This is a genomic window from Pseudomonas sp. A, from assembly GCF_056270345.1.
Genome location: NZ_CM149873.1, coordinates 1,750,102 through 1,807,772, shown reverse-complemented (window position 1 = coordinate 1,807,772; position 57,671 = coordinate 1,750,102). Strand labels below are relative to the sequence as shown.

Below are 57,671 nucleotides of genomic sequence, written 5' to 3'. Positions count from 1 at the left end.
AGCAGGTCTTGATCCAGCAGGCCCACCGCGTCGGCAGCACGACTGCCATCGTCCTCGGCGTAGCAATAGAAGCGCTTGAGCTGCGGGTGACGCGCCGCCAGGCCGTCGACCCAGTCGCGGAACGCATGCACCGCGCCATTGCGCGCGCAATGGATGAAGTGCACCGAACGCTCGGTCTTGAGCGCCGCCTCGAGCATCGCCAGGGTCGGGGTGATACCCACGCCGCCACTGATCAGCACCAGCGGCTTGTCACTGGCGGCCAGGGTGAAGTCACCGGACGGCGGGAACAGTTGCAGGGTGTCGCCGACCATCAACCCGTCATGCAGGTAGTTGGAGACCTTGCCGCCCGCTTCGCGCTTGACGCTGATGCGGTACTGCTCGCCGTCGCACAGGGCCGACAGCGAGTAGTTGCGGCGCTGCTCCTGGCCATCGATGAACAGTTGCAGGCCGATGTACTGGCCCGGCTCGGCCTTGAGCACCGGCTGGCCATCGACCGGGGCGAAGTAGAACGAGACGATCTCGCGGCTTTCCTGCTCGCGGCGCACCAGGCGGAATTCACGGGTACCGCGCCAGCCGCCGGCAGCCTGCTCCTTCTCTTTATAGAGGCTTTCTTCCGCGCCGATGAGGATATCGGCCAGCTGGCCATAGGCGGCGGCCCAGGCGGCGATCACTTCAGGGGTGGCGATGTCCTTGCCCAGCACTTCCTCGATGGCGCGCAGCAGGCAACTGCCGACGATCGGATAGTGTTCGGGGAGGATTTGCAGGGCCACATGTTTGTTGATGATCTGCCCGACCAGGCCGCCCAGCTGCTCGAGCCGGTCGATGTGGCGGGCGTACATCAGCACACCGTTGGCCAGGGCGCGCGGCTGGTCGCCGCTGGCCTGGTGGGCCTGGTTGAACAGCGGACGTACCTCGGGGTACTCGCTGAGCATAAGTTTGTAGAAGTGGGTGGTCAGGGCCTCGCCACCGCTTTCCAGCAGGGGGACAGTGGCCTTGATGATTGCACGTTGTTCGGCATTGAGCATTGCGACAACTCCTGAGCCTTTGGCTTCGAATGGTTGCGTAAGGCTTTTCAGCAATCGTGCCAACTTTAAACACCAATAAAATCAGGCTTTTGAGCACATCAGTGTCATAAAGACACACCCAGGCGTATAGTCATTACGACCAACAGGAGTCCATATGACTGCAAAGCCCCTGCTCACAGCCCTCCTCCCCCTGGTCAGCGACCTCTCCTGCGACCTGCCCGACCAGGAGCGCTACCGCCGCCTGCTCGGTGCCATGCGTGGCCTGCTGCCCTGCGATGCTGCAGCGCTGTTGCGCCTGGACGGCGAATGGCTGGTGCCGCTGGCGGTGGACGGCCTGTCGCCAGACACCCTGGGGCGGCGCTTCAAGGTCAGCGAACACCCGCGCTTTCAGATTCTCCTCGGGCGCCCGGAGCCAACCCGCTTCGCCAGCGACAGCCCATTGCCCGACCCTTATGACGGTCTGGTCAATGCCGAGCATGTCGACCTCGAAGTCCACGACTGCATGGGCTGCCCGTTGATGGTCGACGAGCGCCCGTGGGGCCTGCTGACCCTCGACGCCCTCACCCCCGGACAGTTCCAGAGCCTGGAGCTCGATGCCCTGCAGGCCTTCGCCAGCCTGGCCGCCGCCACGGTGACCGTGGCCGAGCGCATCGAGCACCTGGCCCTGCGTGCCGAGGACGAACACCAGCGCGCCGAGGTGTACCGCCAGGCCAGCGGCCAGGACCGGGAACTGATCGGCCAGAGCAAGGCGCACAAACGTCTGGTCGAGGAGATCCGCCTGGTCGGCGGCAGCGACCTGACCGTGCTGATCACCGGCGAGACCGGCGTCGGCAAGGAGCTGGTGGCCCAGGCCCTGCACCACGCCAGCCAGCGTGCCGACAAACCGCTGGTCAGCCTCAACTGCGCCGCCCTGCCCGACACCCTGGTGGAAAGCGAACTGTTCGGCCATGTGCGCGGCGCCTTCACCGGCGCCCACGGCGAACGCCGGGGCAAGTTCGAGCTGGCCAACGGCGGCACGCTGTTCCTCGATGAGGTCGGCGAGCTGCCCCTGGCGGTGCAGGCCAAGCTGCTGCGGGTGCTGCAGAGCGGGCAACTGCAGCGGCTGGGCTCGGATCGCGAGCACCGGGTGGATGTGCGCCTGATCGCCGCGACCAACCGCGACCTGGCGGAGGAAGTGCGCAGCGGCCACTTCCGCGCCGACTTCTACCACCGCCTGAGCGTCTACCCGTTGCACGTGCCACCGCTGCGGGACCGGGGTCGCGACGTGCTGCTGCTGGCCGGCTACTTCCTCGAACAGAACCGCTCGCGCCTGGGGCTGGGCAGCCTGCGGTTGTCCGCAGACGCCCAGGCCGCACTGCTGGCCTACAGCTGGCCAGGCAATGTGCGCGAACTGGAGCATCTGATCGGCCGTTCGGCGCTCAAGGCGCTGGGGCAACACGGACAGCGGCCGAAGATCCTCACCCTGGAGGCGGCCGACCTCGACCTGCGCAACGTGGCGCCGACCCCGCAGTTAGAAACCGAGGTGCCGCCGGCCGACGCGCCATTGCCCGAGGGTGGGCTGCGCGAGGCAGTGGATGATTATCAGCGGCAGATCGTCGAAGCGTGCCTGAATCGCCACGGGGACAACTGGGCCGCCGCCGCGCGGGAACTGGGGCTGGACCGGGCCAACCTGAGCCGGTTGGCCAAGCGACTGGGACTGCGCTAGCTTCAGGCCATGTGCAGCCCCTGCAGGAGCGGCCTTGTGCCGCGAAAGGGCTGCGCAGCAGCCCCTCATATCGATGAAACGCTGAAACTGCCGGGGCCGCTTCGCGGCCCTTTCGCGGCACAAGGCCGCTCCTACAGTTACAGCCCCGCGATGGACTGCAAATAGCAAACTAAGCTAAAGCCTGACGCCAAAAAGCCGATAACCCGGCATCCTCCCCCATTTCGAACCGAAGGTTGCCCATGGCCACGCAAAAAGCCCGCGCGGACTCGTTGTCCCTGCTGCTGTTCACCCTGCGCAGCGGCAAGCTGATGGCAATCAACCTGCTCAAGGTCAGCGAGATCATCCCCTGCCCGCCGCTGACCAAGCTGCCGGAGGCCCACCCGCACGTCAAAGGCGTCGCCACCCTGCGCGGCAACTCGCTGTCGGTGATCGACCTGTCCCGGGCCATCGGCGAAATGCCCCTGGCCGACCCCGACGGCGGCTGCCTGATCGTCACCGAGATCAGCCGCTCGCGCCAGGGCCTGCACGTACAGGCGGTGAGCCGCATCGTCCATTGCCTGAGCACCGACATCAAGCCGCCGCCCTACGGTTCGGGCAACCGCTCGTTCATCACCGGCGTGACCCGGGTCGACAACGCCCTGGTGCAGGTGCTGGACATCGAGAAGGTCATCCATGGCATCGCCCCGCCGCCCCACGAGCCGCACCCGGGCGAAGTCAGCGAGGAAGACGCCAGCCTGCTGGCCGCCGCCAATATCCTGGTGGTGGACGACAGCCAGGTCGCGCTGCAGCAGTCGGTGCACACCCTGCGCAACCTCGGCATCGAGTGCCATACCGCCCGCAGCGCCAAGGATGCGATCAACGTGCTGTTGGAACTGCAAGGCACCGACAGGGAGATCAACATCATTGTCTCCGACATCGAGATGTCCGAGATGGATGGCTTCGCCTTCACCCGCACCTTGCGCGAAACCCCCGACTTCCAGCACCTGTACATCCTGCTGCACACCTCGCTGGACAGCGCGATGAGCGGCGACAAGGCCAAGCTGGCGGGGGCCAATGCGATCCTGACCAAGTTCTCCTCGCCGGAGCTGACCAACTGCCTGGTGACGGCGGCGCGGGCGGTGGTGTTCGAGGAGCGCTGAAAGCCAGAGCGTGAAGAGCCATGCGAGTGCATGGCTCTTGAGGCCTCAGCGGCTATTCGTCGACTGAGGGCGGGGCTGCGAGGCCGCCCTGGAAACGACTGGCTCTCGGTTCGGCGCTTTCACGGCCCCCCGCTTCCAGGTCGGCCACTGCTCGACCTTTTCTCGACATTCATCGAGGTAACGAAGAAATTCCTCTTTACTTCCGTTCATCGGAATCATCCTTCAAGTACATTGACAAAGTATACCCAGCCTCATCCTCATGATCGATGTATGAACAAGGCAGCATCTGGGTGCGCAATCTAGCATCTGCTTCAGTCCAGTCAACCGTTTGCCCATCCTCGGTCTTACGTATGACAGCGTAGCCGCTACCCAGACTCATGGAAAACAGATCAAAGAAGCTTCTTGGGCCCACGCCGATGAAGGCGTCAAAAAATACCCCTTTGTGCGAACGGTCCTGGGAAATCGAATCCGAATGAAATTTCTGAGCCTTACTCTTGGGGTAAGGCTCGACATAAACCACACGGTCGACACCTGCGGCAATAATGTGTTTTGCACAGTTGTGACAAGGGTAAGTGGTGCAATACAGCGTGCTATCAACTGCACTTACCCCCATTCTTGAAGATGACAGCAGCGCTTCCATTTCCGCATGGACGACCCGCCCGTATTCAGTGATATCTTTTATTCCGCTATTTCTTATCAACGGCGCCACCTCATCCCGACAGTGCTCGGGTAATGAGCGAATGATGTTGTCTACAATCTCCTTTTTTTGCATGGCGTTGGAGTCCTCGCCTCGTTTGTAGTCCCTTCCATCCTCCTCATCCACAATTTCATGTGCTTCACTCCTGGTTGGCCAGTACAGGCCGCCTCCTGCCTTGGGTACATCGTTAGCCCCCGTTGCGATGATGCAATCGTGCTTGGTCAGTACAGCACCGACCTGCCGTGATAGGTCAGCGGACCTCAGTGAGGCAGAAAATGCCATGAACATCGCATACTCATCGAAAGTGGGGGTGACGTAGGGCTTTCCGAACAACAGATCCAGAATTCGCCAGACCTGATTCTTGAGGGCATCAAGATTCCCGTCATAACTGACAAAGAAATCAGACAAATGGTAAGTATCTCGGGTGTGCTGCCCATGTGGCTCTTTTTCGTTCTCATCCCGTGAAATCAGATCCGCCGCCTGCTCCTTAGTCAACTGCAAGTCCTTGAGAAGATAGCGACTTCTGCGCTCATGGTCCGCATGCACGCCGATCAAGAAGAACCCTCCAGCGTAAATCTTCCGCAGTCGCTGCACCTCAAACGGTGTTTTCAGTGAGTTGATCAGATAGGCATTTCTACCAGGCGCTCCCTGATTTTTCTGGTACCTCAATTGGCTGATGGCGACAGCAGCACCCAACGCCAGTATCGAATTATCCCCTGACACCTCTCTTAACCGATTACCTTCACGCATGTACCTGTCTATACGCTCAACGCGGTTTTCTGTGTCCGGAACGTTCCCGATTTTTGAAATAACCTCACTGGATATACGAATGGAGTTAGAGGTATAGCGAAACGCCTTGAGCCGATCTTCGACAATTTGGCAAACCACTTTCAGGTCAGTTCCCAGTGCCCCGACGAATCCCAGAACCAACTCGGAATCCGCATAGGAATCATCCAGGAAGGACATATTCATGAATTCAGGAGCGTGCGCAAGATTTTCCATGAGTGGCCGGGCATCGGGCATGGCCTCACCGTCCTGTGACAGTATCCCTCTTACCAACTGCTCCAGTTCCAGGGAGGACTCCGGCTTCCCCTGAAAACTCAGTTCACCCGTGCCCGGGTACCAAGACATCACACCACCGCTATGGGTGCGAAACTCAAACTGGTTCGGGTTAAGTTCTTTCCATGTTCCAACCTGCGCCAATATTTCCAGGCGCTCCTTCAGTTGCGCGAATGATCCCTCGAAACGCATTCCATGACCTCACCGTTGCCCGTTGGCTTTTGAATCCCTACAGGTATAGCCACGAATCATCCTCTTTCCAGCGCGAGCAATGCTTGCTAATAAAGTTTCAGCCTTCCGCTAAAAACGTAGGAAAATTCGCAATTTGCGTTGCGCCAATGGAAAGGCATAATTCCCTCTCTTGTTGAGGTCATGCCCCATGCTACGTTCGATACTGCTTAGCCTTTCGTTACTAACCGTTTCCGCCCAAGCTTCGACGCCACAAGCCTGGAGCGACCAGCGCCAGCACATGCTCAAGGCCTGCCTGGCCGCCAGCCAGTTCAAGGATGCCCACGCCCTGGGCAAACCCGCCGAGTTCGACGACCAGGTCGGTTACAGCGCGCTGCTGATCGAAGGCACCTACCCCCAGAAGCACATGCAGAACCGCACCGGCACCGAGCTGTGCCTCTACGACCGCCAACGCCAGCAAGCCTTTACCAGCGAATGGGAAGCCGGCAAGCGATGAGCGACAGCATTCGCTTCGCCTGCACCGGCTGCGGCAAATGCTGCACGGGCCATCATGTGCCCCTGACGCTTGCCGAGGCCCATCAGTGGGCGGCCTCCGGCGGCCAGGTGGTGGTGCTGATCGAAGGGTTCATTGCCGATGGTCCTGGCATGCCGGCAGAGCAGCGCGAGCATGTGCTGCGCCGCTCGTTCCCGGTGCCCTGTGGCGCCGGGCAACTGCAGGTGTCGGTCACCTTCGCCGCGTTCAACCCGGGACGTTGTCGCAACCTCGATGACAACGACCTGTGCGGCATCTATGAAAGCCGGCCGCTGGTCTGCCGCATCTACCCGGCGGAAATCAACCCGCACCTGCCGCTGCGGCCGGAAAACAAGGACTGCCCGCCCGAGGCCTGGGAGCAGGGGCCTGAGCTGATTCATGGCAGCCTGCCGGTGGATGAGGCACTGCGCGCCTTGATCGAGGCCTCGCGCCAGGCGGACCGCGACGATATCGCCGCCAAGGTGGCGATATGCCAGGCGCTGGGGATGACCACCAGTGCGCTGAAGGGCAACGGGTTTACTGCGTGGTTGCCGGACATGGCGGCGTTTGCTGCGGTGCTGGAACAAGCGCCACAGGCGGTCGATGGGCCGTGGCGGGTGCATGTGCAGGACGAGGCGCTTGCGGCCGAACTACAAGCTCATCGCTTGCAGGTGACGGGCGAGGCGCCGGTCTACTATGCGTTCATCGGATTCTAGATAGATCCAATCGCGGGGCAAGCCCGCTCCCACGCCCTCCCCCTCCGATGCTTCGATGCTTCGATGCTTCGATGCTTCGATGCTTCGATGCCAACATTGTGGGAGCGGGCTTGCCCCGCGATAGGGCCGGCCCTGACAACTCAATCAATCACTGACACCGCCGCCAGAACTCATCCGCCAGCCGCCGCAGGTCCTTGGCCAGGTCCGCCACGTCACTGGCACTGCTATGACTGCGCTGCCCGACGCTGACCGTCGCCTCGCTGGCCTGGCGGATGCTGGTGATGTTGCGGTTGATGTTCTCGCTGACCTGGCTCTGCTGCTCCACTGCCGCGGCAATCTGCAGGCTCATCTCGTTGATCTGGTTGACCCGCACGCTGATGCTGTCCAGCGCGTCGCTGGCCAGCTGCGCCTGCTCGACACTGTGCCCGGCATGGGCGCTGCTCTGCTGCATCACCTGCACCGCCGCGCGGGCGCCGTCCTGCAGGGCGGCGATCATGCGCTGGATATCGTGGGTGGACTGCGCGGTGCGCTGGGCCAGACCGCGCACCTCGTCGGCGACCACCGCGAAGCCACGCCCCTGGTCACCGGCCCGGGCCGCCTCGATGGCGGCGTTGAGCGCCAGCAGGTTGGTCTGCTCGGCAATGCCGCGGATCACATCGAGCACCCCGGAGATCTCGCTGCTGTGACTCTCCAGCTGGTGGATCACCTCGCTGGCCTCGACCAGTGAACCTGCCAGGTCCTGGATCGCGCAGCGGTTGCGGTCGACCAGCTGGTGGCCGGACTGGGTCTCGTCCTCGGCCTGGTCGGCGGCCATCGCCGCCATCTGCGCGCTGCTGGCCACCTGGGCGACGCTGGCGCTCATCTGGTGGATCGCGGTGGCCACCTGGTCGGCTTCGCTCTGCTGCTCAAGGCTGTTGGCATGACTGCTGTGCAAGGCCTCGACCAGCGAGCCGGAATGTCCGGCCAGGCGTGACGAGGTATCGCCGATACGCCCGACCACCGCCCCCAGCTGCGCCTTGAGCATGCGCATGGCGAACTCGATCTGCCCCAGGCCATCACGCCGGCCGGTGTACAACTGCTGGCTCAGTGGGTTGTCGGCGATCGCCTGGGCCTGCTGGCGCAGCCGCTCGTAGGGGCGCAGCAGTAACAGGATCGCCAGGCTGCTCAAACCTGCCGCCGCCGCCACTTCTACCAGCGATTCCAGCAGCGGCGCCCCCAGCCACCACTGCCCGGCCCCCAGCACCAACGCCAGCACGACGCCGACCGCCAGCGACAGACGCGAACCCAGCCCCAGCACCGGCAAGCGCTCGCGCCAGCCACGCCGACCTTCGCGCAGACGCGCATAACACCGTTCAGCCGCGGCGACCTGCTCGGCCCCGGGCTTGGTCCGCACCGACTGGTACTCCAGCGCCTGCCCGCCGCTGCTGATCGGCGAGACGAAGGCGCTCACCCAGTAGTGGTCGCCGTTCTTGCAGCGGTTCTTCACCAGCCCCATCCACGAGCGCCCGGCCTTGAGCGCCTGCCACATCTGGGCAAATGCCTGGGGCGGCATGTCGGGGTGGCGGACGATGTGATGGGCGTTGCCCAGCAGCTCCTCGCGGGAGAATCCGCTGACCCGCAGGAAATCGTCATTGGCATAGGTGATGCGGCTGTCCAGGTCGGTGGTGGACAGGATATTGGCGTCGCCGGGGTAATCCACTTCGCGACCGGTAACAGGCATATTGCACTTCATCGGAGGCTCTCGTTGTTGTACGTGAAATCGGCAGGGCGTACGACTCTAGGGGCAAACGCCGGCGCAACATTGATCCATGGCAGGGTATTGGCACTTGGCCATCAAGCCGCCGAAACTGACAGCCGTGACAGCCAGGCGTCACGCTGCCGACCCGGTCGGCGCGCTATAACCCTGCAATAGCCGAATCCTTTTCTTAGCCCCTTGGCCAAGGTGCCCGCCCCGATGCGACGTCCGTCCCGCTCCCTCGTTATCGCCGCCCTGGCCCTTGTCCTGCTGGCCGTCGTCGGCACCTGGCAGGGATTGCGCCACGAAGCCCCGGCCAACCGCGCCGCCAGCGCGATCCCCGTGCGGGTGGTCGCGGTGGCCCAACAGGACGTGCCGCGCTACCTCGACGCCATCGGCTCGGTGCTGTCGCTGCACAGCGTCGAGGTCCGCCCCCAGGTCGAGGGCGTGCTGACCCAGGTGCTGGTCAAGGAAGGCCAGTGGGTCAGCCAGGGCGACCTGCTGGCCACCCTCGACGACCGGGCGATCCGCGCGAACCTTGACCAGGCCCGCGCCCAGCTCGGCCAGACCCAGGCGCAGTTGCAGGTGGCCAACGTCAACCTCAAGCGCTACCAGTTGCTGAGCACCGACGACGGCGTGTCGAAGCAGACCCTCGACCAGCAGCAGGCCCTGGTGAACCAGTTGCAGGCAACCATCAAAGGCAACCAGGCGGCCATCGACAACACCGCGGTACAACTCAGCTACACACAGATCCGCTCGCCGGTCACTGGCCGCGTCGGCATCCGCAACGTCGACCCCGGCAATCTGGTGCGTACCAGCGACACCCAGAGCCTGTTCAGCGTCACCCAGATCGACCCGATCGCCGTGGAGTTCGCCCTGCCTCAGCAGCAGCTCCCGGTCCTGCAGGGCTTGCTGAAATCGCCTACCCCCGCCGAGGTCGAAGCGTACATGGACGCCGACGGTGAACGCAGCCTGCTCGCCAAGGGTCACCTGATGCTGATCGACAACCAGGTCTCGACCACCACCGGCACGGTGCGGATCAAGGCCGAGTTCGACAACCAGGACGGCCGCCTGTGGCCCGGCCAGCTGGTCACCGTGCGCCTGCGCACGGCGGTGGACGAGGACGCCCTGGTGGTGCCGCCGCCGGTGGTGCAACGCAGCATCGACGGCCACTTCGTCTACCGCATGGACGGCGACAAGGTCAGCGCCGTGCCGGTCAAGGTGGTGTACCAGGACAGCACGCTGAACGTCATCGCCGGGGTCAAGGCCGGCGATTGCCTGGTGCTCGATGGACAGTCGCGGCTCAAGCCGGGGAGCCACGTGGAGCTCAGTGGCGAGTCACAGTGCAAGCAGTCGCAGCGCCTGGCGGATGGCAATCGCGGGACAAGCCCGCTCCCACCCAGGCAGCACCAGGACGTGGGAGCGGGCTTGCCCCGCGATGAGGCCCTTACCGACAACGCCAAAGCGGAGGCGAGCCAGCCATGAACACCCGCAACGGCGTCTCGGCCTGGTGCATCGACCACCCCATCGCCACCCTGCTGCTGACCTTCGCCCTGGTGCTGCTGGGCGCCATCGCCTTCCCGCGCCTGCCGGTGGCGCCCCTGCCCGAGGCCGACTTCCCGACCATCCAGGTCACCGCCCAATTGCCCGGCGCCAGCCCGGAAACCATGGCCTCGTCGGTGGCGACGCCCCTGGAGGTGCAGTTCAGCGCCATCCCCGGCATGACCCAGATGACCAGCAGCAGCGCCCTGGGCTCGACCAACCTGATCCTGCAGTTCACCCTCGACAAGAACATCGACACCGCCGCCCAGGAAGTCCAGGCGGCGATCAACACCGCCACCGCGCGCCTGCCCCAGGACATGCCCAGCCCGCCCACCTGGCGCAAGGTCAACCCGGCCGACAGCCCGGTGCTGATCCTCACCGTCAGCTCGACGCAGATGCCCGGCAATGAGCTCAGCGATTACGCCGAGACCCTGCTGGCCCGCCAGCTCAGCCAGATCGACGGGGTCGGCCTGATCAACATCACCGGCCAGCTGCGCCCAGCCATCCGCGTGCAGGCCCAGCCCGAGAAGCTCGCCGCCATCGGCCTGACCCTGGCCGATATCCGCCTGGCCATCCAGCAGACCAGCCTCAACCTGGCCAAGGGCGCGCTGTACGGCGAACACAGCGTGTCGACCATTGCCGCCAACGACCAGCTGTTCCATCCCGAGGACTACGCCAGGCTGATCGTCAGCTACCGCAACGGCGCGCCGGTGCACCTGGCCGACGTGGCCAAGGTGATCGATGGCGCCGAGAACGCCTATGTGAAGGCCTGGTCCGGCGACCGGCCGGGGCTGAACCTGGTGATCTTCCGCCAGCCCGGGGCCAACATCGTCGACACCGTGGACCGGGTGCTCGAAGCCCTGCCGCGCCTGCAGGAGATGCTGCCGGCGGCGGTCGATGTCTCGGTGCTGCAGGACCGCACCCAGACCATCCGTGCCTCGCTGCACGAAGTGGAGCTGACCCTGATGATCGCCGTGGCCCTGGTGATCGGGGTGATGGCGCTGTTCCTGCGCCAGTGGTCGGCCACCTTCATCGTCTCCAGCGTGCTCGGCGTGTCGCTGATCGCCAGTTGCGCGCTGATGTACGTGTTCGGTTTCAGCCTCAACAACCTGACCCTGGTGGCCATCGTCATCGCCGTGGGCTTCGTGGTGGATGACGCCATCGTCGTGGTGGAGAACATCCACCGCCACCTGGAGGCCGGCGACGACAGCCGCACCGCCGCGCTCAAGGGCGCCGGCGAGATCGGCTTCACCGTGGTGTCGATCAGCTTCTCGCTGATCGCCGCGTTCATTCCGCTGCTGTTCATGGGCGGCGTGGTCGGCCGGCTGTTCAAGGAGTTCGCCCTGACCGCCACCGCGACCATCCTGATTTCGGTGGTGGTCTCGCTGACCCTGGCGCCGACCCTGGCCGCGCTGTGCATGCGCCGCCCGCCCGAAGAGCAGCATGGCGGCCTCGGCCAGCGCCTGGTGCGCTGGTACGAAAAGGGCCTGGACCGGGCCCTGGTGCATCGGCGCATCACCCTCGGCGTGTTCGGCCTGACCCTGGCGCTGGCGGTGGCCGGTTACGTGGCCATCCCCAAGGGCTTCTTCCCGTTGCAGGACACCGGTTTCATCCTCGGCACCACCGAGGCGGCGGCGGATGTCTCCTACCCGGCGATGATCGAGAAACACCAGGCCCTGGCGAAGATCATCGAGGCCGACCCTGCGGTACGCGCCTTCTCCCACTCGGTCGGCGTCACCGGCAGCAACCAGACCATCGCCAACGGCCGCTTCTGGATTTCCCTCAAGCCCCGTGGCGAACGCGATGTGTCGGCCAGTGAATGGATCGACCGCATGCGCCCGAAACTGATGCAAATCCCCGGCATCGTCCTCTACCTGCGCGCCGGGCAGGACATCAACCTCAGCTCCGGCCCCTCGCGCACCCAGTACCAGTACGTGCTCAAGAGCAATGACGGCGTGGCGCTGAACCTGTGGACCCAGCGCCTGACCGAGCGCTTGCGTGAAAATCCGGCGTTTCGCGACCTGTCCAACGACCTGCAGCTGGGCGCCAGCGTCACCCGCATCGACATCGACCGCCAGGCCGCGGCGCGCTTCGGCCTGACCACCACCGACGTCGACCAGGCACTGTATGACGCCTTCGGCCAGAGACAGATCAGCGAGTTCCAGACCGAGACCAACCAGTACAAGGTGATCCTCGAGCTGGACGCCCGCCAGCGCGGCAAGGCCGAGAGCCTCAACTACTTCTACCTGCGCTCGCCGCTGTCCGGCGAGATGGTGCCGCTGTCGGCCCTGGCCCATGTCGCGCCGCCCAGCACCGGGCCGCTGTCGATCAGCCACGACGGCCTGTTCCCGGCGGCCAACCTGTCGTTCAACCTGGCCCCCGGCGTGGCCTTGGGCGATGCGGTGCAGATCCTCGAACGCACCCAGCGCGAGCTGGGCATGCCCGACTCCATCGCCGGCAACTTCCAGGGCGCGGCCCAGGCGTTCCAGAGCTCGCTGTCGAGCCAGCCGTACCTGATCCTCGCCGCGCTGGTGGCGGTGTACATCATCCTCGGCGTGCTCTACGAGAGCTTCGTGCACCCGCTGACCATCATCTCCACCCTGCCCTCGGCGGGCCTGGGCGCGCTGATCCTGCTGTGGCTGATGGGCCAGGACTTCACCATCATGGGCCTGATCGGCGTGGTGCTGCTGATCGGCATCGTCAAGAAGAACGGCATCCTGCTCATCGACTTCGCCCTCGACGCCCAGCGTCACCAGGGCATGACGCCAGAGCAGGCGATCCGCCAGGCATGCCTGGTGCGCTTCCGTCCGATCATCATGACCACCCTGGCCGCGCTGCTTGGCGCGGTGCCGCTGATGTTCGGCTTCGGCACCGGCGCCGAGCTGCGCCAGCCGCTGGGCATCGCCGTGGTCGGCGGCCTGCTGGTGAGCCAGGCCCTGACGCTGTTCACCACCCCGGTCATATACTTGGCCCTGGAGCGTCTGTTCCACCGCCGCCGGGCCGCTGCCGCCCCCGCGCCGACCGCCAGTTGAGACAAGACCATGCGTGTGCTGATCATCGAAGACGAAGAGAAAACCGCCGACTACCTGCATCGCGGCCTCACCGAGCAGGGCTTCACCGTCGACCTGGCCCGCGACGGCATCGACGGTCTGCACCTGGCCCTGGAAGGCGACTACGCGGTGATCGTGCTCGACGTGATGCTGCCGGGCCTGGATGGCTATGGCGTGTTGCGCGCACTGCGGGCGCGCAAGCAGACGCCGGTGATCATGCTCACCGCCCGCGAGCGGGTCGAGGACCGTATCCACGGCCTGCGCGAAGGCGCCGACGACTACCTGGGCAAGCCGTTCTCGTTCCTCGAACTGGTCGCCCGCCTGCAGGCGCTGACCCGGCGCAGTGCCATCCACGAGCCCTTGCAGATTCAGGTCGCCGACCTGTGGATCGACCTGATGGCGCGCAAGGCCACCCGCGCGGGATCGCGCCTGGACCTGACCGCCAAGGAGTTCTCGCTGCTCAGCGTGCTGGCCCGGCGCCAGGGCGAGATCCTGTCCAAGACCGCCATCGCCGAGCTGGTCTGGGACATCAACTTTGACAGCGACGCCAATGTCGTCGAGGTGGCCATCAAGCGCCTGCGCGCCAAGCTCGACGGGCCGTTCGACAACAAGCTGCTGCATACCATTCGAGGCATGGGTTATGTCCTGGAGAACCGTGGGTAGTGACGGGGCCCCTGTGGGAGCGGGTTTACCCGCGAAGTGGCCTGCGCGGTGCTTGGCACCGGCTTCGCCGGTGTTCGCGGGTAAACCCGCTCCCACAGGGACCGCTCAACGGCCCCCATTGCCTTATCTGACAGGGCCTGCCCCAGCGAGAGGCGGTAAATGATCCAAACCATTCTGCCCAGCAAACCCGGCAACTCCATCGCCCTGCGCCTCTCGGCCCTGTTCACCCTGGTGGCCCTGGCCGTGTTCGTGCTGATCGGCAGCGCCCTGTACCGCCAGGTCGACCGCAGCCTCGACCTGCTGCCGGCCGCCGAACTGGACGCGCGCTTCAGCGTGCTCGAATCCACCCTCAACCGCTACGGCACTCCCGAGCACTGGGCCAAGATCAACAACAAGCTCAACCTGCTCAGCGAGGAAGACCGACGCATCCGCTTCTGGGTGGTGAGCAGCAACCCGGCCTTCGAATACGGCCATCCCACCGAGCAGGTGCGCGGCTTCGCCGAGGGCGCGCCGGGCATGCGCGACCTGCGCCTGAGCGACAGCCCCTACCCGTACAAGGTGTTGGTCAGCGAACTGCCGGCACTGGGTGAGCGCCCATCGCTGCGCTTTCTGATCGGCATCGACACCGAGACCTTCTGGCAGGCCCAGCACAGCCTGCTGGTGGCCATCGTCGGCCTGGCCGCCTTCGGCGTGCTGCTGGCCTCGCTGCTCGGCTACTGGGTCGCACGCATCGGCCTCAAACCCCTGCTGGCGCTATCGGACGAAGCCCAGGCCCTGGCCCCGCCACGCCTGGACGGCCGCCTGCAGACCCGCGACCTGCCGCCGGAGCTGGCGCAGTTCGCCGGCGCCTTCAACGCCGCCCTCGACCGGGTCAGCCAGGCCTATTCGCAACTCGAGGCGTTCAACGCCGATGTCGCCCACGAACTGCGCTCGCCGCTGACCAACCTGATCGGCCAGACCCAGGTCGCCCTGACCCGCGGGCGCAGCGCCGAGCACTACTTCGAGGTGCTGCAATCGAACCTCGAAGAGCTGGAGCGCCTGCGCAGCATCATCAACGACATGCTGTTCCTGGCCAGCGCCGACCAGGGCAGCAAGGCCACCTCGCTGACCAGCGCCTCACTGGCCGAGGAAGTGGCCACCACCCTCGACTACCTCGATTTCATCCTCGAGGACGCCCAGGTCAGCGTCAGCGTCAGCGGCGACGCCCAGGCCTGTTTCGAGAAGGCCCAGCTGCGCCGGGCGCTGATCAACCTGCTGAACAACGCCGTGCAGCACACCGCGCCGCACCAGGTGATCCAGGTGCGCATCGAGGCGGGCGAGGAACAGGTCAGCATCGCCGTGAGCAACCCGGGGCCGGCGATTGCCGACGAGCACCTGCCGATGCTGTTCGAGCGCTTCTACCGGGTGGATGCGGCACGCGCCAACAGCGGCGGCGGCAACCACGGACTGGGCCTGGCCATCGTCAAGGCGATCGCCCTGATGCACGGCGGCAGTGTTTTCGTGCACAGCGAAGCGGGCGCCAATACCTTCGGTATCAACTTGCCAAACGCTCAACTACGCGGGTTTGCGGTAAAAGTCTGAGTGTTTTTGCCGTGATCATTACTTTTTGCGCAACAGTGCTTATCTGAACAGCCTCTGTTTCCCCGCTGTTTACAGGACTAACTTTAGCCCTGTCTCCATTAGCACTTGCCGCGCAAGAAGGTTGCATCACATGTCCAACAGTATGGGTATTGCCAGCGTGTTCGTCCTGTCTTCCCTGTTGTTGTCGCCCCTGGCCATGGCGGAAGAATCCCCGGCCTTTGTCGCCCGTAACGCTGAGTTTGCCGCCGTTCACCAAGAGGCTCGCGAAGCCTACGCCGCGCAACAGGCCGATGCGGTAAAAGACGCACGGCAGACTGCTTCCAAAGTCTCTGTCGACACCGATGCCGACAGCTGATTGGCCTGACTCCAGTTTCCAGTTTTCCCTTGGCTACACCATGGGCAGTGCCCGTGACGATATGTTAGCCTTTCAAAGCCGCTGCCTTTCAGCGGCTTTTTTTATGCGTCGAAAATATCAGCCTGGCTGTTACGTCTCTAATAAGAACTTGCAGACACGACAATAAAAAACTGCCCCATCGCTTGACCAAAGGAGTTTGTACCGGTGTCTTTTGCGTTTCGTTTCACCCCGTTGTTCGTTGCATTGGCCGCAACGATGCCCGTGGCCGCACAGGCCGATGAAGACAAGGCTGAAGGCTTCATCGAGGGTTCCACGCTGAACCTGCATTTCAGAAATGCCTACTTCAACCGCAACGAGAAGAATGCCTCGATCAAGGACAAGCGCGAGTGGGGCCAAGGCGCCGTCGCCCGCTTCGAGTCCGGCTACACGCCGGGCGTGATCGGCTTCGGCCTCGACGCCCACGCCATGGTCGGCCTGAAGCTGGACGGCGGCGGTGGCCGCGCCGGCACCTCGATCCTGCCAAGCGCGCCGGAAGACAAGGCACGCCACGCCTTCTCCACCGCCGGCGGCGCGATCAAGCTCAAGGGCTTCGACACCGAGTTCAAGGCCGGTGACCTGTTCCTCACCAACCCGGTGATTGCCGGTGGCGAAAGCCGCATGCTGCCGCAGACCTTCCGCGGCGTCGCCGTGACCAACCGCAGCATCGACGGGCTGATGCTCGAAGGCGGCAAGGTCAGCTTCACCAAGCCGTACAACCAGAGCGGCCACCGCCGCATCAACACCTACTACAGCAACCAGACGCGCGAGCAGGACAGCCAGAACCTGAGCTGGGCCGGCGCCTCCTGGAGCGGCACCGAAGGCGTTACCGCCAACGTCTACGCCGCCGAGCTGAAGGACATCTGGAACCAGTACTACGCCGACTTCGACTACACCTACCAGGTCAACGATCTGGTCAGCCTGAACCCGGGCGTACACTTCTACCACACCCAGGACACCGGCCAGTCGAAGCTGGGCGACATCGACAACAACACCTGGAGCGTGCACTTCACCGTGGCCGCCGGGTACCACAGCGTCACCGCCGCCTACCAGCGAGTCAACGGCGACACGCCGTTCGACTACATCAACCTGGGCGACAGCATCTTCCTCGACAACTCGCGCATGTACTCGGACTTCAACGCGCCGAACGAGCGTTCCTGGAAGCTGCAGTACGACTACGACTTCGCCGGCCTCGGCATGCCGGGCCTGAGCACCTCGCTGTCGTACTCGCGCGGCAAGGCCGACCTGACCAAGGCCAGCCAGGACACCCAGTACTACGCCTTCTATAACGCCGACGGCGAGAATGCCCGGCACTGGGAGCGCGACTTCGACGTGAAGTACGTGTTCCAGCAAGGCCAGCTGAAGGACCTGTCGGTGCTGCTGCGCTATGCCACGCACCGGGCCAACGCGGCGTACTCGAACATCCAGGACAACAACGAATTCCGCGTGATCGTGGATTATCCGCTGAACGTGTTCTGATCCGGAACCGATCGCGGGGCAAGCCCGCTCCCACGCCAGGTGGCTTATCAGGCGTGGGAGCGGGCTTGCCCCGCGATGGGCTTCAACGGTTACGGTTCAAGCCGATCTCCAGGTCATTGATCAACGCCTTGGCCATGGCGCTGAGGATCCGCGCCGCACTCCCCGCTTTCAAATCCCCTTCGAAAACACTCCAGGAACGTCGAAACGTCGGCAGTGGCACAAGGCTCGGGCTGCTCGCTCATGGCTGCACCTCCAGCGACCTGGCGTGGGCCATCAGGCAGCTCAGCAGCCGGCTGAGGATGGAAATGTTATCCACCAGGATCTCGGGACGCTCATCCACGGGAAAGGCCATGTAGACGTCGCAAGTGCGGGTCATCATGGTCATCAGGACGGCGGCATGCTCCCAGACTTCGGCCAGCGGCAGGTGGTCGATGATGGAGATGTAGGGGATGGGGGGATCAGGTACCAGCTTCTTCATGTGCGTTTTCCAATGTCATTAAAGGAAACCGCCAGCTCATCCTTTCTCACCAGATAAGGGTGGCAGCCGTACATGGGGTGAGAAAACCGAGGACATCGGAACCCGGCCAGACCTAGGTCTGCCCATGCACAGCTGCCGTAACAGAATGCGGGACCAACATCGTTCGGGTTTCTCACACCCGATCACCAAATTCGGCGACCCGAAGACGTTAGCCCTGATGCATTTCCCCGCCTATCCAGACCCTTCCGGCAGACGCGTAGGATAGGTCCCAAGCTCAGCCCGACTGAAGCATTTGGTTTCAGATTCGGAAATGTCGTACATCCCATCGCGGGGCAAGCCCGCTCCCACGACCATGACCATGACCTGAACCTGAACCTGAACCTGAACCTGGCCCTGGCCCTGGCGAATGGTGGGAGCGGGCTTGCCCCGCGATGGGCCTACTGAATCATTTCCGTCGGGCAAATCAGCTTTGATCTTGTCCGACAATCCCGCCTTGCCTAAAATACCGCCGCCGCTTTCCGGCCCACTCCCCATGGATCCCGGGGCTTATGCAGTTGCGAGCATGACGTTGCCCACCCGATCACCACGATCCGCCCTGTACAAGTCACACCCCGAGCTGGTCCTCAACCTGGGCAGCTGCCTTGCCGTGCTCGCCATCGTGGCCATCGTCAGCTACCTGCTGGCCCGCGAGCGCGACAGCGTCGAGCAATCGGAAATGCGCTCCTCGAGCAACATCGTGCAGTTGATCGAAAGCGACATCCTGCGCAACGTCGAACTCTACGACCAGTCGCTCAAGGGCCTGATCTGGGCCGTGCAGCACCCCGAGCTGCTCAACGTGCCGGCCAAGCTGCGCCAGCAGATCCTCTTCAACCAGGCCTTCTCCGCGCCGGTGCGCGGTGACATCCTTTGGCTCGACGCCAAGGGCGATGTGCTCGGCGACTCCACCAGCGCGGTGCCGCGCCAGGCCAACTTCGCCGACACCGTGGCCTTCCAGGCCCACCGCGACCGCCCGGGCCTGGGCCTGCTGATCAGCCCGCCGTTCAAGGCGCGGCTGGGCGAGCTGGACTGGTGCATCAGCTTCAGCCGGCGCATCTCCGGCGCCAACGGCGAATTCCAGGGCCTGGCCGCCGGGGCCCTGCGCCTGTCCTACTTCAACGAGCTGTTCCAGCGCCTGGACATCGGCGTGGACAGCAGCATCAACCTGCTCAACACCGACGGCCAACTGCTGGCACGCCAGCCAACCCGCCCGCAGGACCCGTTGATCGGCACCAGTTTCAGCGAACGCCCCAACTTCAAGCGCATCCTCGAGGAGCGCAGCGGCAGCTTCACCGCCCGCTCGACTACCTATGAAGGCCAGCGCCTCTACACCTTCGCCCGAGTTGCCGACCTGCCACTGATCGTGCTGGTGGCGCACTCGGCCGACGAGGTGTTCCAGTCGTGGCGCCGCACCGCGATCGTGGTCAGCGTGGCCACCGGCGTGCTGTGCATCGGCATCCTCTGGCTGACCCTGCTGCTGGGCCGTGAATTGCGCCGCCGCCACGATGCCGAGCAAGGCCTGGCCACGCTTGCCGCCACCGACAGCCTCACGGGCCTTGCCAACCGTCGTCGCCTGGACCAGGTGTTGCGCCAGGAATGGGCGCGCGCCCAGCGCAACCGCAAGCCGCTGGCGGTGCTGATGGTGGATGTGGATCACTTCAAGGCGTTCAACCAGCGCCATGGCCATGCCGGCGGCGACCACGTGCTGCGCGAGGTGGCCACGACCCTTGAGCTGTGCATCCGGCGCCCGGCGGACCTGGCGGCGCGTTATGGCGGGGAGGAGTTCCAGGTGGTGCTGCCGGAAACCGAGCTGGCTGGCGCCCGGTTGCTGGCCGAACGCATTCGCGCCAGCGTCGAGGCGATGCCGCCGTTTGGCGATGACGAGCGGTCGGTGACGGTCAGCGTGGGGATCGGCCTGCATGTGCCGGGCACCGCGCAGGATTTGTCGACGCTGCTGGCCGATGCGGACGAGGCGCTTTACCGGGCTAAGGCCAATGGCCGGAATCGGGTTGAAGGGCCGATGGCCTAAGGGGCCGCTTCGCGCCCCTTTCGCGGCACAAGGCCGCTCCTACAGAGAGGAATGCGTTCCCCTTGTAGGAGCGGCCTTGTGTCGCGAAAGGGCCGCAAAGCGGCCCCAAAGATCTCAAGACCGAGCACGTGCCGCGTTACGCAGCGCCTTCACCTGGTCATGATTGCGCTGCACGCCCTGCAGCTGCTTCTCCACCAGCGTATAGCTCTGGTCATTGGCCGAGCGCCCCAGCTTGACCAGCTTCTCGCGGGCCTCTTTGTAGGCCTTGAGCGCATGGTCTTCACCACGCTCCACCTCGTTGAGCACCGCCTCTTCATCCTTGCCGGTGACCATCGACTTGAGGTTGACCCAGCCGCGGTGCAGGTCGCCGCTGATGCTGGTGCTGGTCTCCGGGTCACCACCCAGCCGGCGCACCTCGCCCTGCAGCTCGGCCGCGGCACTGGCGCACTCGCTGGCGCGCTGCACGAAGAAGGCTTTGAGTTGTGGGTTCTTCACATCCTCGGCGGAGGTCTTGAAGCCTTTCTCACCGTCCTTGCTGTACTCGATCAGGTCGTTGAGTACATCGATCGTGTCTTTGTTGGGATTGCTCATGGCAACAAACTCCTTGGCAGGTGATAGTCACCTTTACCGGAGCAGGCTTCGTGCCAGGCTAATGAATATGAAATTATTCATTAAAATCAATAGCTTGAAATGAAAAACAAAAAACCTGAAAACGGCGTTCTGCATGATCGCCGCTTGGGTCGTCGTGCAGTTTGCAGTATGGTCCGCGCTTCACCTGCCACAGGCCGATGCCCGATGAAACCCGAATCCCTGCAACTGCTGGTCACCCGCACCATGCCCTTCGGCAAGTACCAGGGGCGGATCATTGCCGACCTGCCCGGCGATTACCTGGCGTGGTTCGCCCGCAAGGGCTTCCCGCCCGGGGAGCTGGGCGCGTTGCTGGCGTTGATGCATGAGATCGACCACAACGGGCTGGGCGATCTGCTGAAGCCGTTGCGGGGCAAGACGCGGGGCTGACCGCACCCTCTGTAGGAGCGGCCTTGTGCCGCGAAAGGGCTGCAAAGCAGCCCCATTCACTGTGTATGACGCTGAAATCCTGGGGCCGCTCCGCGCCCCTTTCGCGGCACGAGGCCGCTCCTACAGGGATTGCGCCGGGCCTGGCTACCCCTTGGCCGGCGCCACCACCATCTCCACCTGTTCGCTCTTCTTGATCACGGCATACACCACCGCCGTCAGCAGGCTGCCGGCCACGATCGCCAGCAGGTACAGCAGCGCATGGTTGATCGCGTTGGGGATCAGCAGCACGAACAGGCCGCCATGGGGCGCCATCAGCTTGCAGCCGAAGTACATCGACAAGGCCCCGGTCAGCGCGCCACCGGCGATGCTCGCCGGGATCACCCGCAACGGGTCCTTGGCGGCGAACGGGATCGCCCCTTCAGAGATGAAGCACAGCCCCAGCGCCAGCGCGGCCTTGCCGGCCTCGCGCTCGCTCTGGGCGAACTTGCGTCGGGCCAGGAAGGTGGCGATGCCCAGGCCGATCGGCGGCACCATGCCGGCGGCCATGGTCGCGGCCATCGGCGCGTAGCTCGACGACGCCAGCAGCCCTACCGAGAACGCATAGGCGGCCTTGTTGATCGGGCCGCCCAGGTCCACACACATCATGCCGCCGAGCAGCAGCCCGAGCAGGATGGCGTTGGTAGTGCCCATGCTGTCGAGGAAGTGGGTCAGCCCTTCGAGCATGGCGGCCACGGGCTGGCCGACCACATAGATCATCACCAGGCCGGTGAACAGGCTGGCCAGCAGTGGGATGATAAGGATCGGCTTGAGCGCGTCGAGGCTACTGGGCAGGCGCACCCAACGGGCGATGGCCTTGGCGCTGTAGCCGGCCAGGAAGCCGGCGACGATGCCGCCAATGAACCCCGCCCCCAGCGTACTCGCCAGCAAGCCGCCGATCATCCCGGGCGCCAGCCCCGGACGGTCGGCGATGGACCAGGCGATGTAGCCGGCGAGCAGCGGCACCATCAGCTTGAACGCCGCCTCACCACCAATCTGCATCAGCGCGGCGGGCAGCGTGCCGGCCTCCTTGTAGGCCTCGATGCCGAACACGAACGACAAGGCAATCAGCAGGCCGCCGGCCACCACCATCGGCAGCATGAACGACACCCCGGTCAGCAGGTGCTTGTAGACGCCCGTCTTCTCGGCCTGCTGCACCGCGCCAGGCGCATCCCCCGCAGCCTCCACCTTGCCCTCGGCCAGTGCCTTGTCCAGCGTGGCGCGGGCCTGCTTGAGGGCGATGCCGGTACCGCAACGGTAGATGCGCTTGCCGGCGAAACGCGCAGCCGGCACTTCGATATCGGCGGCCAGCAGCACCACGTCGGCCTCGGCGATGGCTTCGGCCGGCAGCGGGTTGCGCGCGCCGACCGAGCCCTGGGTCTCCACGGTGAGCCGGTAGCCCATGGCCTGCGCCGCCTGTTGCAGCGCTTCGGCGGCCATGAAGGTGTGGGCCACGCCGGTCGGGCAGGCAGTCACCGCGACGATTTTCGGCGCGCTGCCCTGCGGGGCCGGCGCCGGCTCGTGTACCCGCGCCTCGGCGGCGGCTTGGTCAAGAAACCCCTCGCGGTCCGCCAGTGCCTGGGCCGGCGTGCTCTGGTACAGGCGCTTGCCCGCGAAGCGCGCCAGGTCCATCGGCCCGGTGCTGACCACCAGCACCCAGTCGGCATCAAGGATCTGCGCCGCAGTCAGGCGACGCTCGGGGTGCTCGGCATCCTGCACCTCGACACTGGTGCTCCAGCCCCGACGCTGGGCCACGGCGGCCAACAGGCGGGCGCTGAGCACGCTGGACACCTGCCCGTTGGGGCAGGCGGTGACAATGGCAATGTTCATCAGCAGCCCTCTTCTTGTTGTTCTGCCAGGTGCACGGCGGCCTCCAGCAGGGCCAGTTGCTCGCGATCGTGGATGCCGAAGCCGACCTGGGTGACCGCCTGGGCGGCGATGGCGGTGGCGCGGCGCAAGGTGGCGACGGGCGCTTCGGCCTGGAGCAGACCATGGACCATGCCGGCGACCAGTGAATCACCGGCGCCGACAGTGCTGGCGATGCGCACCTTCGACGGTTGCGCATGCAGCGCCAGGCCGGCGGCGAACCAGGTCACGCCCTGCTCGCCCTGAGACACCACCACATGCTCGACGCCGCTGGCCAGCAAGCGCTGCGCGGCGCCGCGCTGGCCGGCCGCGTCAAGCACAGGCTGCCCGAGCACCTCGCCGAGTTCCTCGGTATTGGGCTTGACCAGCCAGGGCGCGGCCTCGAGGCCGACGCGCAAGGCCTCGCCGCTGCTGTCCAGGGCCACCTTCAACCCCTGCGACTTGAGCATCAGCAGTAGCTCGCGCAGCCATTCGGGGCTGATCCCCCGCGGCAGGCTACCGGCCACCACCACGGCGTCATGCCCCGGGGCCACCTCGGCCAGGCGTTGCAGCAAAGCGTCGCGGGCGGCCTCGTCGACTTCAGGCCCGGGGCCGTTGATATCGGTGACCTGGCCATCGGCCTCGACCAGCTTGATGTTGCTGCGGGACTCGCCGGGCACACGGACGAAGCAGTCGGCGAACCCACGCCAGGCAATCAGCGCCTCGAACGGCGCCAGGTTGTCGAGCCCGAGAAAACCGCCGACGGTCACGCTGTGGCCCAGGTCGGCCAGCACCTGGGCGACGTTCAGCCCCTTGCCGGCGGCATGGCTGTGCTGGGCCTGGCTACGGTTGACCGCGCCGGGGCGCAGGCGATCGAGGCTGATGGTGATATCCAGCGCCGGGTTGAGGGTGAGGGTGAGAATCTTGGCCATCAGTAACGCTCCACCAGCGCCCGGACTGCCTCGGCGCTGTCTTGTTGCAGGGCCTCGCGCGCCAGGGCGCGGGCCGTCGAAAGGTCGGCCTGGCGCACCAGTGCCTTGACTTCAGGGATGCTGCGGGCGGCGACGCTCAGTTCGTCCACGTCCAGGCCCAGCAGCACGGCCACGGCCTGCGGATCGGCCGCCAGCTCGCCGCACACGCCCACCCACTTGCCCTGGGCATGGGCGGCGCGCACGGTCATGTCGATCAGATTGAGCACCGCCGGGTGCAGGCCGTCGGCCTGGGCCGAGAGGCTTGGGTGGCCACGGTCGATGGCCAGGGTGTACTGGGTCAGGTCGTTGGTGCCGATGCTGAAGAAGTCCACCTCGCGGGCCAACTGCGGCGCCAGCAAGGCGGCCGACGGTACCTCGACCATGATGCCCACTTGCAGGTCGGCCACCGGAATTTCCTGGCGCAGGCGCTCGACCATGGCCTTGGCGGCGCGCCATTCATGGAGCTGGCCGACCATGGGGAACATGATGCGCAGCGGGCGATTGTCCGCTGCGCGCAGCAGGGCCCGCAGTTGCTCTTCCATCACCTGCGGGCGTTGCAGGGTCAGACGCACGCCGCGCACGCCGAGGAACGGGTTCTCTTCCGCCGCGATCGGCCAGTACGGCAAGGGCTTGTCGCCGCCCACATCGAGGGTACGCACCACCAGCGGGCGTCCGCACAGGCCGTCGAGCACCCGGCGGTACTCGGCCTCCTGGGTGGCCACATCGGGCAGTTGCGGGTGGGCCATGAAAATCAGCTCGGTGCGCAGCAGGCCGACGCCTTCGGCACCCTGCTCCACTACCTTGTCGATGCCACTGCTTTCGCCGATGTTGGCGAACACTTCGACCGCGTGGCCGTCGCGGGTCAGGGCCGGCTCATGGCGGTTGGCCCAGGCGATCTGCAAGCGCCGCTCGCGGGCATCGCGCTCGGCCAGCGCCCGTTGCAAGCGGGCCTCGGGCGGCGCGACCTCGACCTGCCCGCGCTGGCCATCGAGCAGCAGCGGCGTGCCGCTCTCCAGCAGCAGCACTGCCGCGCCGGCACCGACCACCGCCGGGATGCCCAGGGCCCGGGCGACGATGGCGCTGTGGGCCGTGGCGCCGCCCTGGGCGGTGATGATGCCGGCGACCCGCGCCGGGTCCAGGCGCGCCACATCGGATGGGCCCACCTCGGCCATCACCAGCACGTAGGGCTGCTCGGGCTCGACCACCGCCTGCACGCCACACAACTGGGCCAGCACACGGCGACCGATATCGCGCAGGTCGGCGGCGCGCTCGGCCAGCAGCGCATCGTGCAGCGCCTCCTGCTGGCGGGCGGCGCTCTCGATCACCGTCATCCACGCGGCGGCGGCGCTCTCGCCCTGGGCCAAGCGCAGCTCGACGTCGTCGGTCAGGGCCGGGTCGGCAAGCATTTCCTGGTGGGTGATGAAAATTTCGCCGATGGCCTTGTCGCTGCGTTGCACCAGGGCCTGCAGGTCGGCGTGCACCTTGTCGATGGCCGCTCGCAACCTGGCCCGCTCCTGGCCGGGCGACTCACCGCGCAGCGGGTAGTCGATCTCGCGCTCGACGCACACATGGGCCGGGCCACTGGCGATGCCCGGCGCGGCTGCGACACCCTGCACGGTACTGCCGGGTACGGGCGCCTGGAGAATCTCGACCGGTGATTCCTCCAGCACCGGCATTTGCAGCAAGGGCTCGACCTCTTCGCCCAGGCCCTGCTCGATAGCTGCCAGCAACACAGGCAAGACGTCGGCGGCGATGCCAGGTTCGGCGATCAACTCCAGCACCTGACCGCGACGGGCACCGAGGCTCAGCAGCTTGCTCAGGCTCTTCACCGAGACGGCGGGCTGGTCGCTGCCTTGCACGCGCAAACGAATCTCACCCTCGAAACCCTTGGCCAACTGCGCCAGCACCTTGGCCGGACGCGCATGCAGGCCATGGGCGTTGGCCAGTACCACCCGGGCGCTGGGCCAGTCGGCAGGCGCCTCGCCGCCGAGCACTTCGAGCACGGCGCGGCTGCTGGTAGCCTGGTAAAGCATCTGCCCGCGCCCCTCGATCAGCACCTCGCACAGGCGCTCGAGCAAGGCCTGGTGGGCAGCGCCGAGGCTGGCCAGGCAGAACAGGCCATTGAGCGGCTGGTCGCGGTAGCGCAGTGGCTGTTGTGGAGTGACGAAGGCCAGGCCCGGTTGACGCACCTCGCGTTCACTGTGCAGCCACCACAGGCCTTCGCCCAGCGGCAGCGGCTCGGTCTGCTGCAGCACGGCGGCAAAGCCGCTGTCGGCACAGCCGGCGCGGTGCAGCAGGCGGGCGCCGCGCCAGGCCAGTTCGTCGAAGTCGTCCGCCGCCAGGTTAAGGCCGACCAGCTGGGCATCCAGCGCCAGCTCACGTGGCGCGCCCTGCAGCAGCTTGAGCAGCGCCTCGGCGCTGCCGGCCCGGCGCAGAGCCTCGGCCAGGTCGGTTTCGCCCAGGGCGCGGGTCAGCAGTTGTAGAAGACGCAGGTGTTCATCGGAGCGGGCGGCGATGCCAATGGCCAGGTAGACGATCTGGCCGTCGCCCCAGTCCACGCCATCGGGGAACTGCAGCAGGCGCACACCGGTGGCGAACACCAGCTCGCGGGTCTGCGGCGTGCCGTGGGGAATGGCGATACCCTGGCCGAGGAAGGTCGAGCCCTGCGCCTCCCGGGCCTGCAGCCCCGCCAGGTAGCCCTCGGCGACCAGGCCATCGGCAACCAGTCGATCAGCCAGCAACGCCAGTGCCTCGCCCTTGTCGGCGGCACGCTGGCCCATGGCAATCTGCTCCACGGCAAGCTCGAGCATGACCCTCTCCTTTTGCGGCAGCCCCGTCGGCTACCGAGGTATTGTTGTGGAATTCGACGGCAAAAGCCGCCAAAACGATCAGCGCAACGGGCGAATACTCATTTCCAGGCAGGAAATTTCGTTTTGCTGAAACGTTTAATCTGACCAAGTGGCCACGTTACTCGATAATCTGCCAACGAAAAAGCCCCATCCTGTCGGACAATTGCGACAATGGTCGTCTGCGCGCGGGACCGTAGATGGGTGAAACTAGCCGGTCCAGCCCCGTGGCCAGTCCCGGAAACAACAAGGAAAATTCGGTGAAACTCAGCGATATCGCCCGTCTGGCCGGTGTGTCCGTGACCACCGCCAGCTACGTCATCAATGGCAAGGCCGAACAACAGCGCATCAGCAACAGCACCGTCGAGCGCGTGCGTGCGGTGGTCGAGGCCCATGGCTTCACGCCCAACCCCCAGGCCGCCGGCCTGCGCAGCCGCCACACGCGCACCCTGGGCTTCATTCTCCCGGATCTGGAGAACCCCAGCTACGCCCGCATCGCCAAGCAACTGGAACAAGGCGCCCGTGCCCGTGGCTACCAACTGCTGATCGCCAGCAGCGACGACCAGCCCGACAGCGAACGCCAGTTGCAGCAGCTGTTCCGCGCCCGCCGCTGCGACGCACTGTTCGTCGCCAGCTGCCTGCCGCCGGAAGACGACAGCTACCGTGAGCTGCAAGCCAAGGGCCTGCCGGTGATCGCCATCGACCGACGCCTGGACCCGGCGCATTTCTGCTCGGTGATCAGCGACGACCGCGACGCCAGCCGCCAGCTGGCCCAGAGCCTTTTGAAAACCCGCCCGCGCAGCATCGCCCTGATTGGCGCGCGCCCCGAGCTGTCGGTGAGCCAGGCCCGCGCCGGTGGCTTCGACGAGGCCCTGCAAGGCTTCGACGGCGACGTGCGCCGCTACCAGGGCGAGGCCTTCAGCCGCGAATGCGGCCAGCGCCTGATGCAGCAACTGATCGACGAGCTGGGCGGCCTGCCGGATGCCCTGGTGACCACCTCCTACGTGCTGCTGCAAGGCGTGTTCGACACGCTCCAGGCGCGCCCTGAGGGATCCCGCGAGCTGCAACTGGGCACCTTCGGCGACAACCAGTTGCTCGATTTCCTGCCGCTGCCGGTCAACGCCATGGCCCAGCAGCACGGCCTGATCGCCGCCACCGCGCTGGAACTGGCCCTGGCCGCCATCGAGGACAAGCGCTACGAGCCCGGCGTGCACGCTATCGGCCGCACCTTCAAGCAACGGATCGCCAAGGCCTGAACATGCGCCTGATCGACACCCACACCCACCTCGACTTCCCCGATTTCGACGCCGACCGCCCGCGCCTGCTGGCCAACGCGGCGGCGCGCGGGGTGGAGCGCGTGGTGGTGCTGGGGGTGTACCAGGACAATTTCCAGCGGGTCTGGGACCTGGCCTGCGCCAACCAAGGCGTGTACGCGGCGCTGGGGCTGCACCCGATCTACCTTGAGCAGCACCGCCCCGAACACCTGGCGCAGCTACGCGACTGGCTGGAACGCCTGCGCGGCGATCCGCGGCTGTGCGCGGTGGGTGAGTTCGGCCTGGACTTCTACCTGCCCGAACTGGACCCGACGCGCCAGCAGGCATTGTTCGAAGCCCAGCTGCAACTGGCCTGCGACTTCGAACTGCCGTCACTGCTGCACGTGCGCCGCAGCCACGCCCAGGTAATCGCCACGCTCAAGCGCTACAAGCCGGCGCGGGCGGGGATCATCCATGCCTTTGCCGGCAGCTACGAAGAGGCGCGGGAATACATCAAGCTCGGCTTCAAGCTGGGACTCGGCGGTGCCGGCACCTGGCCCCAGGCGTTGCGCCTGCGCAAGACCCTGCCAAGGCTACCGCTGGACAGCGTGGTGCTGGAGACCGACGCGCCGGACATGGCGCCGGCGATGTTCCCGGGGCAGCGCAACAGCCCGGAGCATCTACCCGAGATTGCCGGGGCGCTGGCCGAAGTCATGGGGATCGAGCCGGGGCTGCTGGCCGAGGCCAGCAGTCGCAATGCCTGCGAGGTGTTTGGCTGGTAGACCGACGCGGTCCCTGTAGGAGCGGCCTTGCCGAGGCGTCGGACCGGCCGGAAAGGGCTGCGTAGCAGCCCCAGGATTTCGGTGTTGACACAAAGATCGCTGGGGCCGCGTTGCGGCCCTTTCGCGGCGCAAGGCCGCTCCTACACGGGATTCACGCTGCCCTCGATCAGACCCTGAACGCCCCGATCAACCGCTTGAGCTCCACCACCTGCGCCGACAACGCCCGGCTGGCGTCCTCGGTCTGGCAGGCGCCCTCGGTGGTGTCCTGCGCCGCGCGGTTGATCGCCACGATGTTCTGGTCGATGTCGTGGGCCACGGCGGTCTGCTGCTCGACGGCGGCGGCGATCTGCTGGTTCTGCTCGACGATCCCGCCCACCGCGCCAAGGATATTGCCCAGCGCCTGTTGCACCTGGCGCGCCTCGTCCACGGTACCGGCGGCCATCTGGTGGCTGCTGCCCATCACCCGCACCGCCGCGCCCACGCCATCCTGCAGGCGCTGGATCATCTGCGCGATCTCTTCGGTGGAGTCCTGGGTGCGCCGGGCCAGGGTCCGCACTTCGTCGGCGACCACGGCGAAGCCCCTGCCCTGCTCGCCGGCCCGGGCCGCCTCGATGGCGGCGTTGAGGGCCAGCAGGTTGGTCTGCTCGGCGATGCTGCGGATCACTTCCAGCACCCGGCCGATGGCCTGGCTGTCGCCCGCCAGCTGGTTCACCGCCGCCACGCTCTGGTCGATCTCGCCGGCCAGGCGGGCGATGCTGCCCTGCTGGCTTTCCACCAGGTCGCGGCCCGAGGCGCTCTCGTGGTTGACCCGCTGCGCGCCTTCGGCGGCCAGGGCGGCGCTGCGGGCAACCTCCTGCGCGGTGGCGCTCATCTGGTTCATCGCCGTGGCCACCTGCTCGATCTGCTCGCGCTGGCCGCTGACCGCCTGGTTGCTGCGGCTCGACACCGACAGCACCTGCCCGGCCTGCTCCTCCACCGTGGTCACGGTCTTGCCGACCTGCTCGATCAGCCCGCGAATGCGCCGTACCGTCTCGTTGAAGCCACGCCCCAACTCGCCCAGTTCGTCCTGGCTGTTGGCCTTGAAGCTGATGGTCATGTCGCCGGCGGCCACCTTGTCCATGGCGTTGCCCAGGTTGCCGAGGGTTTCCCGGGTGGAGACGTAGAAGCCGCCGTACAGGTAGATGATCAGCGCGAACACCGTGGCCAGGGCCGCGACCAGCGCGACCGTGCGCAGGCGATGCTCGCCCAGGCGCTCCTCCAGCTGGCCGTGCAGGTGGGCAAGGACGGCGTCGTTGAAGCGGTAGGTCTGCGCCATCAGGTCGCTGGTCTGCTGGTAGAAGCCGGCCCAGGGCGCATCCAGGGTCTCGGCCACCACCACCTGGTCCTCGAACAGGGTCGCGGCCTGCTTGACCGTGGCCTGGCTGGCCTGGGCATCGCTGGCCAGCGCGGCCCTGAGCCCGGCATCGCTGGCCAGGACATCGTCGAGACGGATGGCATAGTCGGCGGACAGCCGCTCCAGGCGCTGCAGCAGGTCTTCGAAGCGCGCGCTGCCCGAGGAATCCATGAAACCGCGGCCGAGGGCCACCGCGCCCATCGCCCGGCCTTCGCCCAGGGCCTGGGTGACCTGCGCCGTGGCGTTGCCGACCAGTTCGCTCAGCTGGCGCACCGAAGCCTGGCTGTCCTGGTTCAAGCCCGACTGGCTGGCGACCAGCTTGCCCAGCACCTGGGCCTGGGCCAGCAACTTGTCGAACAGCGCCGCCTTGTTCTGCAGCGAGCTTTCCTCACGGGCGCGGGCAAAGGCCTCGGCCAGCTCGGCACGCTTGGCCTCGAGCGCCGGGTCGCTGCCCTTGAGGCCATCGAGCCGGGCCTGGACCTTGTCCTGCAGGGCACCGATGCGGCTTTCCACATCGCCGGCCTGGCCCGACTGGCCCAGCACAGCGTTGATCTGCAGCAGGTTGCCCAGGGTCTCCAGGTCGCCGCGCAAGGCCAGGCTTTCGGACAGCGGCGCCAGCCCCTGCAGTTCGCCGCGGGTGGCCTGCAGCTGGTTATAGGCGTCGCGGACCAGGTAAAAACTGGTGACCAGCATGGGCAGGAAGAACAGGACGCTGATCAGGCTGAACTTCATGCCGAAGCTCAGCCGGTTCATCAGTGCGATGGCCGGATAGAGCAGACGCTTCACAGGTCACCTCCTTGAATTCTTGTTGTTCTGCGGGGTAGCACAAGGCCATCTAGGGCCAGTGGCTTTGTATAGCGCAGATTGGAATCAAGGTTTGTAACTTATGGTTAAGCGCGGTTCGGTAGGAGCGGCTTTAGCCGCGATGCGGGCACCGCGGAGTCTGGCACCCGCTTCGCGGGTGATCGCGGCTGAAGCCGCTCCTACAAGGAGGTGATTAAAGTTTTCAGACCAGCACGGTCCACAGGGCGAAGCAGGCATACCACAACACCGCGCAGCGCAGCAGCAGCTCCCACAGGCTGTCCAGGCGCTCCAGGCCATGCTGGCGGTCTTCCTCCTCGGGAATATCGTCGGCCACCCGACCGACCTTAGCCACCAGGTGCCCGGCGCTGACGTGCCAATCGAGCAGCTCGTGCAACATCACCCGGGTCACCGCGACGAAGTTGCCGACCAGCGCGAAGCTCACCGTCATCACCCGCACCGGCAGCCAGTCCATGGCATGACGCAATTGCCCGGCCAGGGTTTGCAGCGCCGGCTGGCGGCTGTGGTCCATGGTCAGCGCCAGCAGGCGGTAGGCCAGCGCCGCCCCCGGGCCGAGCAGGAAGTACCAGAAGATCACCGCGAAGAAGCTCTGGTAGGCCTGCCACAGCAGGTGGCCCTGGACCCGCTTGATCAGGCTCTGGGCATCGTCGGCAGCCAGCCCCAGGTCGCGTTCGGCCACATGCAGCGCAGCCTGGTCGTCACCGCGGCGCCAGGCGTCGCGAAACGGCCCGAGCGACGCCTTCACATCGCCTCGGCCGAGGCTGTAGACCAGCACCAGCAGGTGCACCGGCAACGCCAGCAGACCGTAGGCCACCGGCTCCAGCACATGCAACAGCAGCACGAGCAACGCCACCGGCGCCAGGACCAGGATGCCCAGCGTCCACCACGGGTGGACCTTGCCGCTGCGCTCCAGGCGCACCAGCTCGCCCAGGTAGAAGCCGTCGCGCTGCAACCGCTGACGCAGGGCCGAGAACTTCTCGACCCACAGCGCCAGCACCAACACCAGAAAACTCATGCCTTGTCCTCGTTGCGTTGCAGCGCGGCCCGGTAGCGCGGCCAGTCGAAGGCCGGGCCCGGATCGGTCTTGCGCTGCGGGGCGATGTCGCTGTGGCCACAGATGCGCTGGGCGTCGATCACAGGCCATGCCGCGCGGATCTCGCGGGTCAGGCGCTCCAGGGTGGCGTACTGGGCATCGGTGTAGGGCAGCTCGTCGGTGCCCTCCAGTTCGATGCCGATGGAAAAATCGTTGCAGCCCTCGCGCTCGCCGAAGCGCGACACGCCGGCATGCCAGGCGCGGTCGAGCAACGAAACGAACTGGGTCACCGCGCCATCGCGCTCGACGAACAGGTGCGCCGAGACGGTCAGGTGGTTGATGCTGGCAAAATAGGGGTGCTCATTCGGATCCAGGCGATTCTGGAAGAACTGCTGCACCTTGCCGGTGCCGAAGCAGGCCGGTGGCAGGCTGATGTTGTGGATGACCAGCAGCGCGATGGCCTCGCCCTCGGGGCGGGCGTTGAAGTTCGGCGAGGGGCAGTGGCTGACGCCGCTGAACCAGCCGGTCGCACGGTCCAATTGCATGGTGCAGATCCTGAAATGACGCCCGAGACAGGTGCCCAGTATGCCGTGGCCGGCCAGTGCTTGCATGTAAATGATTGTGTAGGGAAATTCAGCTCTGTTGGGCCTGCTGCCCGCGCAACTGCTCCAGCACCGCTTCCAGCGCTCGCTCGAACAGCAGGCCGTCGTCCAGCAGGCGCACCTCGCCACGGCGCAGGGCCAGGGCAAGGCCCATGCGGTTCCATTCGCGCACCTTCATGCCGGTGCGGTTGGTGAAGACCAGGCGATCATTGCTGTCGATGCGCGCCACCAGCTTGCAGCGCAGCGGCTCGTCGTCGTCCATCACCTCGACCCAGGTGCCGACCTGCAGGCGCTGCACCTGGCGCAATGCCGGCTCCTGGTCATCGAGCGGCAGGCCAGGGGCAAGGGCGGACTCGTCGCTGACCGCCAGCACGATAGCCTCCTCCAGCCACACTTCATCCAATGCGGCGTCCGGCTCCGGCGTGCCACCGCAGGCACGCAGGTGCAGTTTTTCCAGTTGCAGGAAGAAATCACGAGTGGCGGCGGAGTCCAGCGCCACCCCCGCCAGGCCGTCGCGCAGCGCCTTGAGCAGGCCCGGCACCTGCTCCAGCAGACGCTGTGGCTCACGGTACGGGGCAATGCTGACCAGCAGGTCGTCCACCGTCGCCAGGGCGTCGGCCCAGGCCGGCGAGGCCTCGCCCTGCTTCAACCAGGCCAGCAGCAGCACCTGGCTCCAGGACTGCACCAGCATCTGCACCACCACCTGCGGCAGTACCCGGCCATGCAGGCGGTCGTTCAACTCCTGCTGTACCCGCTGGCGGGCCTGCAAGGCACGGGCACGCCCCTCCTCGGCGTCGCGGGTGCGCTGTTCGAGGAGTTCGTTGCGCCGGCGCTCGTCCTGGCTGAAGGCGAGAAACTCATCGAGCAGTTCGTTGAACACTGCACAGTCGTCGGAAAAGTCATTGAGCAGGCGCTGGACGATGCGCTCGACCCGCAGGTGCAAGCTGTCGCGCAGCCCCTCGGCATCGCTCTCCCAGCCGATGGCCACGGCGGCGATCTCGTTGAGCAGGCGGCGCGCCGGGTGGCTGGCGCGGCTGAACATGCCCTTGTCGATCAGCGCGACCTTGAGCACCGGGATATGCAGGCGGACGATCAGCGCCCGCAGGCTGGCCGGCAGGTTGTCGTCGCCCTGGATGTAGGCGAACAGCAGGTCGACCAGGTTGATCGTGTCCTCGTCGTCGGTGGCGATCCGCCGCCGCGTGCCACTGCGCACGCTGACCCGCAGCAACAACTGCTCCAGCTGCTGGCCGAGGTTGAAGTCATCCGGCTCGCCAGGGGCCGGCACATAGTGCTGCAGGTGGGTGAGCAGGCGCAGCAGGTCGCCGGTGCTGGTCGGCTGCGCGGATCCGGCCGCCTGCAGCCGCGGCGCGACACGCCCGCGCACCGGCGCCAGCAGCGTCTGCACCGAGGCAAAGAAAGCCTGGCCGGCGGAGTCGGACAAGCCGCCCAGCGCCGGGCTGGCCGGAACGCGCCGGGCGATGCTGCGCCGGTCCTCGGCGCGGCGCCGCGGGGCGGGCATCAGCTGCGGCAGTACACCGGCGCTGGCGAGCAACTGGCTGGCCTCGCCGTAGAGCAAGTCGAGGTCGCGCAGCACGTAGCGCTCGAACAGCTTGAGCAGCACCATCTTGACGCTGGCGCCAACCCCCAGGTTACGCCCGGCGTCCAGGAAGTAGCCACACAGGTTGCCAGGGCCCAGGGGATTGCCTGCGCTGGCCAGCGGCAGCTCCAGCAGCGTGGTGAAGCGCAGGTTCAACTGCTCCAACAGGAAGCCGTCGCGGGACAACACCCGGTCGACCATGGTCTGCACGGCCACCGAGCGCTCCAGCGACGGCTTGTCCTGTGTCTGCGCCCTGACCAGGGACTCGAGCCCGTCGCCCTGGCCGATGCGGGCGAAGGCCTCGTAGAAAGTGTCGAGGAAACCTCGTTCAATACTCTTGCGCTTGAGGCGCAGGTCGCGCATGGCTTCGAAGTAGAGGTTCTGATCGAGGCGACCACTGGCCTTGTCGGCCATTTCGAACAGGGTGTCGTCGGCATTGTCGAATAGCGCCTGCAAGCCCTGGCGCAATTGCAGGGCAGCCTTGTCGCGCACCTGCAGGAGCAGCACGGGAAGGCATGGCGAGGGCGCGCGCGCACCCCGGTCGATGGCAGCCGCCAGGGGCACCACCTTGCCTTCATCATGCATCCCGGACTCCTTGCTGGATGTTACGTTGTTCGACTGGAAGGGAATCGTCAAAGCTATGACGCCAAATACTGGGCGCTATTATCAGTGAAAACACTGATAGCTGCCAGCACGCCTTTCGCACGCCTCAACTGACAGTGCGTTCGCAAGAATGCTCAAACCGCCTGACCAAAGGTCATCGGCCCGGCAGCTGTACACGCAGCCCCCCTGCCCTATAATCGCCGGCACCTAGCTTGTGGAGCCGACCATGCCGAACCTACGCCTCGCCGACCTGACTGCCGAAATCGAAGCCAACGTGCGCCGCGCGCTGCTCGAGGACATCGGCAGCGGCGACATCACCGCCCAGCTGATCCCGGCCGAGCGCCTGGCCAAGGCGACCATCATCACCCGCGAGGACTGCGTGATCGCCGGCACCGCCTGGGTCGATACGGTATTCCGCCAGCTCGACCCACGGGTGGCGGTGCACTGGCAGGTGGCCGACGGTGAGCGGGCCACGGCCAACCAGGTGCTGTTCCACCTCGAAGGCCCGGCGCGCTCGCTGCTCAGCGGCGAACGCTCGGCATTGAACTTCCTGCAATTGCTCTCGGGTGTGGCAACCCGCGCGCGCTTCCTGGCCGACCTGGTGGAAGGCACCCAGGTGCGTCTGCTCGACACCCGCAAGACCCTGCCCGGCCTGCGCCTGGCGCAGAAGTACGCGGTCACCTGCGGCGGCTGCCACAACCATCGCATCGGCCTGTACGACGCCTTCCTGATCAAGGAAAACCATATCGCCGCCAGCGGTGGCGTGGCCGAGGCCGTGGCGGCGGCGCACCGCATCGCTCCGGGCAAGCCGGTGGAGATCGAGGTGGAAAGCCTGGACGAACTGCGCCAGGCGCTGGCGGCCGGGGCCGATATCGTCATGCTCGACGAGCTGACCCTGGACGAGATGCGCGAAGCGGTGCGCATCACCGCCGGCAAGGCCAAGCTGGAGGCCAGCGGCGGCGTCAACGAGACCACCCTGCGGGTGATCGCCGAGACGGGGGTGGACTACATCTCCATCGGCGCGATGACCAAGGATGTGAAGGCGGTGGACCTGTCGATGCGCCTGAGCCTTTAAGAGACTTGGCGCATCGACTGGCCTCTTCGCGGGTAAACCCGCGCCCACAGAAATGCGGTGCCCCTGTGGGAGCGGGTTTACCCGCGAAGAGGCCAGTCAAGGCACAGCAGATTCAAGACATGAAAAAACCGGCCAGAGGGCCGGTTTTTTCATGCTGTGGTACCGACTCAGGCGTTGGCCAGGCCGTCCAGGTAGCGCTCGACGTCCAGGGCCGCCATGCAGCCGGCGCCGGCCGAGGTGATGGCCTGGCGGTAGACGTGGTCGGCCACGTCGCCGGCGGCGAACACGCCCTCGACGTTGGTGGCGGTGGCATTGCCTTCACGGCCGCCGTGGACCACCAGGTAGCCGTCCTTCAAGGTCAGCTGGCCTTCGAACAGCGAGGTGTTCGGGGTGTGACCGATGGCGATGAACACGCCGTCGACCTTGATTTCGTCGAAGCTGCCGTCGTTGTTCTTCAGGCGCGCACCGGTCACGCCCATGTTGTCACCCAGCACTTCGTCCAGGGTGGCGTTGAGCTTGAGCTCGATCTTGCCTTCGGCGACACGGGCGTGCAGCTTGTCGATCAGGATCTTCTCGGCGCGGAAGGTGTCGCGGCGGTGGACCAGGGTCACCTTGCTGGCGATGTTGGCCAGGTACAGAGCTTCTTCCACTGCGGTGTTGCCGCCACCGACCACGGCGACCGGCTTGTTGCGGTAGAAGAAACCGTCGCAGGTGGCGCAGGCCGACACGCCCTTGCCCATGAAGGTTTCTTCCGACGGCAGGCCCAGGTAGCGGGCGCTGGCACCGGTGGCGACGATCAGCGCGTCGCAGGTGTAGGTGCCGCTGTCACCCTGCAGGGTGAACGGCTTGTTGGCCAGGTCGACGGCGTTGATGTGGTCGAAGACGATCTCGGTCTCGAAGCGCTCGGCGTGCTCCTGCATGCGCTGCATCAGGGCCGGGCCGGTCAGGCCGTGGGGGTCGCCCGGCCAGTTGTCGACTTCGGTGGTGGTGGTCAACTGGCCGCCGGCCTGCATGCCGGTGATCAGCAGCGGCTTGAGGTTGGCGCGGGCGGCATATACCGCGGCGCTGTAACCGGCAGGGCCGGAACCGAGAATGATGACGCGCGAATGACGTACTTCAGACATGTCGAACTCCTGTCGAGCGGGCCGCACGGGTCCAGCATCTAGGTGCCGGTTGCGCCAGCTGGAATTAAAAGGGACCCACGCAGCACTTGGGGAAGGCTACAACGCGTTGGTCCAAAACCGAAAAAGTTGAGCGCACTGTAGCGAGGCCGCAGAGATTAAGGAAATATCCTTCGACAATCCACCTTATAGACAGTCTCTATCCGACAACCATTGTCCCAGTGCTTTGTTACACGCCGTTTCCCAGAGGTGCGGCTCCTTCCGTCGGCGCGCCAAACTCGGTAAGGTCAGCGCGTTTTCCTCAAGCGGAGCATTCCGATGCAAGCCCCCGTCCTGTCCGGCCCCCAGTACCTGCGCGAGGGCCTGAAACTGGTCCTGAGCCCGAACCTGCGCCTGTTCGTGCTGCTGCCCCTGGCGGTCAACCTGCTGCTGTTCGGCGGCCTGATCTACTTCGCCGGCCATCAGTTCAGCCTGTGGGTCGATGCGCTGATGCCCACCCTGCCCGACTGGCTGAGTTTCCTCACCTACATCCTGTGGCCGCTGTTCGTCGCCCTGGTGCTGTTGATGGTGTTCTTCACCTTCACCCTGCTGGCCAACATCATCGCCGCGCCGTTCAACGGTTTCCTGGCGGAAAAGGTCGAGGTGGTGGTGCGTGGCCAGGACAACTTCCCGCCCTTCAGCTGGGCCGAGCTGGTAGCCATGGTGCCACGCACCCTCAGCCGCGAGATGCGCAAGCTGGGCTATTTCCTGCCGCGGGCCATCGGCCTGTTCATCCTCTCGTTCATCCCGGTGGTGAACGTGATCGCCGCGCCGCTGTGGTTGGTGTTCGGCATCTGGATGATGGCCATCCAGTACATCGACTACCCGGCGGACAACAACAAGATGAGCTGGCAGGACATGCTCGCCTGGCTGCGGCAGAAGCGCTGGCAGTCGATGGGCTTTGGCGGGATCACTTATCTCGCGTTGATGATTCCGGGGGTCAACGTGCTGATGATGCCGGCGGCGGTGGCCGGGGCGACGCTGTTCTGGGTGCGTGAGCGTACCTGAGCGCCCACAATCCTGTAGGAGCGGCCTTGTGCCGCGAAAGGGTGCGAAGCGCCCCAGGGTTCATGCGTCAAGCTGAGATCGCCGGGGCCGCTTTGCGGCCCTTTCGCGGCACAAGGCCGCTCCTACACAGGCGGTGTGAAGCCAATCAGTGGCTCAACTGGCTGGAAAACTGCCCCACCGCATCCACCACCTTCTTCGCCCCTTCCTGGATCTCGACGATCACCCCGCCAGTATCGGCGGCCAGGGCCAGGCCCTGCTCGGCCTGACGCTTGCTGGTGTCGATGATGTCCACCGCGGCCTGGGCCAGCTGTTCGTTCTGCTGCACCACCTTGGCGATCTCCTCGGTGGCGCTGCTGGTGCGCGAGGCCAGCTGGCGCACTTCGTCGGCGACCACGGCAAAGCCACGCCCCTGCTCGCCGGCGCGGGCGGCCTCGATGGCGGCGTTGAGCGCCAGCAGGTTGGTCTGCCCGGCGATGTCGCTGATGGTCTTGATGATCGCGCCGATCACCTTCGACTGCTTGTCCAGCGCCTGGATGCCATCGGCGGCGTCCTGCATCGAGCCTTCCAGGCCACGCATCACCTCGACGGTCTGGGTCACCACATCGGTGGCCTTGCGCGCGCTGTCGTCGGTCTCCAGCGAGGTGGTGTAGGCGATGTCGGCGGCCTGGGCCACGGCCAATTCCTGGTTGACCTGATCGGTGATCACGGTGGCGAACTTGACCACCTTGTACAGCACGTCATGGGCGTCGATGATCGGGTTGTACGAAGCCTCCAGCCAGACCACGCGGCCATGGGCATCGATGCGCTTGAAACGCTCGGCGACGAACTCGCCACGGCGCAGCCGGTTCCAGAACTCCTGGTAGGCCGCCGAGTTGGCCTCCTCCGGCTCGCAGAATATGCGGTGGTACTTGCCACGGATCTGCTCCAGGCTGTAGCCCATGGTCTGCAGGAAACGGTCGTTGGCGGTCAGCACCTGGCCTTCGAGGTTGAACTCGATCACCGCGGTGGAGCGCATCAGCGCCTTGATCAGGCTCTCGTGCTCGCGGGAAGTCTCGATGGTGCGGGTCAGGTCGCTGGAGTGCAGGGAGAAGTACTTGATACGCCCCTGGCTGTCCTTGACCGGTTGCAGGATCGAACGCAGCCAGGCCTCGTCACCGTTGCCGCGCAGCAGACGGAAGGCGCCGTTGAGGTGCTCGCCACGGGTGATGGCGTGCTTCATGCGCTGGTAGAAATCGAGCTTCTTCACATGCGCCGGCACGATCTCTTCGATGTTGCGCCCGATCAGTTGCTCGGCGCGATAGCCCATCTCGGCCTCGAAGTTGTTGTTTACCGACTCGATGCGCCCCTGGGGGTCGAGCTGGAGCACCAGCATCTCGCTGTCGAGGCTGTTCTTGACCTGCTCGATGGACATCAGCTCTTCGCGCAGTTGCTGGATTTCTTTCTTCAGTTTGCTGTTGAACATGGCCGCTCTCCCGGAGCGAATTCCTGTAGTCGAATGCCTCTGCATCGGCTGCGTGACAAGAGTTCTTGAGTGCGTTGCAAGGAAATATTCAAACGGGTGCAAGTGCCGGAAATCAGGCGTCATGCGCACGTCACAAAGGCGTCACATGGGCGCAACGGGGGCGGCCCAGACTTTTCCCCATGAGCACACCGTCCCTGCGTATCACCCTGGTCAGCGAAACCTTCCCACCCGAGATCAATGGCGTGGCCAACACCCTTGGCCGCCTCAGCGAAGGGCTGCGCCTGCGCGGCCACCAGGTGGAGCTGATCCGCCCGCGCCAGGCCACCGACAACGGGGCCGGCAACGACGAGACCCTGCTGCTGTGCCGGGGTTGGCCATTGCCGGGCTACCCGGGCCTGCAATGGGGCGAGGTGTCGATGCACAAGCTGTGGCGCCGCTGGCGCCGGCAACGCCCGGACGTGCTGTACATCGCCACCGAAGGCCCGTTGGGCCTGAGCGCCCTGCGCGCCGCCCGGCGCCTGGGCGTGGCGGTGGTCAGCGGCTTTCACACCAACTTCCCGCAGTATTCGGGACAATACGGCCTGGGCCTGCTGTCACGACTGCTCACCCACTACCTGCGCTGGTTCCACCGGCGCACCGCCATCACCCTGGTGCCCAGCGCCAGCCAGCGCCTGGAGCTGGAGCGCCGCGGCTTCGAACGGCTCGGCCTGATGGCCCGCGGGGTCGACGCCAGCCTGTTCAACCCGGCACGGCGCAGTCAGGCCCTGCGCGAGCAGTGGGGGCTGGGTGTGGATGACATTGCCGTGCTGCATGTCGGGCGCCTGGCCGCAGAGAAGAACCTGGCCCTGCTGCGCCCTTGCATGGAGGCCCTGGGCAAGGCCTATCCGCAGCGGCGGCTGCGCCTGGTGATCGTCGGCGATGGCCCGATGCGTGGCCAGCTCGAACAGCAACTGCCCAATGCCATGTTCTGTGGCGCACAGCGCGGCGAGGTGCTGGCCGAGCACTACGCCAGCGGCGACCTGTTCCTGTTCCCGAGCCTGACCGAAACCTTCGGCAACGTCGTGCTCGAGGCGCTCGCCTCGGGCCTGGCCGTGGTCGCCTACGACGAGGCCGCCGCCGCCCAGCATATCCGCCACGGCCACAGCGGCGCCCTGGCCATGCCGGGGGACCAGGCGGCGTTCATCGACGCCGCCTGCTGGTTGCTGGAGGAAGGCGAAACCCTGCGCCGGGTGCGCCTCAATGCCCGCCAACACGCCAGCCGCCAGGGCTGGCTGGCGATCGTCGAGCAGTTCGAGGGCTACTTGTACGGCGCCTGCCGCGAGCCGCATGCTGCCCGCGAACAGGCCCCGCCGCTGGTGATCAAGCCAGGGTCGTCAGCGCCTCACGGCTGAACGGCAGCACATCGTCCTCACGCCCGTCCCGCACTTTGCGCGCCCACTCGGCATCCACCAGCAGGGCGCGGCCCACGGCCACCAGGTCGAACTCCTGGTCCTGCAAGCGGCGCAACAGCCCTTCGAGGCTGGCGGGCTTGGCCACCTTGTCGGTGGCCACCATGAACTGCAGGAACTCGCCGTCCAGGCCGACACTGCCCACGGTGATGGTCGGCTTGCCGGTGAGCTGGCGGGTCCAGCCGGCGAGGTTCAGCTCGCTGCCCTCGAATTCCGGCTCCCAGAAGCGCCGGGTGGAGCAGTGGAAGATATCCACGCCGGCCTCGGACAAGGGCTTGAGGAACGCTGCCAGGGCCTCGGGGGTTTGCACCAGGCGCGCGCTGTAGTCCTGCTGCTTCCATTGCGAGAAACGCAGGATGATCGGAAAGTCCGGGCCGACGGCCGCGCGCACGGCCTGGATCAGTTCGATGGCGAAACGCGAGCGCCCGGCCAGGTCACCGCCGTACTCGTCATCGCGACGATTGCTGGCGTCCCAGAAGAACTGGTCGATCAGGTAGCCGTGAGCGCCATGGATCTCCACGCCGTCCATGCCGATGGCCTGGGCATCGTGCGCCGCCTGGGCGAAGGCGGCGATCACCTCGCGGATATCCTCCCGGCTCATGCCGTGGACCAGCACCTGGCCGTCCTTTTCCTTGCCGCTCGGGCCATAGCCCGGAACCGCGGCGTCCGGCTCGGTACCCAGGCGGCGCACACTGCCCACGTGCCACAGCTGCGGCACGATGCGCCCGCCCTCGGCATGCACGGCCTCGACCACGCGCTTCCAGCCGGCCAGGGCATCCTCACCGTGGAAACGCGGCACGTTGGGGTAGCCGTTGGCGGCCTTGTGCCCGACCGTGGTGCCCTCGGTGATGATCAGGCCGACACCGGCGGCGGCACGGCGGCGGTAGTACTCGACCACGCCGTCGTGGGGCACGCCGCCGGGGCAGAAGGTACGGGTCATCGGCGCCATGACCACGCGGGTCGGCAAGTCGAGGGAGCCGAGGGTGAAAGGCTGGAACAGAGGGTTGCTGGACATGCGGCGCTCCCGAGGGATGAGATGGATGCGCCCGAGCTTAGGGGCCACCAGGTGCGTGTCACAGCATCATTGATTGCAGTGATCGGCAGGTATCGCTGCGAGCGGGCCGATTTGCAACAGGAAATTTATTTTGCAAAAGGGCTTGAATTCGTCCGGCGGTTGCCTGACTTTAGAGTCAAGAGGCGCAGAAAACCCAACGCCCTCAGTGGCCTAGGCACGCCTCTCGCGAGCAAGCTGAATAAGGATTGAATCATGCAAATCCAGGTCAACAGCAGCAACCAGATCCAAGGCAACGTCCGCTTGAACGAGTGGGTCCGCAGCACACTGCAGAGCAGCCTCGAACGTTACGAGGACGACCTCACCCGTATCGAAGTCCACTTGCGCGACGACAACGGCGCCAAGCCCGGACCGCACGACAAACGCTGCCAGATGGAGGCTCGCCCCAAAGGCCACCAGCCGATTTCCGTGACCCACACCGCCACTTCGCTGGAACATGCCGTCGATGGCGCCGCCAGCAAGCTGAACCACGCGCTGGAACACTTCTACGGTAAGCTGCGCAGCAAGCGCGCTATCCTGGAGCAGAGCGATCCAGACGCCTGACACTCGAATGTGTCCAATGAAAACGCCCGGCCTTGCGCCGGGCGTTTTCATTCGTGTGGCACGGCGGGCAAGGCCTTTCAAGGTGTTCGGCGACAGAGTTGCAGCGCGCTTGAGATCGAGCGCCGCCCGCGCGGCGCATCGCGGGACAAGCCCGCTCCTACATTTGTTGCAACGTGCCGAACCTGTCAGGCCATGGTTGCCAGCCTTCGCAGGGCTTAAGACTGGTGAGACGGCGGCAACGCCCACCGAAAAACCGCGTAATGCAAACAAGGCCTACAACCATGGCCTATCAGGCATGGCCACGTTGCAACAAATAATGAAATGGCTACCCCCGCCCCACCCTGTGTCAGCCCTCTAAGCTTTCACAGGGTGCCTATCGGAGTGCAACGCCATGAACACTGTCGCCATCATCGCCATCGACCTGGGAAAGTTGAGCTTCCATGTACACGCTCAGGATGATCGGGGTCATGAGCTCTATCACCGCAGGTTCAACCGTGAGTCACTCATCCGCCACCTTGCCAATCTTGCGCCCTGCACGGTGGCGATGGAGGCCTGTGGTGGCTCTCATTTCATGGCGCGAGAGGTGACGAGACAGGGTCATACGCCCAAACTTATTCCCGCACAGTTCGTTCGCCCCTACGTGAAAAGCAACAAGAATGACTTTGCCGATGCTGCCGCTATCGGTGAGGCGGCAACCCGCGATCAGATGCGCTTCGTGCCTCCCAAAACCGAGGCCCAGCAGGCGCTGGCGATGCTCAATTCACTGCGCGACAGCTTCATCAGAGACCGTACTGCCACCATGAACCGCATCCACGCTTATTTGCTCGAGGTGGGGGTCAGTTTGGCACCCACCTTCAAGGCGGTCCGGGAGCTCCCCATTCTGCTGGACGACAGTACCTTCTCACCGTTGATCAAGAAGCTGTTGCTGGACCTACATGCCCACTTCCGCTATCTCGATGATCGGATCAAGGCTCTGGACAAGGAAGTGCATAGCCAGGCCGTTAGCGATGATCTTGCTTCCCGTTTGATGTCGATACCTTGTATTGGCCCGATCACCGCTACCGCCCTGGCTGCGGAATTGGGTGATGGTAAGCAGTTCCGCTGTGGGCGAAATTATTCAGCCTCCATAGGCCTGGTTCCCAGGCAGCACACGACAGGCGGCAAACCTTGCCTGGGGCGAATCAGCAAGCGGGGCGACGGCAATCAGCGACGACTGCTGATCCAGTGCGCGAGGGTCTATCTGATTGGGCTGGAGCGCAAAACCGGCAAGCTGGCGGACTGGGTACGTGGCTTGCTACGTGTTCACCACCCCAACCTGGTGGTGTGCGCTATCGCCAACAAACTGGCCCGAATCGCCTGGGCCATCACGGCACACCACAGCGAATTTAATGCAGGGTCAAGCGCCATGAACGCTTGACCCTGCAGACACACGAGTAACAACCCACCTGGTTTTGCGATGCTGCACACAGATGACGTGAACGGTATACCGGCCTGGCGATCAACCTGAGCTCCTACTCGGCTTCAGAAGCCGAACAAATATCTAGGCTCGTCGGGCGCGATTTTCATCGAGGCGCGGGACCAACCTCCCACACGACGCCGTATAGATTGACGCAAACCAAACTCACGCACATCTCAGTACAGTATTGCAGAAATGGGGGTAACCATAGATGTAGGAGCGGATTCATCCGCGATGCGCCGCGCGGGCGGCGCTCGATCTCATAGGCGCTGCAAGGTTTTCGGCAAACACCTGGAGGCCCTCATCCAATCTCTATAGCCCTAACATGCAACCGAGGCCTACTTCCCCTCGTCCACTTCCTTGCCGCTGGCATCCAGCGCCTTGGTCGACGGGTAGCGGTAGGAGGCGTAGCGCACCACCAGGATGGCGAAGGCCAGCAGCAGGATGCCGCCACACACGTACAGCAGCCCGACATCCGGTGCCTTGTGGTGCGAGACGTCGCCGATCAGCAGGCGGGTCAATGCAGTGATCGCCACGTAGAGCAGGAAGCGGATCGGCATGTGGTTGGTCTTGAAGTAGATCCCCACCATCGCCCCCAGTTCCAGGTAGATGAACAGCAGCAGGATGTCATCGACGCTGACCCCGCCCTTGCCCAGCATGTCCAGGAAGGTCACCACCGCCGCATAGGCGGTGATCGCGCCGATGCCGAACAGCGCCAGGTAGTGGAAGGCTTCCACGCACAGGTTGCCCAGCGAGTCGGCGGAGCCGTGCAGGCCCTTGCGCAGTCTTTCTGCCCATTTGATGTTCACGATGTTCGATTCCTAGATACGGCTGAAGGTCTTGTGCCATGCAGTTAAAGGGCCACGGCCCCTGTCTTGGAAGGCGGCCGATTGCCGCAGGGCACCTGTGGGCTACGCTGATTTTCAGTTTGCCGGGCCATCATTGCGGTTGCAGGGTGATGGCCTGGCGATGTACTGTATAAAAATACAGTTATCCGCAACCCCATCAGCAAAAAGGCACAGAGGTGATGAATGGCCGTCGAAGTGGTGTACCGCAGCAGCCGCGACCCGGAGCGCTTGTTCATGGATAAGGCCGAAGCAGACCGTCACGACAAGATGCTCGAACTGGCCGAACGCCTGGCCGAGGTACTGCACAAAGCCGTACCGTCGCTGAGCGAACAGCAAGTCGAGGAAGCCGGTATCTACATGGCCAAGAACCGCGACGTGTTCGCCCGGGCGTTCAAGAGCCAGCCGGATGCGCTGGCCGAACTGCTCGAAGGCGCAGCAGCCGAGTGATGGCTGCACCGGCCATTTCGCGGCCCCTTCGCGCCTGAGGCGGCACGGCGGCCAACGCCGTGCTGCGGTTCAAGGCAGGTACAAGCGGAACAAGCCGCCCCCCAGCGTACCGCCATTGGCGATCTCGATCCGCCCGCGCACGCCGTTGCGCTCATGCAGCGCGGCAATTCGCGCGGCGAAGTACAACCCCAGTCCGGTACTGCCGCTCTGCGAATCGATGCCCTGCACGTAGTCGTGCTGGCGCTCGAGCATGCGCTGTGGATAACCGGCGCCATCGTCGTTGACACTGATCACCAATTGCTCGCCCTCTTCCTCGATGCTGATCAGCAGGGCGTGCCCAGCATAGCGGATGGCGTTGGTAAGCACGTTGGCCACCACCGAGGCGACCAGCTCACGGTCGAAGAAACCCAACGGGCTTTCGGTCTCGATACGCCAGGTGGCGAGGATGTCGCGGTGCTTGATCACGTCTTCCTGGGCCGCCAGCTGGGCCTCGATGAAGTCGTCCAGTTCGTGGTAGTCGGGGCAGATGGGCAACTGGTTGACGCCCAGCTTGTACAGCCCCAGCAACTGCACGAGCATGCCGTTCAGGTGGCTGAGTTCATGCTCCACCACGCCCTGCTCGATACCGCCGCGCAACTCTTCGGGCAGGCGCGCCAGCCACTGGCTGTGGGCGTGGGTGAGCGCCGAAAGAGAGTTTTTCAGGTCGTGCACGGTGGAGGCGATCACCGTGGAGAAGTCCAGCCCCTGGTTGTCCTGGTTCATGCGCCGAAGACCCGGATGTGCAGTTTGCGGTAACGGTCATAGCGACTGTCGCTGGCGGGAATGCCGGCCACGCTGGTGAGGCAGTCGCGACACTCCTGCATCAACGCCGGCGGTGGCGTCTCGCCGCCGATGCGCAGCAGTGCCTGGGCGGTGTTCAGGGCGATGCTGATGTTCTTCGGCTGCAACGACAACGCCTTGCGGAACATGCCCAGCGCTTCGTTGAGCTGGCCGCCCTGGTAGCTGCGCACGCCCTGGCGGTTGAGGTCCACGGCTTCGGTCACCGCCCCCAGCACCAGCGGGTCGTCGGTGAGCTTGGCGACGCTCTGCATGACCTTGGGGTCGTCGCCGTAGGTTTCCACGCAACCCTTGAGAATCGAGGTACCCGCCGCATCCTGGCCAAGTTGCTGCAACTGCTTGGCCACCGTCAGCGCCGCCTCCACGGAGAAGAACTGGTCCATCTTCTCCAGGCGCTGCATGGCCTGCTCGGTGAGCTTGGCGGCGGTTTCCGGGTCGCCGGCCTGCTGCAGGCTGGCGGCCTTCATCAGGCGCGCGCGCACCTGCAGGCCCTGGTCCTCGACGTTTTCCTTGGCCACCTCGCTGAGCACGGTGTTGATCTCGACCCGGGTACGGGCATCGAGACCGTTGCCGCTGTTCTTGTTCATCAACGCCTGGACCAGCCCCAGATTACTCTCGGCGTCCTTGTAGCGCGAACTCTGCCCCTGGTTCACCGCATGGCGAAAGGCCTTGGAGGCACTCTCGAAGTCGGCGTTGTCCAGCGCCAGCTTGCCCAGCGCGGCCTGGCGGCGCACGGCGAGCGGCGACAGACGCACCGCCTCCTCGAGCATGTGCTGGGCACGCCGGGTCTCGCCCTGGGCCACCAGCACCTCGGCCATGCCATCGTAAAGGTTGGGCATGATCGGGAAGGCCTTGAGGGCCTGCTCGTAGACACCCTGGGCCTGGGCATTCTGTCCGCGTTTGTGCAACAGGCTGCCGAGCGCGGCGTAGACCCAGGGCTGCGGGCGGCTGGCGAGGATGTTCTTGAGGAATTTCTCCAACTCCTCGAAACGGTTGAGGTCGCGCAAGGCATCGGCGCGATAGCGCAGGCACAGCGGGGCGAAGCGCGGGTCCTTCTTGCACAGCTCGGCGCAAGCGGCGAGCACTTCGGCCGGGCGCCCGCGATCAAGGGCTTGGAGAATGGGCTTGAGCAGCGTCTTGCGCTGGGTCAGCTTCTCCAGGCGCTGGGCCAGGCCGACCCGGTTGAAGGGTTTGGTCAGGTAAGCGTCGGGCTCGTGTTCGATGGCACTGAGCACGATGGACTGGCTGCTTTCGGCGGTAACCATGATGAACACGCATTCATGGCTGATCAGCTTGTCGAGGATCAGGTCCTCGAGCACCTGCTGGCCGTTCTTCTTGCCGTCCCCTAGATGAAAGTCCTGGAGAATGAAGTCATAGCGCTTCTGCCCGCACATGCGCAGCGCCTGTTCGCCACTGTCGGCGGTGTCGACGTCGCGCACGCCCAGCTCGCGAAGCATCGAGCGGGTCGAGGTGCGGAAGTCGGTGAAGTCGTCGACGATCAGAAAGCTTTTTTGCCCATACTGCAGCATCAACACGACCTGTATTGAAAAAAGTGGGGAAGTGGCGCGTGGCGATGCATACCGCCGAGGTCTGTATCGGCAGCGGTTCGGGAAAGATGAGCCCGGAAGGTAACGCCGAATGATGGCCTAAAGCCGCTATCTTAGTCGCCGACCTCGCCCCAAGCCACTAGACCAGCAAGCCAAGGGACTTGGCCCTGGCCACCGCTTGGGTGCGGCGCTCGACACCGAGCTTGCTGTTGATATGGCTGGCGTGGGTCTTGACCGTGTGCAGGGAGATGAACAGGCGCTCGCTGATCTGCTGGTTGGAACAGCCCTGGGCGATCAGTTCCAGCACCGCAAACTCGCGGCCGCTCAGGGCCTCGGTGGCACCGCCGCCGGTAGCCAGGGCCTGCGGCAGATGGGCCAGCAGATCGCTCTGCGCCGGGCAGGCCGCACGCCCCGTCAACTGCTCGCGCAGCCAGTGTGGCTGCTCTTCGATCAAGCGTTGGAAGGCCTGCAGGGCACCGCCCTGGGCCGCTTCCAGGGCAGGTGCGAGCAACCTGGCCGCTTCGGCGTCACGCCCCTCGGCCAGCAGCAGAGCGATCAATTGGCACTGCGCGCTGACCACCAGCGTCATGCCACCGCTGGCCTGGCCCCGCTCGACCAGCGTGCGCAACCGCGCTTCGGCATCACCGGGGCGGGCCAGCACCCGTTCCAGCAAGGCCTGCTGCAATTCGATGTGCAGCGGCAACAGCGGGTGGAACTCCGGCGCGGCCGCAGGCTGCTCGCCACCGTAGGTCTGCCCCAGGCGCAGCAGCCAGGACTCGGCCAGGTCCGTTCGGCCCTGGGCCAACCAGAGCTCGCACTTCACCAGGGTAATCATGGCCAGGTAGAAGATCGGCGGCACGTCCCAGATATGCATCAGCCGCTCCGCCTCGGCCAGTTCCGAGAACGCCTCGGCAAAACGCCCTTCGCGACCGTCCAGCGAGGCGATCACGCAATGCCCGATCAGGACGCTGATGTCGCGGCAGCTGCGCGCCTCGCTGAGCCCGGCGCGCAAGCGCGCACGGCCCTGGGCACAGTGCAGGCGGGCCGCCAGCAAGTAGCCCTCGTACAGGGTCAGGCGCGCGCGCACGGCATACAGGCGTTGCCCCGAAAGGCCCTGCAACCGCTGCAATCCCTGGCGCACTTCGTCCAGGGCGCGCAGCACCTCGCCGCGGGCGTGCAGTACCCGCGCCCGATCGTAATGGGCCAGGGCTTCGAACAGCGGGTTGCCGACCCGTTGCGCCAATTCGAGTGCTTCGCGGTTCCAGCCCCGCGCCCGCCAGAAATCGCCATCGGCGATGGCCAGGTTCGACAAGGTCGACAGGCACACCAGGCGCTGGCCGTAGCGTTTGTTCGGCAGGCTCTGCAGCGCTTCGCCACAGTAAGCGAGTGTCCGCTCCCGATCGCCGCGGCCACGGGCAATGACCCCGCTCAGGGCCAACCATTGGGCCAGCATCGACTTCTGCGCGGTGGCCGACGGCGCGGGCAGGAAGCGGCTCAGGTAGGCCGCCAGCTCCTCGGCGGCGTCCAGTTGGCAGGCCAACCCCAGGGCCCAGCTGTACAGGACGATCAGCCTGGGCGTGCTGATCAACAGGCTGTCGGGCAGGTCCATCTTCCAGCGCAGCAGCATGCCGACATTCTGCTCCGCCAGCAGTTGCTCCTCGGACAGGCTCTGTACCAGGTCCGCCGCCACGTCCAGATGGCCCGCGCGCAGGGCCTGCTCCACCGCCTCGTCCAGCAGACCCTGCCCTTCGAACCAGCGGCAGGCGCGCAGGTGCAGCCCCGCCAGCGGCTCGCTGGCCTGCCGGCTGCGCAGCAGGTCGGAGAACAGGTGGTGATAGCGGAACCACAGCCCATGCTCGTCGAGCGGCACCAGGAACACCTGGTGGGCCTGCAGGTAGCTCAGGATCTCGCCGCTGTCATGGCGCTCGCGCAGGGCGTCGCACAATTCGGCGCAGAAACGCTCCTGGCAGGCAGTCTCGTAGAGAAACGCCTGCACGGGGGCCGGCAGGATGTCGATGACTTCCTCCAGCAGGTAGTCGCGGATAAGCCCTTCGCCGCCATGCAGCGCCTGGGGCAAGGCGTGGTCCTCGCCGGACTCGCTGGCCGCCAGTTGCCAGAAGCGCAGCCCCGCCACCCACCCGTCGCTGCGCTGGATCAGGTTATCCAGGGCCTGGCCGCGCAAACCGGTGGGCTGGCGGCCGATCACGGCTAACGCTTCATCGGGGGTCAGGCGCAGGTCCTGCTCGTTGAGTTCGACCAGTTGCCGTGACAGGCGCAGGCGCGCCAAGTGCCAATCGGGCCGCTGGCGGCTGGTGACCAGCAGGACCAACCCGGCCGGCAGATGGTTGAGGAAGAACTGCAGGCAACGATCGAGCACCGGCCCCTGGGCCAGGTGGTAGTCGTCCAGCACCAGCAGCAAGGGCGTGTCCGGCTGCAGGTAGAGCGCGAGTTCATCAAGCAGGCCGTCGAGCCACTCTTCGAAGGCGAAGGGTTGATGCCGCTGGCGCATCTTCAAAAGCCCCAGAGCCTGGCCGCCGAGTGCCGGGCAGAATTGCTGCAAGCCTTCGAGCAAGCGTTCGAGGAAGCGCCCCGGATCGGCATCGCGCTGGCTCAACCCGAGCCAGAGGCTGCGCCAGTGGCTGGGCAACGCCTGGCAGAACTCGACGGCCAGCGAACTCTTGCCGAAACCCGCCGGCGCGTTCACCAGCAACAGGCGCCCCGCCAGGCCACTTTGCAGGCGCTGGCACAGGCGTGCTCTGGGGACGTGTGTTTCCGGCAGCGGCGGCCGGAAGAAACGCCCATCCAGCAGGCCCAGGGCCTGGCTGGCGACTCCGTGGGTACGGGACAGGTCTGTCATGGCCGGCTCGTTCTGATTGGAATTAGGGCGGCGTTAGATTCAGCCCTTTCAAGGTGTTGGTAATAGGCGCGCGGCTTGGAGTTGCCGGGGCTGCTTTGCAGTCCTTCGCGGCACAAGGCCGCTCCTACAGGGGAGCGCGGTCGTCTGTAGGAGCGGCCTTGTGCCGCGAAAGGGTCGCAAAGCGGCCCCGGCACTCTTGAACCTGAGCGGCCATATCCCAAAAATCGCAAAAACCTTGAAAGGGATGGGCGTTACGGCTTGTTGCGAGACTAGCGGCAAACGCGGCGCATTTGAAGATGATGCAGCCGCTTTGCCGCAAAAAGACTACGACAAAAAGAAACAGGTAGCCCGATCTCACACCCACATGAACAGAAACGCCCCGGCAAGCCGGGGCGTTCTGGGAGATCAAACGGAGTTGCGATGCCTGTCAGCTCAACGCACACCGTCCTGACGCAGGGCTGCCGGCTGGAACTCGGCCTTGCTGGCGCTGAAGCCGAAGTTGTAGGCGCTCTTCTCTTCGTTCTTCATGCCCAGGGCCAGGTAGCGACCCGACTGCAGGTCGTAGATGGCCTCCAGGGTGTACCACGGCACCTGCACGTTGTAGTACGGCTGGGCGTGGGCCTCGGAAATGCGCCACAGCTGGTTGCGACCGTCGTACTGGTCGATCACCGCGGCCTGCCAGGTGTCCTCGTCGATGTAGAAGTCACGCTTGGCATAGATGTGACGCTGGCCTGGCTTGAGGGTCGCAACCACGTGCCAGACGCGGCGCAGCTCGTAGCGCGACAGGTCCTGGTTGATGTGCCCGGCCTTGATGATGTCGCTGTACTTGAGCTTCGGATCATCCAGCTTGTAGGCGTTGGAGGCGATGTACATCTCCTTCTTGCCTTCGAGTTTCCAGTCGTAACGGTCCGGCGCGCCGTTGTACATGTCCAGGTTGTCGGAGGTGCGCAGGCCGTCGGCGGCGGTACCCGGGCCGTCGTACGACACTTGCGGCGCCTGGCGCACGCGGCGCTGGCCGGCGTTGTAGATCCACGCCTTGCGCGGTTCCTTGACCTGGTCGAGGGTCTCGTGGACCAGCAGCACGGTCCCGGCCAGACGCGACGGCGCGGTTACTTTCTGCTTGAAGTAGAACAGGATGTTGCCCGGGTTGGCCGGATCGTAGTCATTCATCTTGTCGCGGAACACGAACTGGTCCTGGAAGTACACCAGGCTGTACGAGCCGTTCTGCTGCGGGGTGGCCTGGGTGACCAGGCGGGTCACGCTGCCGCCACGGTAGCGGGTGATGTGGTTCCAGATCACCTCCAGGCCGTCCTTGGGAATAGGGAACGGCACGGCGGTGCGGAAGTTCTCCAGGCCGTTGCCGCCCGTGACCAAGGTGGTCTTGGTGGCGTTTTCCTTGATCGCGGCGAACACATCGTCCGGTACCGTGGAACCACGGTGGGTCTTGTACACTGGGATCTTGTAAGTGTCCGGATAGCGCTTGAACATGGCAACCTGGCCAGGCGAGAGCTTGTCCTTGTACTGGTCGACGTTCTGCGCGGTGATGGTAAACAGCGGTTTTTCGCTGGCGTAAGGGTCGGACAGGAAGCCCTTGGCGTCGGCGCTGCCAGCGCTCTTGGACAGCGGTTCCCACGGGCCGATCGAGCCATCGGCGTTACCGGCCTTCTCCGCGCCCATCGGGGTCAGCGTGGAACCCAGCTTGGCCGCTTCGGTGGCGGAAACCGCAGCCATGACGCTGGTTGCCAGCAGGGACATGCCCAGTACACCGGCTTGCAGCAGACGTGTGGTCATTTTCATTGTGTGTCGTCCTGGATCAGGTTTCTTAGAAGTTCACGCCGAAGCTGAGGGCGACGAAGTCGCGATCATCCACGGTGGTGTACTTGCCATCGAAGAAGTTGGTGTACGACAGGCTCGCCGTGTAGGTGTTCTGGTACTCGGCGTCCAGGCCAAGGCTGACCGCCTTGCGGCCTTCCTCGAAGTTGCCGCCTGGGCCCGGGGAGTAACCGTCGACGTCATGCGACCAGGCCACGCTCGGGCGCAGGTTCACACCGGCGAAGACGTTGTTGTAGTCCCAGATGGCGCGCACGCGATAACCCCAGGAGTCGGAGGTGGTGAAGCCGTCGTTTTCGCAGTAGCGCGACAGGTTGTTCTGCTCGACGCCTGCCAGCGTGGTGGCGTTGAGGCTCTGGCAGCGGCCACTGGGCAGCGGGCCTGGCCCGTAGACCGGGTCGCGGCCGTAGCGCATCTTCGAGGTGCTTTCCAGGCCACCGACGTGCGTCCAGCCTACCTCGCCGACCATGGTCAGACGCTCGGCGCCCATGACCTGGTCGAAGAAGTGGGTGAACGTGGTCTGCAGCTGGGTGATTTCCTTGCGACGATAGCCAGGCTGGTCGGTGTTCGGCGTGCCTTTCAGGACCGATGCGTTCGGATCGAGTGGCGTCAGGCCCGAATACAGGATGTCGGTGGTGTTCAGTTGCACCGGCGCATTCGGGCGATAGCTGATCTCGCCGCTCCAGGCCGTGCCGGTAGGCAAGGTGGTGGAGAAGCTCAGGCCGTACAGGCGAATATCCTCGGGGTATTCGACGTAGTAGCTGGAGTTACCGGCGACATACAACGGCATCAGTTGTTGGAGCAACGCCGGATTGGTCGCCGCGCCCGCTGGAACCCCAGCGCCGATCAGTGCGCCAGCCAGGTTGGCCGGGTTGTAGAAGCGCGCAGCGGCGCCTCGACCACTGAAGATCGGCGCACGGCTGTGATAGTTCATGAAGTAGCCACCGAACTCGGTATTCAGCGGCTCGTACATGTAGCGCAGCGCAACACCGAACTGGCCACTGTCCCGCGCATCACGGTCAGGACCACGACGCACGATCACACCTTCGTCAGGCGAGCCCCAGGAAACGCCCTGTGCCGCCAGCGCACGCATGGTCGGCCCCGAGAGCGCCCCCAGGCGTCCCGCCACGGCCGATTGCTTGGCCAGCACCGCCAGGTTGTTGTTGCAACCATCGGCGATTACGTCGGGCTGGGAGAAGAAGGTGCCGCAGTTGTCGACGACGGTCTGGTCCCACTCGATCTGGTAGAAGCCTTCGGCGGTCAGGTTGTCGGTCACGCTCTGCGACAGGTAGAACATGTTGACCGGGATCAGGCCTTCCTTGATCTCCGCACCCGGGCGGCGGAACGCCGAGACGTCGATGGGGTTGATGGCGTTGATGCCCCCCCCGATGAAGGTACTTTCACCCCAGCTCACCACCTGCTTGCCCAGGCGCACGGTGCCCGGCAGGTCGGCGATGCTGTAGTTGTGGTAGACGAAAGCGTCGAGCAGCTCCGCGCCCGAGGACTTGGCGCCCTCCTTGCGGTTGGAGTCGCTGATGTCCTTGAACTCGCGGTTTTCATCCTTGAGCTCGAAGTCATACCAGTACTTGCCGCGGACGAACACGCCGGTGTCGCCGTACTTGAGCTCCAGGTCGTGGATACCCTTGAAGATCTTCGAGAAGGTCTCGCCCTTCTTGAAGTTCAGGTGGCCATCGTCGGAGGTCTGCGACAGCCCCCTGCCGCCGTTGTTGGCCCCGATGAGGTTCTTGTTGGGGTTGGCAGTCGACCAGCTGGCGCCAACGGAGAGCGAGGAGTCGAACTGGCCTTCGATTTCACCGATGTTGAAGCTGACAGCGAAAGCAGGACTTGCGAGCGTGGAAGCGAGGCTGACGGCCAGGGGCAGTTTCGCCCGGCGCCAGAACAGGTTTGCAGATGTCATCGACGCTACTCCATGTACTTTTTTGTTATGGCAGTGAGTCCTTTCAGAAACGGCTCGAGCGCCCGGTGAAGCAGGCTCCTGCCCGTGGCGCCGCGCGTTGCCGCGTGGCGCCCTCCCCCATTCCTGAAAATCCCCTGACCCGACTATAGCCAGCGGTCACAGGTGCTTGATCCCTCTAAAGTGTGATTTGCGCGTCCCGCTTGCGGCCCACCCCGATCGGCCGGCCTGTGCGCTGGCAGTGCTCAAGCATGGCTCAATTCTACCGTTTGACAAGGCGCCATCCTGTCTAGCCTGCGGGGTCGCGCTGGAAAAAGCGCGACCCGCGCCCGGGTTACAGGGTGGAGAGGAAAGCGCTGTTACTGGCCTGCCACTGGCTGATATCCACGCGGATACGCTTCTTGTCGAGCTTGCCGACGCTGGTCTTGGGAATTTCAGTAACAAGGGCGATCTGGCTGGGAATCGCCCACTTGTTGATGTGCCCCTGCTCGACGAAAGGCTTGAGGTGTTCCTTGAGCGCGCGCGCATCGATGCTCTGCCCCTCGCGCACCACCAGCAATGCGAACGGGCGCTCGCCCCACTGCGGATCGGGCACCCCGACCACCGCGACCTCGCGCACCGCCGGGTGACGGCTGACCAGGTCTTCGAGGTCGAGCGACGAGATCCATTCACCACCGGTCTTGATCACATCCTTGATGCGGTCGCGGATGTCGATGAAGCCCATGCCGTCCAGCGTCGCGACATCGCCGGTGTGCAGCCAGCCGCCCTGCCAGAGCTCCTCGCCCTTTTCCGGTTCGCGGAAGTAGCCCATGGTCAGCCAGGGCGCGCGCAGCACCAGTTCGCCCTGGGTCTCGCCATCGGCGGGCAGGAAGTTGCCATTGCCATCGACGATGGCGGCCTCGACCAGGGGCACCGGCACGCCGGCCTTGATCCGGTAGCTGGTGCGCTCATCCTCGCTGCCGGCCTGCAACTCGTCGTTCAGGTGCGCGGCACTGATCAGCGGGCAGGTCTCGGACATGCCGTAGGCGGCGGTGAGCTGGATGCCCCGGGCCAGCGCCGCCTGGTACAAGGCGCGGTTGAGCGCGCTGCCGCCGATGATGATCTTCCAGCCGCCGAAATCCTGGCCGGCCGCCGACGGGCAGTTGAGCAGCATCTGCAGGATGGTCGGCACGCAGTGGGAAAAGGTGACCTTCTCCTCGCGCCACAGCCTGATCAGCATGTCCGGCTCGTAGCGCCCCGGGTAGACCTGCTTGATACCCATCATGGTCGCCGCGTAGGGGATGCCCCAGGCGTGCACATGGAACATCGGCGTGATCGGCATGTAGACGTCGTTGCTGCTCAGCAGCCTCACGCTGTCCAGGCTGCCCAGCACCGAAGTTTCGGCCAGGGTGTGCAGCACCAGCTGGCGATGGGTGAAATACACCCCCTTGGGATTGCCGGTGGTGCCGGTGGTGTAGAAGGTGGTGGCCACCGAGTTCTCGTCGAAGTCGGGGAAGTCGTACTGCGGGCTGGCGGCAGCCAGCAGTTGCTCGTACTCGCCCACCAGGTTCGGCAGGTCGGCGGTCTTGTCCGGGCCGTCGGTCAGCAGCAGGGTCTTGTCGACCGTGGTCAGCTGCCCGGCGATGCCCTGGTAGAGGCCGATGAAATCACTGTTGACCAGCACGAAGCGGTCTTCGGCGTGATTCATGGTGTAGAGGATCTGCTCGGGCGACAGGCGCACGTTGATGGTGTGTACCACGGCGCCGATCATCGGGATGGCGAACATGCACTCCAGGTAACGGTGGCTGTCCCAGTCCATCACCGCCACGGTGTCACCGGCCTTCACACCGGCCGCGGTCAACACATTGGCCAGGCGGGCGATGCGCTCGTTCAACTGCGGGTAAGTGAGGCGGATCTGGTCGCGGTAGACGATCTCGCGGGTCTTCTCGTAGCGGCTGCCGGACATCAGCAGGCGCTTGATCAGCAACGGGTATTGGTAGGCGCCCTCGGCGGGCTTGATGATGCGTGTCTGCAACATGGGTATCCCTTTTCTTCAATACGGGCAGAACGGTTCAGGAATCCACTGTAGTTCGGTGACGCACCGGTCAAATCAGCCGAAGGAATGATTTGCCGCGCCAAGGTATGAGTGGCGATGTCGGCGTTGACGAACAGCAACGCCGGGCCAGACACTGCCCCGAACGGATCGCGTGCCCTGTGGGAGCGGCTTTACCCGCGAATGCGCTAGTGGACTCGCCTGCGCATTCGCGGGTAAACCCGCTCCCACAGCTTCGAACCACCACCAAGAATGTATCCAGCCCTGCACCGGAGCCTCCATGCCCAGCCCACGTCGCGTCGTGTTTCTCGATCACCAGTCACTGGACCTGGGTGACCTCGACCTTTCGCCGCTGCGGGTGCAGTTCGATGAACTGCAACTGCACGCCGCCACCGCGCCAGGGCAGGTCGCCGAACGCCTGCAAGGCGCCACGGCGGTGATCAGCAACAAGGTGATGCTCGATGCCGCCACACTGGCCGCCGCCCCTGACCTCAAGCTGATCCTGGTAGCCGCCACCGGCACCAACAATGTCGACCTGGCCGCCGCCCGTGCCCAGGGCATCACCGTGTGCAACTGCCAGGGCTACGGCACGCCGTCGGTGGCCCAGCACACCCTGGCCCTGCTACTGGCCCTGGCCACGCGCCTGTGCGACTACAACCAGGCGGTGAAGGCCGGACAATGGGCCAAGGCCAGCCAGTTCTGCCTGCTGGACTTCCCCATCGTCGAGCTGGAAGGCAAGACCCTCGGCCTGCTCGGCCATGGCGAGTTGGGTGGCGCGGTGGCGCACCTGGCCGAGGCGTTCGGCATGCGCGTGCTGAGCGGGCAGATTCCCGGCCGCCCACCCCGGGCCGATCGCCTGCCGCTGGACGAACTGCTGCCGCAGGTCGATGCCCTGACCCTGCACTGCCCGCTCAACGAGCAGACCCGGCACATGATTGGTGCCAACGAACTGGCCCTGCTCAAGCCGGGCGCGCTGGTGGTCAACACCGCCCGCGGTGGGCTGATCGACGAACAGGCCCTGGCCGACGCCCTGCGCCGCGGTCACCTGGGCGGCGCCGCCACCGATGTGCTGAGCGTTGAACCGCCGGTCGAGGGCAATCCGCTGCTGGCGGCGGACATCCCGCGGCTGATCATCACCCCGCACAGCGCCTGGGGCGCAGTGGAGTCACGCCAGCGCATCGTCGGGCAGCTGGCCGAGAACGCCCAGGCCTACTTCGCCGGCCAGCCGCGGCGAGTGGTCGGCTGATCCGCCGACGCCTCTGCTACACTGCGCCACTTTTTCAGGAGGCGTCGTCCATGGACCCGCGCA

At 65.3% G+C, this 57,671-nt stretch carries 42 protein-coding genes and 5 pseudogenes (2 of these 47 only partly in view); 22 read left to right on the top strand and 25 right to left on the bottom strand.

Features of this window, described 5'->3' with window-relative positions; translation table 11 throughout:
- On the bottom strand, positions 1-1,025 hold the 5' portion of the coding sequence (gene hmpA, locus AC0MAZ_RS08240) for an NO-inducible flavohemoprotein (protein ID WP_475860847.1). Its footprint begins 154 nt before the window's first position; only the first 1,025 of its 1,179 coding nucleotides appear in the window; it begins with the start codon at positions 1,023-1,025; its stop codon lies off the left edge, out of view.
- A 154-nt stretch (positions 1,026-1,179) separates the two neighbouring features.
- Between hmpA and norR the strand changes: the two genes are divergently transcribed.
- Positions 1,180-2,730 (top strand): nitric oxide reductase transcriptional regulator NorR, encoded by a 1,551-nt coding sequence (gene norR / locus AC0MAZ_RS08235; RefSeq protein ID WP_234560468.1) that lies wholly within the window; start codon positions 1,180-1,182, stop codon positions 2,728-2,730.
- Positions 2,731-2,969: 239 nt separating this feature from the next.
- Positions 2,970-3,869 carry a chemotaxis protein gene (locus AC0MAZ_RS08230; protein ID WP_203647948.1) on the top strand — a complete coding sequence of 300 codons (900 nt, stop codon included), beginning with the start codon at positions 2,970-2,972 and terminating at the stop codon, positions 3,867-3,869.
- A 196-nt stretch (positions 3,870-4,065) separates the two neighbouring features.
- Here AC0MAZ_RS08230 and AC0MAZ_RS08225 read toward each other — a convergent pair whose 3' ends face one another.
- On the bottom strand, positions 4,066-5,817 hold the full coding sequence (locus AC0MAZ_RS08225) for an anti-phage dCTP deaminase (RefSeq protein ID WP_232854698.1): 1,752 nt from the start codon (positions 5,815-5,817) through the stop codon (positions 4,066-4,068).
- Positions 5,818-6,004: 187 nt separating this feature from the next.
- Here AC0MAZ_RS08225 and AC0MAZ_RS08220 point away from each other — a divergent pair, with 187 nt between their 5' ends.
- Both AC0MAZ_RS08220 and AC0MAZ_RS08215 read left to right on the top strand, forming a co-directional pair.
- Positions 6,005-6,310, top strand: a complete 306-nt coding sequence (locus tag AC0MAZ_RS08220) for a hypothetical protein (protein ID WP_050703793.1) — start codon at positions 6,005-6,007, stop codon at positions 6,308-6,310.
- Complete coding sequence (locus tag AC0MAZ_RS08215) at positions 6,307-7,041, top strand: YkgJ family cysteine cluster protein (RefSeq protein WP_234560467.1); 735 nt, start codon at positions 6,307-6,309, stop codon at positions 7,039-7,041. Before AC0MAZ_RS08220 ends, AC0MAZ_RS08215 begins: the two co-directional genes overlap by 4 nt.
- Positions 7,042-7,189: 148 nt before the next feature.
- Here the strand turns inward: AC0MAZ_RS08215 and AC0MAZ_RS08210 are convergent, their stop codons facing one another.
- Both AC0MAZ_RS08210 and AC0MAZ_RS08205 read right to left on the bottom strand, forming a co-directional pair.
- Positions 7,190-8,260, bottom strand: a complete 1,071-nt coding sequence (locus AC0MAZ_RS08210; protein WP_442799888.1) for a methyl-accepting chemotaxis protein — start codon at positions 8,258-8,260, stop codon at positions 7,190-7,192.
- A gap of 231 nt (positions 8,261-8,491) precedes the next feature.
- A pseudogene (locus tag AC0MAZ_RS08205) lies at positions 8,492-8,761 on the bottom strand (PAS domain-containing protein); the annotation flags it as partial.
- A gap of 234 nt (positions 8,762-8,995) precedes the next feature.
- Here AC0MAZ_RS08205 and AC0MAZ_RS08200 point away from each other — a divergent pair.
- The 6 genes and pseudogenes from AC0MAZ_RS08200 to AC0MAZ_RS08175 form a co-directional block, all read left to right on the top strand.
- Positions 8,996-10,117, top strand: a pseudogene (locus tag AC0MAZ_RS08200) (efflux RND transporter periplasmic adaptor subunit); the annotation flags it as partial.
- Between the two features lie 140 nt (positions 10,118-10,257).
- The gene (locus AC0MAZ_RS08195) at positions 10,258-13,350 is read left to right on the top strand and encodes a multidrug efflux RND transporter permease subunit (RefSeq protein ID WP_475860846.1); all 3,093 of its coding nucleotides are present in this window, start codon (positions 10,258-10,260) and stop codon (positions 13,348-13,350) included.
- Between the two features lie 9 nt (positions 13,351-13,359).
- Complete coding sequence (locus AC0MAZ_RS08190) at positions 13,360-14,031, top strand: heavy metal response regulator transcription factor (protein ID WP_110736828.1); 672 nt, start codon at positions 13,360-13,362, stop codon at positions 14,029-14,031.
- A gap of 159 nt (positions 14,032-14,190) precedes the next feature.
- Entirely contained in the window at positions 14,191-15,612 is a 1,422-nt protein-coding gene (locus AC0MAZ_RS08185; RefSeq protein ID WP_475860845.1) for a heavy metal sensor histidine kinase, read from the top strand.
- Between the two features lie 130 nt (positions 15,613-15,742).
- Positions 15,743-15,967, top strand: coding sequence for a hypothetical protein (locus AC0MAZ_RS08180; RefSeq protein ID WP_050703787.1), 225 nt, complete (start codon positions 15,743-15,745; stop codon positions 15,965-15,967).
- Positions 15,968-16,171: 204 nt separating this feature from the next.
- Positions 16,172-17,482, top strand: a complete 1,311-nt coding sequence (locus AC0MAZ_RS08175) for an OprD family porin (protein WP_203647953.1) — start codon at positions 16,172-16,174, stop codon at positions 17,480-17,482.
- An 82-nt stretch (positions 17,483-17,564) separates the two neighbouring features.
- Here AC0MAZ_RS08175 and AC0MAZ_RS08170 read toward each other — a convergent pair.
- Together AC0MAZ_RS08170 and AC0MAZ_RS08165 are read right to left on the bottom strand one after the other, a co-directional pair.
- Positions 17,565-17,663 (bottom strand): annotated as a pseudogene (locus AC0MAZ_RS08170) (DUF3077 domain-containing protein); the annotation flags it as partial.
- Positions 17,664-17,720: 57 nt separating this feature from the next.
- Entirely contained in the window at positions 17,721-17,960 is a 240-nt protein-coding gene (locus AC0MAZ_RS08165; RefSeq protein WP_062575113.1) for a hypothetical protein, read from the bottom strand.
- 568 nt (positions 17,961-18,528) lie between these two features.
- Here AC0MAZ_RS08165 and AC0MAZ_RS08160 point away from each other — a divergent pair.
- Entirely contained in the window at positions 18,529-20,025 is a 1,497-nt protein-coding gene (locus tag AC0MAZ_RS08160) for a GGDEF domain-containing protein (protein WP_203652705.1), read from the top strand.
- Between the two features lie 114 nt (positions 20,026-20,139).
- Here the strand turns inward: AC0MAZ_RS08160 and AC0MAZ_RS08155 are convergent, their stop codons facing one another.
- Positions 20,140-20,616, bottom strand: a complete 477-nt coding sequence (locus tag AC0MAZ_RS08155) for a ferritin-like domain-containing protein (RefSeq protein ID WP_203647954.1) — start codon at positions 20,614-20,616, stop codon at positions 20,140-20,142.
- 204 nt (positions 20,617-20,820) lie between these two features.
- Between AC0MAZ_RS08155 and AC0MAZ_RS08150 the strand changes: the two genes are divergently transcribed.
- The gene (locus tag AC0MAZ_RS08150) at positions 20,821-21,042 is read left to right on the top strand and encodes a DUF3820 family protein (protein ID WP_234560464.1); all 222 of its coding nucleotides are present in this window, start codon (positions 20,821-20,823) and stop codon (positions 21,040-21,042) included.
- 144 nt (positions 21,043-21,186) lie between these two features.
- Here AC0MAZ_RS08150 and AC0MAZ_RS08145 read toward each other — a convergent pair whose 3' ends face one another.
- Genes AC0MAZ_RS08145 through ptsP form a run of 3 tightly spaced genes read right to left on the bottom strand, consistent with a single transcriptional unit; the run spans position 21,187 to position 26,704 of the window.
- On the bottom strand, positions 21,187-22,908 hold the full coding sequence (locus tag AC0MAZ_RS08145; RefSeq protein ID WP_475860844.1) for a PTS fructose-like transporter subunit IIB: 1,722 nt from the start codon (positions 22,906-22,908) through the stop codon (positions 21,187-21,189).
- Positions 22,908-23,855, bottom strand: a complete 948-nt coding sequence (pfkB, locus tag AC0MAZ_RS08140) for a 1-phosphofructokinase (RefSeq protein WP_475860843.1) — start codon at positions 23,853-23,855, stop codon at positions 22,908-22,910. Before pfkB ends, AC0MAZ_RS08145 begins: the two co-directional genes overlap by 1 nt.
- Positions 23,855-26,704 carry a phosphoenolpyruvate--protein phosphotransferase gene (ptsP, locus tag AC0MAZ_RS08135; protein WP_475860842.1) on the bottom strand — a complete coding sequence of 950 codons (2,850 nt, stop codon included), beginning with the start codon at positions 26,702-26,704 and terminating at the stop codon, positions 23,855-23,857. Before ptsP ends, pfkB begins: the two co-directional genes overlap by 1 nt.
- Before the next feature lie 296 nt (positions 26,705-27,000).
- Here ptsP and cra point away from each other — a divergent pair, with 296 nt between their 5' ends.
- Positions 27,001-27,996: a catabolite repressor/activator gene (gene cra / locus AC0MAZ_RS08130; RefSeq protein WP_186713203.1), complete on the top strand. Its 996-nt coding sequence runs from the start codon at positions 27,001-27,003 to the stop codon at positions 27,994-27,996.
- 2 nt (positions 27,997-27,998) lie between these two features.
- Complete coding sequence (locus AC0MAZ_RS08125; protein WP_203647959.1) at positions 27,999-28,775, top strand: TatD family hydrolase; 777 nt, start codon at positions 27,999-28,001, stop codon at positions 28,773-28,775.
- A 166-nt stretch (positions 28,776-28,941) separates the two neighbouring features.
- On the opposite strand, the gene AC0MAZ_RS08120 is transcribed toward AC0MAZ_RS08125, so the two are convergent.
- The 4 genes from AC0MAZ_RS08120 to AC0MAZ_RS08105 form a co-directional block, all read right to left on the bottom strand.
- Positions 28,942-29,646 (bottom strand): methyl-accepting chemotaxis protein, encoded by a 705-nt coding sequence (locus AC0MAZ_RS08120; protein WP_371263120.1) that lies wholly within the window; start codon positions 29,644-29,646, stop codon positions 28,942-28,944.
- A gap of 1,528 nt (positions 29,647-31,174) precedes the next feature.
- Entirely contained in the window at positions 31,175-32,005 is an 831-nt protein-coding gene (gene ampE / locus AC0MAZ_RS08115; RefSeq protein WP_475860841.1) for a regulatory signaling modulator protein AmpE, read from the bottom strand.
- Positions 32,002-32,568: a 1,6-anhydro-N-acetylmuramyl-L-alanine amidase AmpD gene (gene ampD / locus AC0MAZ_RS08110; protein ID WP_203647962.1), complete on the bottom strand. Its 567-nt coding sequence runs from the start codon at positions 32,566-32,568 to the stop codon at positions 32,002-32,004. Before ampD ends, ampE begins: the two co-directional genes overlap by 4 nt.
- Before the next feature lie 88 nt (positions 32,569-32,656).
- Entirely contained in the window at positions 32,657-34,807 is a 2,151-nt protein-coding gene (locus AC0MAZ_RS08105) for a DUF1631 domain-containing protein (RefSeq protein WP_254464753.1), read from the bottom strand.
- 244 nt (positions 34,808-35,051) lie between these two features.
- Here AC0MAZ_RS08105 and nadC point away from each other — a divergent pair, with 244 nt between their 5' ends.
- Positions 35,052-35,900 (top strand): carboxylating nicotinate-nucleotide diphosphorylase, encoded by an 849-nt coding sequence (nadC, locus tag AC0MAZ_RS08100; RefSeq protein WP_232854709.1) that lies wholly within the window; start codon positions 35,052-35,054, stop codon positions 35,898-35,900.
- A gap of 167 nt (positions 35,901-36,067) precedes the next feature.
- Here the strand turns inward: nadC and trxB are convergent, their stop codons facing one another.
- Entirely contained in the window at positions 36,068-37,024 is a 957-nt protein-coding gene (gene trxB / locus AC0MAZ_RS08095; RefSeq protein ID WP_050703773.1) for a thioredoxin-disulfide reductase, read from the bottom strand.
- Between the two features lie 315 nt (positions 37,025-37,339).
- On the opposite strand from trxB, the gene cysZ reads away from it, so the two are divergent.
- On the top strand, positions 37,340-38,068 hold the full coding sequence (gene cysZ, locus AC0MAZ_RS08090; RefSeq protein ID WP_475860840.1) for a sulfate transporter CysZ: 729 nt from the start codon (positions 37,340-37,342) through the stop codon (positions 38,066-38,068).
- A 145-nt stretch (positions 38,069-38,213) separates the two neighbouring features.
- Here the strand turns inward: cysZ and AC0MAZ_RS08085 are convergent.
- Positions 38,214-38,636: pseudogene (locus AC0MAZ_RS08085) on the bottom strand (methyl-accepting chemotaxis protein); the annotation flags it as partial.
- A 171-nt stretch (positions 38,637-38,807) separates the two neighbouring features.
- A pseudogene (locus AC0MAZ_RS08080) lies at positions 38,808-39,440 on the bottom strand (PAS domain-containing protein); the annotation flags it as partial.
- A 269-nt stretch (positions 39,441-39,709) separates the two neighbouring features.
- Between AC0MAZ_RS08080 and AC0MAZ_RS08075 the strand changes: the two are divergent.
- Positions 39,710-40,921 carry a glycosyltransferase family 4 protein gene (locus AC0MAZ_RS08075; protein ID WP_475860839.1) on the top strand — a complete coding sequence of 404 codons (1,212 nt, stop codon included), beginning with the start codon at positions 39,710-39,712 and terminating at the stop codon, positions 40,919-40,921.
- Here AC0MAZ_RS08075 and AC0MAZ_RS08070 read toward each other — a convergent pair.
- Entirely contained in the window at positions 40,890-41,993 is a 1,104-nt protein-coding gene (locus tag AC0MAZ_RS08070; RefSeq protein ID WP_232854714.1) for an NADH:flavin oxidoreductase, read from the bottom strand. The genes AC0MAZ_RS08075 and AC0MAZ_RS08070 overlap by 32 nt on opposite strands.
- A 252-nt stretch (positions 41,994-42,245) precedes the next feature.
- Between AC0MAZ_RS08070 and AC0MAZ_RS08065 the strand changes: the two genes are divergently transcribed.
- Positions 42,246-42,593: an HPF/RaiA family ribosome-associated protein gene (locus AC0MAZ_RS08065; protein ID WP_203647969.1), complete on the top strand. Its 348-nt coding sequence runs from the start codon at positions 42,246-42,248 to the stop codon at positions 42,591-42,593.
- Positions 42,594-42,984: 391 nt separating this feature from the next.
- Positions 42,985-44,010, top strand: coding sequence for an IS110 family RNA-guided transposase (locus AC0MAZ_RS08060; RefSeq protein WP_475858338.1), 1,026 nt, complete (start codon positions 42,985-42,987; stop codon positions 44,008-44,010).
- A 377-nt stretch (positions 44,011-44,387) separates the two neighbouring features.
- Here the strand turns inward: AC0MAZ_RS08060 and AC0MAZ_RS08055 are convergent, their stop codons facing one another.
- A complete protein-coding gene (locus tag AC0MAZ_RS08055; RefSeq protein WP_110736873.1) occupies positions 44,388-44,858 on the bottom strand; it encodes a phosphate-starvation-inducible protein PsiE in 471 nt (156 codons plus the stop codon).
- A 222-nt stretch (positions 44,859-45,080) separates the two neighbouring features.
- Here AC0MAZ_RS08055 and AC0MAZ_RS08050 point away from each other — a divergent pair, with 222 nt between their 5' ends.
- Positions 45,081-45,344, top strand: a complete 264-nt coding sequence (locus tag AC0MAZ_RS08050) for a YebG family protein (protein ID WP_186713189.1) — start codon at positions 45,081-45,083, stop codon at positions 45,342-45,344.
- Positions 45,345-45,413: 69 nt separating this feature from the next.
- On the opposite strand, the gene AC0MAZ_RS08045 is transcribed toward AC0MAZ_RS08050, so the two are convergent.
- The 6 genes from AC0MAZ_RS08045 to AC0MAZ_RS08020 form a co-directional block, all read right to left on the bottom strand.
- On the bottom strand, positions 45,414-46,106 hold the full coding sequence (locus AC0MAZ_RS08045) for a sensor histidine kinase (protein WP_186713188.1): 693 nt from the start codon (positions 46,104-46,106) through the stop codon (positions 45,414-45,416).
- On the bottom strand, positions 46,103-47,710 hold the full coding sequence (locus tag AC0MAZ_RS08040; RefSeq protein WP_050703762.1) for a response regulator: 1,608 nt from the start codon (positions 47,708-47,710) through the stop codon (positions 46,103-46,105). Before AC0MAZ_RS08040 ends, AC0MAZ_RS08045 begins: the two co-directional genes overlap by 4 nt.
- 157 nt (positions 47,711-47,867) lie before the next feature.
- On the bottom strand, positions 47,868-50,585 hold the full coding sequence (locus AC0MAZ_RS08035; RefSeq protein ID WP_254464756.1) for a winged helix-turn-helix domain-containing protein: 2,718 nt from the start codon (positions 50,583-50,585) through the stop codon (positions 47,868-47,870).
- Between the two features lie 432 nt (positions 50,586-51,017).
- Positions 51,018-52,382, bottom strand: coding sequence for a DUF1329 domain-containing protein (locus AC0MAZ_RS08030; RefSeq protein WP_203647972.1), 1,365 nt, complete (start codon positions 52,380-52,382; stop codon positions 51,018-51,020).
- A gap of 25 nt (positions 52,383-52,407) precedes the next feature.
- Positions 52,408-54,333: a DUF1302 domain-containing protein gene (locus tag AC0MAZ_RS08025; RefSeq protein WP_232854716.1), complete on the bottom strand. Its 1,926-nt coding sequence runs from the start codon at positions 54,331-54,333 to the stop codon at positions 52,408-52,410.
- 331 nt (positions 54,334-54,664) lie between these two features.
- Positions 54,665-56,347 carry a fatty acid--CoA ligase gene (locus AC0MAZ_RS08020; protein ID WP_232854717.1) on the bottom strand — a complete coding sequence of 561 codons (1,683 nt, stop codon included), beginning with the start codon at positions 56,345-56,347 and terminating at the stop codon, positions 54,665-54,667.
- Between the two features lie 295 nt (positions 56,348-56,642).
- On the opposite strand from AC0MAZ_RS08020, the gene AC0MAZ_RS08015 reads away from it, so the two are divergent.
- Both AC0MAZ_RS08015 and AC0MAZ_RS08010 read left to right on the top strand, forming a co-directional pair.
- Positions 56,643-57,608 (top strand): 2-hydroxyacid dehydrogenase, encoded by a 966-nt coding sequence (locus AC0MAZ_RS08015; protein ID WP_475860838.1) that lies wholly within the window; start codon positions 56,643-56,645, stop codon positions 57,606-57,608.
- A gap of 50 nt (positions 57,609-57,658) precedes the next feature.
- Positions 57,659-57,671, top strand: the 5' end (the start) of a protein-coding gene (locus tag AC0MAZ_RS08010) for a methyltransferase (protein WP_475860837.1). The gene runs 986 nt beyond the window's last position; the window shows 13 of its 999 coding nt (coding positions 1-13); it begins with the start codon at positions 57,659-57,661; the stop codon falls past the right edge of the window.

Bases quoted from the DNA above. Each gene is read 5' to 3' on its own strand.
- pfkB (WP_475860843.1), bottom strand. From the start codon at position 23,855: ATGGCCAAGATTCTCACCCTCACCCTCAACCCGGCGCTGGATATCACC.
- AC0MAZ_RS08065 (WP_203647969.1), top strand. From the start codon at position 42,246: ATGCAAATCCAGGTCAACAGCAGCAACCAGATCCAAGGCAACGTCCGC.
- AC0MAZ_RS08070 (WP_232854714.1), bottom strand. From the start codon at position 41,993: ATGTCCAGCAACCCTCTGTTCCAGCCTTTCACCCTCGGCTCCCTCGAC.
- AC0MAZ_RS08165 (WP_062575113.1), bottom strand. From the start codon at position 17,960: ATGAAGAAGCTGGTACCTGATCCCCCCATCCCCTACATCTCCATCATC.
- AC0MAZ_RS08120 (WP_371263120.1), bottom strand. From the start codon at position 29,646: ATGAGCGCCACCGCGCAGGAGGTTGCCCGCAGCGCCGCCCTGGCCGCC.
- AC0MAZ_RS08025 (WP_232854716.1), bottom strand. From the start codon at position 54,333: ATGACATCTGCAAACCTGTTCTGGCGCCGGGCGAAACTGCCCCTGGCC.
- AC0MAZ_RS08155 (WP_203647954.1), bottom strand. From the start codon at position 20,616: ATGAGCAATCCCAACAAAGACACGATCGATGTACTCAACGACCTGATC.
- AC0MAZ_RS08145 (WP_475860844.1), bottom strand. From the start codon at position 22,908: ATGAACATTGCCATTGTCACCGCCTGCCCCAACGGGCAGGTGTCCAGC.
- AC0MAZ_RS08015 (WP_475860838.1), top strand. From the start codon at position 56,643: ATGCCCAGCCCACGTCGCGTCGTGTTTCTCGATCACCAGTCACTGGAC.
- AC0MAZ_RS08125 (WP_203647959.1), top strand. From the start codon at position 27,999: ATGCGCCTGATCGACACCCACACCCACCTCGACTTCCCCGATTTCGAC.
- ampD (WP_203647962.1), bottom strand. From the start codon at position 32,568: ATGCAATTGGACCGTGCGACCGGCTGGTTCAGCGGCGTCAGCCACTGC.
- AC0MAZ_RS08195 (WP_475860846.1), top strand. From the start codon at position 10,258: ATGAACACCCGCAACGGCGTCTCGGCCTGGTGCATCGACCACCCCATC.
- AC0MAZ_RS08225 (WP_232854698.1), bottom strand. From the start codon at position 5,817: ATGCGTTTCGAGGGATCATTCGCGCAACTGAAGGAGCGCCTGGAAATA.
- cysZ (WP_475860840.1), top strand. From the start codon at position 37,340: ATGCAAGCCCCCGTCCTGTCCGGCCCCCAGTACCTGCGCGAGGGCCTG.
- AC0MAZ_RS08220 (WP_050703793.1), top strand. From the start codon at position 6,005: ATGCTACGTTCGATACTGCTTAGCCTTTCGTTACTAACCGTTTCCGCC.
- AC0MAZ_RS08075 (WP_475860839.1), top strand. From the start codon at position 39,710: ATGAGCACACCGTCCCTGCGTATCACCCTGGTCAGCGAAACCTTCCCA.
- AC0MAZ_RS08185 (WP_475860845.1), top strand. From the start codon at position 14,191: ATGATCCAAACCATTCTGCCCAGCAAACCCGGCAACTCCATCGCCCTG.
- AC0MAZ_RS08215 (WP_234560467.1), top strand. From the start codon at position 6,307: ATGAGCGACAGCATTCGCTTCGCCTGCACCGGCTGCGGCAAATGCTGC.
- AC0MAZ_RS08190 (WP_110736828.1), top strand. From the start codon at position 13,360: ATGCGTGTGCTGATCATCGAAGACGAAGAGAAAACCGCCGACTACCTG.
- AC0MAZ_RS08230 (WP_203647948.1), top strand. From the start codon at position 2,970: ATGGCCACGCAAAAAGCCCGCGCGGACTCGTTGTCCCTGCTGCTGTTC.
- nadC (WP_232854709.1), top strand. From the start codon at position 35,052: ATGCCGAACCTACGCCTCGCCGACCTGACTGCCGAAATCGAAGCCAAC.
- AC0MAZ_RS08050 (WP_186713189.1), top strand. From the start codon at position 45,081: ATGGCCGTCGAAGTGGTGTACCGCAGCAGCCGCGACCCGGAGCGCTTG.
- AC0MAZ_RS08105 (WP_254464753.1), bottom strand. From the start codon at position 34,807: ATGCATGATGAAGGCAAGGTGGTGCCCCTGGCGGCTGCCATCGACCGG.
- AC0MAZ_RS08180 (WP_050703787.1), top strand. From the start codon at position 15,743: ATGTCCAACAGTATGGGTATTGCCAGCGTGTTCGTCCTGTCTTCCCTG.
- AC0MAZ_RS08020 (WP_232854717.1), bottom strand. From the start codon at position 56,347: ATGTTGCAGACACGCATCATCAAGCCCGCCGAGGGCGCCTACCAATAC.
- AC0MAZ_RS08060 (WP_475858338.1), top strand. From the start codon at position 42,985: ATGAACACTGTCGCCATCATCGCCATCGACCTGGGAAAGTTGAGCTTC.
- AC0MAZ_RS08030 (WP_203647972.1), bottom strand. From the start codon at position 52,382: ATGAAAATGACCACACGTCTGCTGCAAGCCGGTGTACTGGGCATGTCC.
- AC0MAZ_RS08040 (WP_050703762.1), bottom strand. From the start codon at position 47,710: ATGCTGCAGTATGGGCAAAAAAGCTTTCTGATCGTCGACGACTTCACC.
- ampE (WP_475860841.1), bottom strand. From the start codon at position 32,005: ATGAGTTTTCTGGTGTTGGTGCTGGCGCTGTGGGTCGAGAAGTTCTCG.
- AC0MAZ_RS08045 (WP_186713188.1), bottom strand. From the start codon at position 46,106: ATGAACCAGGACAACCAGGGGCTGGACTTCTCCACGGTGATCGCCTCC.
- AC0MAZ_RS08150 (WP_234560464.1), top strand. From the start codon at position 20,821: ATGAAACCCGAATCCCTGCAACTGCTGGTCACCCGCACCATGCCCTTC.
- trxB (WP_050703773.1), bottom strand. From the start codon at position 37,024: ATGTCTGAAGTACGTCATTCGCGCGTCATCATTCTCGGTTCCGGCCCT.
- AC0MAZ_RS08035 (WP_254464756.1), bottom strand. From the start codon at position 50,585: ATGACAGACCTGTCCCGTACCCACGGAGTCGCCAGCCAGGCCCTGGGC.
- norR (WP_234560468.1), top strand. From the start codon at position 1,180: ATGACTGCAAAGCCCCTGCTCACAGCCCTCCTCCCCCTGGTCAGCGAC.
- ptsP (WP_475860842.1), bottom strand. From the start codon at position 26,704: ATGCTCGAGCTTGCCGTGGAGCAGATTGCCATGGGCCAGCGTGCCGCC.